The 49,089-nt window shown below is 62.1% G+C and carries 54 protein-coding genes and 1 riboswitch (1 of these 55 running past the window's edge); of the genes, 7 read left to right on the top strand and 47 right to left on the bottom strand.

Going from position 1 to position 49,089, the window contains the following annotated elements; all coding sequences use genetic code 11:
* Positions 1-975, top strand: a 975-nt coding sequence (locus Q0Z71_RS06335; RefSeq protein WP_298019724.1) for a 6-phosphofructokinase, incomplete at its 5' end; no start/stop codon positions are given.
* A 206-nt stretch (positions 976-1,181) separates the two neighbouring features.
* On the top strand, positions 1,182-2,540 hold the full coding sequence (locus Q0Z71_RS06330) for an S-layer homology domain-containing protein (RefSeq protein WP_298019722.1): 1,359 nt from the start codon (positions 1,182-1,184) through the stop codon (positions 2,538-2,540).
* A gap of 302 nt (positions 2,541-2,842) precedes the next feature.
* Here the strand turns inward: Q0Z71_RS06330 and Q0Z71_RS06325 are convergent, their stop codons facing one another.
* The 3 genes from Q0Z71_RS06325 to Q0Z71_RS06315 all read right to left on the bottom strand — a co-directional run bounded on the left by Q0Z71_RS06325 (position 2,843) and on the right by Q0Z71_RS06315 (position 5,499).
* Complete coding sequence (locus Q0Z71_RS06325) at positions 2,843-3,829, bottom strand: hypothetical protein (RefSeq protein WP_298019719.1); 987 nt, start codon at positions 3,827-3,829, stop codon at positions 2,843-2,845.
* Positions 3,826-4,386 (bottom strand): RNA polymerase sigma factor, encoded by a 561-nt coding sequence (locus tag Q0Z71_RS06320; RefSeq protein ID WP_298019717.1) that lies wholly within the window; start codon positions 4,384-4,386, stop codon positions 3,826-3,828. Before Q0Z71_RS06320 ends, Q0Z71_RS06325 begins: the two co-directional genes overlap by 4 nt.
* Positions 4,387-4,728: 342 nt before the next feature.
* Positions 4,729-5,499: a type III pantothenate kinase gene (locus tag Q0Z71_RS06315; protein WP_298019715.1), complete on the bottom strand. Its 771-nt coding sequence runs from the start codon at positions 5,497-5,499 to the stop codon at positions 4,729-4,731.
* A gap of 206 nt (positions 5,500-5,705) precedes the next feature.
* Between Q0Z71_RS06315 and Q0Z71_RS17095 the strand changes: the two genes are divergently transcribed.
* The gene (locus Q0Z71_RS17095; RefSeq protein WP_363316688.1) at positions 5,706-6,569 is read left to right on the top strand and encodes a methylated-DNA--[protein]-cysteine S-methyltransferase; all 864 of its coding nucleotides are present in this window, start codon (positions 5,706-5,708) and stop codon (positions 6,567-6,569) included.
* 46 nt (positions 6,570-6,615) lie between these two features.
* Here Q0Z71_RS17095 and spoIVA read toward each other — a convergent pair whose 3' ends face one another.
* Positions 6,616-8,091, bottom strand: coding sequence for a stage IV sporulation protein A (spoIVA, locus tag Q0Z71_RS06300; protein WP_298019713.1), 1,476 nt, complete (start codon positions 8,089-8,091; stop codon positions 6,616-6,618).
* Between the two features lie 221 nt (positions 8,092-8,312).
* Here spoIVA and Q0Z71_RS06295 point away from each other — a divergent pair, with 221 nt between their 5' ends.
* The 3 genes from Q0Z71_RS06295 to Q0Z71_RS06285 all read left to right on the top strand — a co-directional run bounded on the left by Q0Z71_RS06295 (position 8,313) and on the right by Q0Z71_RS06285 (position 10,716).
* Positions 8,313-9,164 (top strand): transporter substrate-binding domain-containing protein, encoded by an 852-nt coding sequence (locus Q0Z71_RS06295; protein WP_363316687.1) that lies wholly within the window; start codon positions 8,313-8,315, stop codon positions 9,162-9,164.
* Positions 9,165-9,266: 102 nt separating this feature from the next.
* Positions 9,267-9,935 (top strand): amino acid ABC transporter permease, encoded by a 669-nt coding sequence (locus Q0Z71_RS06290; protein WP_298019711.1) that lies wholly within the window; start codon positions 9,267-9,269, stop codon positions 9,933-9,935.
* A gap of 13 nt (positions 9,936-9,948) precedes the next feature.
* On the top strand, positions 9,949-10,716 hold the full coding sequence (locus Q0Z71_RS06285; protein ID WP_298019709.1) for an amino acid ABC transporter ATP-binding protein: 768 nt from the start codon (positions 9,949-9,951) through the stop codon (positions 10,714-10,716).
* 197 nt (positions 10,717-10,913) lie between these two features.
* On the opposite strand, the gene Q0Z71_RS06280 is transcribed toward Q0Z71_RS06285, so the two are convergent.
* From Q0Z71_RS06280 to Q0Z71_RS06070, 43 genes are all read right to left on the bottom strand, one after another.
* Entirely contained in the window at positions 10,914-12,452 is a 1,539-nt protein-coding gene (locus Q0Z71_RS06280; protein WP_298019707.1) for a DUF3794 domain-containing protein, read from the bottom strand.
* Between the two features lie 171 nt (positions 12,453-12,623).
* Entirely contained in the window at positions 12,624-12,782 is a 159-nt protein-coding gene (locus Q0Z71_RS06275; protein ID WP_298019705.1) for a hypothetical protein, read from the bottom strand.
* Positions 12,783-12,903: 121 nt separating this feature from the next.
* On the bottom strand, positions 12,904-13,791 hold the full coding sequence (gene rsgA, locus Q0Z71_RS06270) for a ribosome small subunit-dependent GTPase A (RefSeq protein WP_298019702.1): 888 nt from the start codon (positions 13,789-13,791) through the stop codon (positions 12,904-12,906).
* A complete protein-coding gene (gene pknB / locus Q0Z71_RS06265; RefSeq protein ID WP_298019700.1) occupies positions 13,784-15,775 on the bottom strand; it encodes a Stk1 family PASTA domain-containing Ser/Thr kinase in 1,992 nt (663 codons plus the stop codon). The genes rsgA and pknB overlap by 8 nt, the downstream gene beginning before the upstream one ends.
* A 15-nt stretch (positions 15,776-15,790) precedes the next feature.
* Positions 15,791-16,531 (bottom strand): Stp1/IreP family PP2C-type Ser/Thr phosphatase, encoded by a 741-nt coding sequence (locus Q0Z71_RS06260; RefSeq protein WP_298019698.1) that lies wholly within the window; start codon positions 16,529-16,531, stop codon positions 15,791-15,793.
* On the bottom strand, positions 16,528-17,571 hold the full coding sequence (gene rlmN, locus Q0Z71_RS06255) for a 23S rRNA (adenine(2503)-C(2))-methyltransferase RlmN (RefSeq protein WP_298019696.1): 1,044 nt from the start codon (positions 17,569-17,571) through the stop codon (positions 16,528-16,530). Before rlmN ends, Q0Z71_RS06260 begins: the two co-directional genes overlap by 4 nt.
* A gap of 10 nt (positions 17,572-17,581) precedes the next feature.
* Positions 17,582-18,910, bottom strand: coding sequence for a 16S rRNA (cytosine(967)-C(5))-methyltransferase RsmB (gene rsmB, locus Q0Z71_RS06250; protein ID WP_298019694.1), 1,329 nt, complete (start codon positions 18,908-18,910; stop codon positions 17,582-17,584).
* Complete coding sequence (locus Q0Z71_RS06245) at positions 18,907-19,647, bottom strand: zinc metallopeptidase (protein ID WP_298019691.1); 741 nt, start codon at positions 19,645-19,647, stop codon at positions 18,907-18,909. Before Q0Z71_RS06245 ends, rsmB begins: the two co-directional genes overlap by 4 nt.
* Positions 19,648-19,660: 13 nt before the next feature.
* Entirely contained in the window at positions 19,661-20,581 is a 921-nt protein-coding gene (gene fmt, locus Q0Z71_RS06240) for a methionyl-tRNA formyltransferase (RefSeq protein WP_298019689.1), read from the bottom strand.
* A 4-nt stretch (positions 20,582-20,585) separates the two neighbouring features.
* Entirely contained in the window at positions 20,586-21,083 is a 498-nt protein-coding gene (gene def, locus Q0Z71_RS06235; RefSeq protein ID WP_298019687.1) for a peptide deformylase, read from the bottom strand.
* Positions 21,084-21,140: 57 nt separating this feature from the next.
* Entirely contained in the window at positions 21,141-23,606 is a 2,466-nt protein-coding gene (gene priA / locus Q0Z71_RS06230; RefSeq protein WP_298019685.1) for a primosomal protein N', read from the bottom strand.
* Between the two features lie 31 nt (positions 23,607-23,637).
* Positions 23,638-23,859 (bottom strand): DNA-directed RNA polymerase subunit omega, encoded by a 222-nt coding sequence (gene rpoZ, locus Q0Z71_RS06225; protein ID WP_298019683.1) that lies wholly within the window; start codon positions 23,857-23,859, stop codon positions 23,638-23,640.
* 97 nt (positions 23,860-23,956) lie between these two features.
* Positions 23,957-24,553 (bottom strand): guanylate kinase, encoded by a 597-nt coding sequence (gene gmk / locus Q0Z71_RS06220; RefSeq protein WP_298019681.1) that lies wholly within the window; start codon positions 24,551-24,553, stop codon positions 23,957-23,959.
* Positions 24,550-24,795, bottom strand: a complete 246-nt coding sequence (locus Q0Z71_RS06215) for a DUF370 domain-containing protein (protein WP_298019679.1) — start codon at positions 24,793-24,795, stop codon at positions 24,550-24,552. Before Q0Z71_RS06215 ends, gmk begins: the two co-directional genes overlap by 4 nt.
* 4 nt (positions 24,796-24,799) lie before the next feature.
* Positions 24,800-25,681, bottom strand: coding sequence for a YicC/YloC family endoribonuclease (locus tag Q0Z71_RS06210; RefSeq protein WP_298019677.1), 882 nt, complete (start codon positions 25,679-25,681; stop codon positions 24,800-24,802).
* A gap of 25 nt (positions 25,682-25,706) precedes the next feature.
* Entirely contained in the window at positions 25,707-26,333 is a 627-nt protein-coding gene (locus tag Q0Z71_RS06205; protein ID WP_298019675.1) for a J domain-containing protein, read from the bottom strand.
* A complete protein-coding gene (locus tag Q0Z71_RS06200; protein WP_298019673.1) occupies positions 26,330-27,223 on the bottom strand; it encodes a DUF5685 family protein in 894 nt (297 codons plus the stop codon). The genes Q0Z71_RS06205 and Q0Z71_RS06200 overlap by 4 nt, the downstream gene beginning before the upstream one ends.
* Positions 27,224-27,236: 13 nt before the next feature.
* Positions 27,237-27,647 carry a SoxR reducing system RseC family protein gene (locus Q0Z71_RS06195; RefSeq protein ID WP_298019671.1) on the bottom strand — a complete coding sequence of 137 codons (411 nt, stop codon included), beginning with the start codon at positions 27,645-27,647 and terminating at the stop codon, positions 27,237-27,239.
* A 15-nt stretch (positions 27,648-27,662) separates the two neighbouring features.
* Entirely contained in the window at positions 27,663-28,955 is a 1,293-nt protein-coding gene (locus Q0Z71_RS06190; RefSeq protein WP_298019669.1) for a YbbR-like domain-containing protein, read from the bottom strand.
* Positions 28,945-29,835 (bottom strand): diadenylate cyclase CdaA, encoded by an 891-nt coding sequence (gene cdaA / locus Q0Z71_RS06185; protein WP_298019667.1) that lies wholly within the window; start codon positions 29,833-29,835, stop codon positions 28,945-28,947. Before cdaA ends, Q0Z71_RS06190 begins: the two co-directional genes overlap by 11 nt.
* Positions 29,836-29,940: 105 nt before the next feature.
* The gene (locus Q0Z71_RS06180) at positions 29,941-31,065 is read right to left on the bottom strand and encodes an aminotransferase class V-fold PLP-dependent enzyme (RefSeq protein ID WP_298019665.1); all 1,125 of its coding nucleotides are present in this window, start codon (positions 31,063-31,065) and stop codon (positions 29,941-29,943) included.
* Positions 31,062-31,313 carry a DUF3343 domain-containing protein gene (locus tag Q0Z71_RS06175; RefSeq protein ID WP_298019663.1) on the bottom strand — a complete coding sequence of 84 codons (252 nt, stop codon included), beginning with the start codon at positions 31,311-31,313 and terminating at the stop codon, positions 31,062-31,064. Before Q0Z71_RS06175 ends, Q0Z71_RS06180 begins: the two co-directional genes overlap by 4 nt.
* 84 nt (positions 31,314-31,397) lie before the next feature.
* A complete protein-coding gene (ispF, locus tag Q0Z71_RS06170) occupies positions 31,398-31,883 on the bottom strand; it encodes a 2-C-methyl-D-erythritol 2,4-cyclodiphosphate synthase (RefSeq protein WP_298019661.1) in 486 nt (161 codons plus the stop codon).
* Positions 31,880-32,611: a 2-C-methyl-D-erythritol 4-phosphate cytidylyltransferase gene (gene ispD / locus Q0Z71_RS06165; RefSeq protein WP_298019659.1), complete on the bottom strand. Its 732-nt coding sequence runs from the start codon at positions 32,609-32,611 to the stop codon at positions 31,880-31,882. Before ispD ends, ispF begins: the two co-directional genes overlap by 4 nt.
* Positions 32,612-32,631: 20 nt before the next feature.
* The gene (locus tag Q0Z71_RS06160) at positions 32,632-33,129 is read right to left on the bottom strand and encodes a CarD family transcriptional regulator (protein ID WP_298019657.1); all 498 of its coding nucleotides are present in this window, start codon (positions 33,127-33,129) and stop codon (positions 32,632-32,634) included.
* Positions 33,130-33,343: 214 nt separating this feature from the next.
* Positions 33,344-34,684: a butyryl-CoA:acetate CoA-transferase gene (locus tag Q0Z71_RS06155; RefSeq protein ID WP_298019655.1), complete on the bottom strand. Its 1,341-nt coding sequence runs from the start codon at positions 34,682-34,684 to the stop codon at positions 33,344-33,346.
* Between the two features lie 273 nt (positions 34,685-34,957).
* A complete protein-coding gene (locus Q0Z71_RS06150) occupies positions 34,958-36,925 on the bottom strand; it encodes a bifunctional 4-hydroxy-3-methylbut-2-enyl diphosphate reductase/30S ribosomal protein S1 (protein ID WP_298019653.1) in 1,968 nt (655 codons plus the stop codon).
* A complete protein-coding gene (locus tag Q0Z71_RS06145) occupies positions 36,922-37,557 on the bottom strand; it encodes a 1-acyl-sn-glycerol-3-phosphate acyltransferase (protein ID WP_298019651.1) in 636 nt (211 codons plus the stop codon). Before Q0Z71_RS06145 ends, Q0Z71_RS06150 begins: the two co-directional genes overlap by 4 nt.
* Complete coding sequence (cmk, locus tag Q0Z71_RS06140; RefSeq protein WP_298019649.1) at positions 37,554-38,231, bottom strand: (d)CMP kinase; 678 nt, start codon at positions 38,229-38,231, stop codon at positions 37,554-37,556. The genes Q0Z71_RS06145 and cmk overlap by 4 nt, the downstream gene beginning before the upstream one ends.
* A 14-nt stretch (positions 38,232-38,245) precedes the next feature.
* The gene (locus Q0Z71_RS06135) at positions 38,246-39,490 is read right to left on the bottom strand and encodes an NAD(P)/FAD-dependent oxidoreductase (RefSeq protein ID WP_298019647.1); all 1,245 of its coding nucleotides are present in this window, start codon (positions 39,488-39,490) and stop codon (positions 38,246-38,248) included.
* Positions 39,483-40,349, bottom strand: coding sequence for a MurR/RpiR family transcriptional regulator (locus Q0Z71_RS06130; RefSeq protein WP_298019645.1), 867 nt, complete (start codon positions 40,347-40,349; stop codon positions 39,483-39,485). Before Q0Z71_RS06130 ends, Q0Z71_RS06135 begins: the two co-directional genes overlap by 8 nt.
* A 409-nt stretch (positions 40,350-40,758) precedes the next feature.
* Positions 40,759-40,911, bottom strand: a complete 153-nt coding sequence (locus Q0Z71_RS06125; protein ID WP_298019643.1) for a hypothetical protein — start codon at positions 40,909-40,911, stop codon at positions 40,759-40,761.
* The gene (locus Q0Z71_RS06120; RefSeq protein WP_298019641.1) at positions 40,908-41,630 is read right to left on the bottom strand and encodes a pseudouridine synthase; all 723 of its coding nucleotides are present in this window, start codon (positions 41,628-41,630) and stop codon (positions 40,908-40,910) included. Before Q0Z71_RS06120 ends, Q0Z71_RS06125 begins: the two co-directional genes overlap by 4 nt.
* An 11-nt stretch (positions 41,631-41,641) precedes the next feature.
* Positions 41,642-42,733 (bottom strand): D-alanyl-D-alanine carboxypeptidase family protein, encoded by a 1,092-nt coding sequence (locus tag Q0Z71_RS06115; RefSeq protein ID WP_298019640.1) that lies wholly within the window; start codon positions 42,731-42,733, stop codon positions 41,642-41,644.
* A 42-nt stretch (positions 42,734-42,775) separates the two neighbouring features.
* Positions 42,776-43,174: a GerW family sporulation protein gene (gene ytfJ / locus Q0Z71_RS06110; RefSeq protein ID WP_298019637.1), complete on the bottom strand. Its 399-nt coding sequence runs from the start codon at positions 43,172-43,174 to the stop codon at positions 42,776-42,778.
* Between the two features lie 61 nt (positions 43,175-43,235).
* Complete coding sequence (locus Q0Z71_RS06105; RefSeq protein WP_298019635.1) at positions 43,236-43,895, bottom strand: DUF2953 domain-containing protein; 660 nt, start codon at positions 43,893-43,895, stop codon at positions 43,236-43,238.
* Between the two features lie 49 nt (positions 43,896-43,944).
* The gene (gene scpB / locus Q0Z71_RS06100; RefSeq protein ID WP_298019634.1) at positions 43,945-44,580 is read right to left on the bottom strand and encodes an SMC-Scp complex subunit ScpB; all 636 of its coding nucleotides are present in this window, start codon (positions 44,578-44,580) and stop codon (positions 43,945-43,947) included.
* 21 nt (positions 44,581-44,601) lie between these two features.
* On the bottom strand, positions 44,602-45,384 hold the full coding sequence (locus tag Q0Z71_RS06095; RefSeq protein WP_298019632.1) for a ScpA family protein: 783 nt from the start codon (positions 45,382-45,384) through the stop codon (positions 44,602-44,604).
* Positions 45,385-45,393: 9 nt separating this feature from the next.
* A complete protein-coding gene (locus Q0Z71_RS06090) occupies positions 45,394-46,053 on the bottom strand; it encodes a site-2 protease family protein (protein WP_298019630.1) in 660 nt (219 codons plus the stop codon).
* Between the two features lie 321 nt (positions 46,054-46,374).
* Positions 46,375-46,725, bottom strand: a complete 351-nt coding sequence (rplT, locus tag Q0Z71_RS06085; RefSeq protein ID WP_298019628.1) for a 50S ribosomal protein L20 — start codon at positions 46,723-46,725, stop codon at positions 46,375-46,377.
* A gap of 34 nt (positions 46,726-46,759) precedes the next feature.
* Positions 46,760-46,957 (bottom strand): 50S ribosomal protein L35, encoded by a 198-nt coding sequence (rpmI, locus tag Q0Z71_RS06080; RefSeq protein ID WP_298019626.1) that lies wholly within the window; start codon positions 46,955-46,957, stop codon positions 46,760-46,762.
* Positions 46,958-46,995: 38 nt separating this feature from the next.
* Positions 46,996-47,559 (bottom strand): translation initiation factor IF-3, encoded by a 564-nt coding sequence (gene infC / locus Q0Z71_RS06075; protein ID WP_298019624.1) that lies wholly within the window; start codon positions 47,557-47,559, stop codon positions 46,996-46,998.
* A gap of 408 nt (positions 47,560-47,967) precedes the next feature.
* Complete coding sequence (locus Q0Z71_RS06070; RefSeq protein WP_298019623.1) at positions 47,968-48,432, bottom strand: immunoglobulin-like domain-containing protein; 465 nt, start codon at positions 48,430-48,432, stop codon at positions 47,968-47,970.
* A gap of 272 nt (positions 48,433-48,704) precedes the next feature.
* Positions 48,705-48,887: riboswitch (cobalamin riboswitch) on the top strand.
* A 144-nt stretch (positions 48,888-49,031) separates the two neighbouring features.
* Here Q0Z71_RS06070 and Q0Z71_RS06065 point away from each other — a divergent pair.
* Positions 49,032-49,089, top strand: partial view of an ABC transporter substrate-binding protein gene (locus Q0Z71_RS06065; RefSeq protein WP_298019621.1) — the 5' end (the start) only. Its footprint extends 1,013 nt past the window's final position; the window shows 58 of its 1,071 coding nt (coding positions 1-58); its start codon is at positions 49,032-49,034; its stop codon lies beyond the right edge, outside the window.

The following is a 49,089-nucleotide window of genomic DNA, read 5'->3' as shown; positions in this document are numbered from 1 at the left end:
GTGGACGACACCGACTACAAGCGCATCCTGGAGATCTTCAAGAAGTACGACGTCCGCTATTTCTTCTACAACGGCGGCAACGACTCCATGGACACCTGCAACAAGATCTCCAAGTATATGCAGAAGGTGGGCTACGAGTGCCGGGTGATGGGCGTGCCCAAGACCATTGACAACGACCTGTTCGGCACCGACCACTGCCCCGGCTTCGCCTCTGCCGCCAAGTATATCGCCACCTCCTGCATGGAGGTCTACCAGGACGCCCGGGTGTATGACACCGGGATGGTCTGCATCATCGAGATTATGGGCCGCCACGCCGGCTGGCTGGCCGGCGCCGCCGCCCTGGCCACCGCCTACGGCGCCGGTCCCGACCTGGTGTACCTCCCCGAGGTGGACTTCGATATGGAGACCTTCCTGGCCGACGTGGACCGCATCTACAAGGAGAAGGGCAACTGCATGGTGGCCGTGTCCGAGGGCATCCACTACGCCGACGGCTCCTTTGTCTCCGAGGCCAAGACCTCTGCCACCGACGGCTTCGGCCACGCCCAGCTGGGGGGCCTTGCCGCCATGCTGGCCGACGCGGTGAAGCAGAAGACCGGCGCCAAGGTCCGGGGCATCGAGCTGAGCCTGCTGCAGCGCTGCGGCGCCCACCTGGCCTCCGAGACCGACATCGAGGAGTCCTTCATGTCCGGCAAGGCCGCTGTGGAGAACGCCGTCAACGGCATCACCGACAAAATGGTGGGCTTTGAGCGCACCTATGAGGACGGCAAGTACGTCTGCAAGACCAAGCTGCTGGGCCTGACCGAGGTGGCCAACACCGAGAAGAAGGTGCCCCTGGAGTGGATCAACGCCGCCCACAACGGCGTGGAGAAACCCTTCATCGACTATGTGCTGCCCCTGATCCAGGGCGAGCCCAAGCTGCCCAAGCAGGATTCCCTGCCCCGCTTCGCCAAGCTGAAAAAGGTCCTGGCAAAGTGATCTGACCCCGTCCAACAGGGCGCGCCGCGTTACAGCGGCGCGCCTTCCATTTTTTTGAACAAAACGATTTTCCGGAAAATCCCTTGTTTTTTCGACATAAAATGGTATGATACTATCATGACCGGAAGGCGGCGGATGCCGCCTTTTCCCACAGTTATTTGATTATACCTCCCACAAATACGCGCAAGAAAGAAAAGGTGTTATCCATGAAAACGCGACAGAGAGCCATGTCGCTTCTGATGGCTCTGTTCCTTGCCTTCGGCATCCTGTCCCCCGCCGCCGCGGCGGCCGGGTATACGGATGTGTCCAACTCCCACTGGGCCTATCAGGAGATCACGGAGCTGCAAAGGCGCGGCCTGATCCAGGGCAGCGGCGGAAAATTCCGTCCCAACGAGCCCATCAGCCAGCAGGCATTTTTGTCCATGGTGTGCCGGGCAGCCGGTCTGGACGACCGGAAGCTCCAAAGCGGCAGCAACTGGGCGGACCCCGCCATCGCCTACGCCGTCTATCAGGGCTGGTGCGACGAGGAGGAGATCACCGCCACCAGCCGCACCAATCCCATCTCCCGGGAGATGGCTGCTAAGCTGCTGGTCAACGCCCTGTTCCCGGAGGCGCTGGACCGCCAGGACCAGACCGTCCCCCCCTTCCAGGACGCCGACAGCATCAGCCTGGACCGGACGCCCTATGTGCGGGCCGCGGCGGACCTGGGCCTGATCGGCGGCTACGCGGACGGCCGGTTCGATCCCCAGGGCACCCTGACCCGGGCCGCGTCGGCGGCGCTGCTGTGCCGTGCCCTGCGCCTGCGGGAGCAGAGCGCCCCGCCGGTGGGCGCCGGCGTCCAGGTGCCGGTGCTCATGTATCACGACGTCTCCTATCTGGGCTACGGCTATTCCAAAACGCCGGAGATCTTCAAGGCCCAGATGCAGGAGCTGAAAGACGCGGGCTTTCACCCGGTGTTCTTCTCCCAGCTGGTGGACTATGTGGAGAACGGCACGCCCCTCCCCGACAAGCCCATCGTCATCACCCTGGACGACGGCTACCGCACCAATTACCAGTATGTCTATCCCATTTTGCAGGAGCTGGACATGAAGGCGGAGATCTCCCTCATCGGCGGCGCCATGCAGTTCTCCAACTGGGGCCTGCGGTGGGAGGAGGTCCAGGAGATGGCGGACAGCGGACTGGTGCACTTCCAGGCCCACACCTATCTGATGCACAGCGACGAGTCCGCCAGCGGCGGCAGGCTGGGCGTTTTGAAAATGTCCAGCGAGAGCTGGCAGGCCTATGTGGAGGCCCTGGGGGCGGATACCACGAAGATTCTGGACACCATCGAGTCCCGGATCGGCGCCCGGCCCATCACCTTCACCTATCCCCGGGGAAAGTGGAACAACATGGCGGAGGCCCTGGTGACCAGCCTTGGCTGCAAGGTCAGTCTGACCACCAAGGACGGCGTGGCGGTGGTCCGGCAGGGCGATCCCTCCTCCCTGCACCTGATGGACCGCATCGGCATGGACTTTCTGAACGGCAGTGTCGTGAGCGTTCTGAAAAAATATGGCTATCGGGGCTGAGTGATATAGTCAATTAACTTGAAAAATAGCAAAGCTATTTTTCGAGCGGGCTTTGCCCGCTTGCGTGTGGAACACGCATGATTGACTATGAAATCCAAATCAAAGCCGCAAATCGCGGCTTGCCACAGTGCTCCTGCGCTGTGACACTTGAAAAGTGTTTTACCACTTTTCAAGTTATTTGATTATAAGATAAAAATGTCTCGCAGAGTTCGCGCCCGAAGGCGCGAAGAAGTTTTGATTTATTTTTCCGGCGGCGCGTACGTCGGAAAAAGCGCGTCCGGTACCACCGGGCGCGCTTTCCTTTATTTCTCCAGTCCTGCCCAGGCCAGCAGCCACTGGCCATCGGCATAGGTCAGCTCCATGGTAAGATACGTGTAGGAATCCTCCAGTTCGACGGTGTGCTTGACGGAGACGATGGCGGATGTGGGGGCCTGGCTGTCGTCCGGCGCGTAATCGATGGCCGCAACGCTGATGTCTCCCGAGATATCTCTGCCGTAACCGTCCACCTCCGCGTCCTCCGCCAGCAGGTCGGATACATCTTCCAGACGGTCAGAGAAAATGGCGTCCATCAGCCGTTTTGCAGTGTCTTGCAGCTCTCCGACCCAGGCAGGCGAAGTGACAAAGCCCTCGTAGACCACGGTGAAGGTGTTCATCATGTCCCGGAAGCGGACGCCGTGGCCCTCAGCGGCCTCGGTGAAATATCGGGCAATGAGGATAAAGCTGCCGCCGTAGCCGTCATCCACACAGAGGACATCCGCCTGGGCGTCGTCCCAGTCCGTGCCGTCGGAGGCGGAGCGGGAGATTGTGAACTCCGTTTCCTCCACCTCCGACACCTGGGCATAGGTCTCCGCAAGCTCCTGCGTGACTGCCTCCATGGCGGCGGCCTTATCCCAGCGGCCCTCCATGTGAGAGATGGTCAGGTCGATGGGGGGAAATCCCTCCGGCAGGGCTTCGATGGGTCGGATGGTGTAGATGCTGTCCTCCTCCGTGGTCGTGTAAATGTTTTGATTCACATAGATGGCAAAGCTCGCGCTGGGCTTTGGACCGTACTGGATGCTGCACAGGTGCAGGTCTCCCACTTCCCCGCCGGTGAAGGACAGCGTTTGGATGGGTTTGTTGCCATCCTGCCGCCCCGGCTGGGGCAGGCAGACCGCTGCCAGGATCGCCGCGCAGGCGGCCAGAGCGCCGATGACAGCGGGCCAGCTCCGGCGCTTTTGGGTCCGCTCGCTGCGCTGGATCAGTTGGGGGTCCACGCCGCCCAGGGCGTCAAAGATCCGCTGCTGTTTCATAGGACGATGCCCTCCTTTTCCAAGTATCTCCGCAGCTTTTCCCGGCTGCGGAACAGGCTGGTTTTGACGGTGTTCGGTTTAAGATGATACCGGGCCGCGATGTCCGCCAGGGGCTCCGCAAACCAGTACCGGCGCAGGAAGAGATTGCAGGCCTGCTCCGGCAGAGTGTGGAGAAAGCGGTCCACCGCCCGCTCCAGCTCCCGGTCCTCCGCCGCCTGGGCGGCACTGGGTGCGGCGGGGACACAGTCTCCCAGCTCCTCCAGCACCAGGGGCAGCTCTCCCCCGCCCCGCTTTTGGGCGTGGAGCGCTTGATAGCGGCTGCAGGCCAAGGACCGGGTGATCTTGCCCAGAAAGGGGGCCAGCCGCTCCGGGCGATGGATCGGCATGGCGTTCCAGGCGCCCAGCCAGGTGTCGTTGACGCATTCCTCCGCATCCTGGCCGTTGGCCAGGATGTTGTGGGCGATGGCATAGCAGTAATTGCCGTATTTGGCGTGGGTCTCTGTGATGGCGTCAGCGCTGCGCTGCCAGTACAGGTCCACGATGCGGCTGTCCTCCATGGGACCAGCTCCTTTCTGTCAAAGGCCTTTTCAATGATCAAGTCAGGAAAATTGCCGAAAGGTTCCCGGTATCCTTAAATTTTTTCGGGTTCACCGCAAAATCAAACGGCTCCCGGGTCAGGGAGCCGTTTCGGATTGTTGAAAAAGCCTTACAGGATTCGCGCCCGAAGGCGGGAAAAAAGTGCGATCCGCATTTCCCGGCAGCCTGCGCGTCGGGAAACTTTCCCCTCGGGCCGCGTGCTGCCGCCCGGAAGAGGACCGCTTCCAGGCGGCGGCAGCGGAAAGATCAAGTCCCTTAAAAATGGCTCATAAAACTGTCTGGCGCATGCATCCCGGCTTATTTCAGCGGTTTTTCTGGTAGATGGTCCAAAGGCCCTGCATCAGCAGATATTTGTCGTAGACGATCCTGTTCCGGCAGTACCGCACGATGACCGGCGCGTTGCCGCCGGTGGCCACCACGCTGACCTCCTGGCCTGGGAACTCGTCCCGGATGCGGTCGATGATGCCGTCCAGCATCCCGGCGGTGCCGTAGACGATGCCGGAGCGCATGCAGTCCTCCGTGTTCTTGCCGATCAGGGACTTGGGGTGCTGGAGGGAGATGTCCGGCAGCTGGGCTGCCCGGCGGCTGAGGGCCTCCAGGGACACGTTGACCCCCGGCAGCAGCAGGCCGCCCTCGTAGGTCCGGCCCTCCGAGATCACGCCGATGGTGGTGGCCGTCCCCATGTCGATGGTGATGATGGGCGGCCGAAACTTCTCCAGCGCCGCCACCGCGTCGGCCACGATGTCCGCGCCCACCTGCGTCTGGACCGTCAGGCGGATGTTCAGCCCCGTTCTCACGCCGGGGCCCACCACCATGGGGGGCTTGCCCAAAAGCCGTGTCAGGGCCTTTTCCATCATGAAATTCAGCGGCGGCACCACGCTGCACAAAATGGCGCCGGTGACGTCCGTATATTTGAAATGATACAGGGTGAACAGGTTCATCAGGTCGATGCTGATCTGATCGGCGGTCTTGCGGCTGTCCGTGTCCAAAGACGCCAGAAACCGCAGATTCTGATCCTTGTCAAACAGTCCCACAGAGGTGTTGGAGTTTCCCACATCGATGGCTAAAAGCATAATATCCCCCTTTTTCAAACGTTCTGTGTGTTCTATTCTATGGTATCACGACTTTTTGTCCCTTGCAAGGGCCTGAACACGGAAAAACCGCGCCCGCATATCCGTCAGTTTCTGTTGGATATCGGAAAATATCTATTGAAATCGTACATTTGTTCTTGTATAATAGAACCATCACAAAACACGCCAGTTGAAAGGAGTCCTGCCTGATGACCTATCTCACCACACTGCCCTCCCCTGTTGGGACGCTGTATCTGGCCTCGGACGGAACAGCCCTCACCGGGCTTTGGATAGAGGGGCAGAAGTATTTTGCCTCCACCATGAAAGAGGAGCCTGTAAAGCAGCCTGACCTCCCGCTGTTCCGCCAGACGGCGGACTGGCTGGAGGCCTACTTTGCCGGGGACGTCCCCGCCGCCCTGCCGCCCCTGGCCCCCCGGGGCAGCGCGTTCCGGCAGGCGGTGTGGAAGCTGCTGCTGGAGATCCCCCGGGGCCGGACCACCACCTACGGCGCCCTGGCGCAAGCACTGCGGGACCAGGGCATCTCCGCCGCGCCCCAGGCGGTGGGCGGCGCCGTGGGACACAATCCCATCTCCATCCTCATCCCCTGCCACCGGGTGGTGGGCAGCAGCGGCAGTCTGACCGGCTACGCCGGAGGCGTGGCCATCAAGCAGAAGCTGCTGGAATTGGAGGGCGTGGACATGACGGGGCTTTTTATGCCCGGAAACACCCCGCCCCATGAGCGGCGCAAAAAATTCCTGTTCCTTCCAAAGGCCCTGTCCGGACCGGGTGCGCGGGCTTCCTGCGAGACGCCGGAAGCGCCTGTCTCAGGCCGGTATCCCTGCCCCTGCTGCGGCTGCAGGACCCTTCTGGTGCCCGCCGCCGATGCTGTGGCCTACATCTGCCCGGTCTGCATGTGGGAAAACGATGTGTTCTCCCCCGGCGAGGACCAGCCCAGCGGCGAGAACCGGGGCATGACGCTCCGGGAGGGACGGGAGGCTTACAGGCGGCTGGGGGCGGTCCGGGAGGACCTGGTCCCATATGCCCGGAAACCCCTGCCGGAGGAGATCTCATAAGGAAAGCGGACGCTGCGCACAGCGTCCGCCTTTTTGCGGTCTGATATTACAAGATGATGCAGATCAGTCCGCCGCTGCCCTCGTTGATGATGCGGGTCAGGGTCTCCTGGAGCTTCTTCCGGGCGTCCTCCGGCATCCGCTTCAGCTTGGTCTGCAAGTCGTCGTTGACCAGCTCGTGGAAGCTGCGGCCGAAGATGTTGGACTGCCAGATCTTGCTGGTGTCCCCCTCGAACTCCTGGAGCAGGTAGTTTACCATGTCCTCGGACTGCTTCTCGTTGCCCACGATGGGACTGACGGCGGTCTCGATATCCGCCCGGATCATGTGGATGCTGGGGGCGCTGGCCTTCAGCCGGACGCCGTAGCGCCCGCCCTGCTTCATGATCTCCGGCTCCTCCAGCTTCAGCTCGTCGATGCCGGGGACCACGATGCCGTAGCCCGTCTCCCGCACGTCCCGCAGGGCGCCAGCCACCTTGTCGTACTCCGCCTTGACCTCTGCAAGCCTGGTCAGCAGGCTCATCAGGTCGCCGTCGTCCGTCACCTCAAAGCCGGACTGCTCCGACAGGGTGTGGTAGAACAGCTCCCTGGGCAGGCAGAGATTGGCGGTGGCCACGCCTGTGCCCAGGTCGATGCTGGTGATCTTCGCCTCGCTGATATTCTCGCAATTGCCCAGGGCGGCGATGACGCCGTCCACCTCCCGGATGTGGTGCAGCTCCGCCGTCCCCTGGCGGACCGCCTCATACAGGCCCGCCTTGATGGGATGATCTCCCGGCAGGGCGTCCACCCAGGGGGGCAGAAACAGGTCCAGCTCCTGCATGGGGAATTCATAGAGGACGGCCTTCAAAATGTCCGCCACGTCCTCCTCCCCCAGCTCCAGGCAGTTCACAGGCATGCAGTTGACCTCGTACCGGGAGGCGATGTCCCGGCTGATGGCCACTGCCCGGTCGGACCTAGGGTCGCTGGAGTTCAGCAGGACGATAAAGGGCTTCCCCAGCTCCTGCAGCTCCCGGATGACCCGTTCCTCCGCCTCCAGATAGTCCTCCCGGGGGATGTCGGCCACCGTGCCGTCGGTGGTAATGACGATGCCGATGGTGGAGTGCTCGGCGATGACCTTTCGGGTGCCGATCTCCGCCGCCTCCGTCATGGGGATCTCGTGGTCGTACCAGGGAGTGGTGACCATGCGGGGCGCGTCGTCCTCGAATTGGCCGATGGCCCCCTTTACCATGTAGCCCACGCAGTCGATGAGCCGGACGGAAAAGGCCGCGCCGCCCTCCAGCTGGATCTGGGCCGCCTCCTCGGGGACGAATTTCGGCTCCGCCGTCATAATGGTCCGCCCGGAGCCGCTCTGGGGCAGTTCGTCCCTGGCCCGCTCCTTGCGGTACACGTTTTCGATGTTGGGGATCACCTGGGTCTCCATGAACCGCTTGATGAAGGTGGACTTTCCGGTCCGCACCGGGCCCACCACGCCGATGTAAATATCCCCCGCCGTGCGGGTGGCGATATTCTGATAGATACTGGTATTCATAGCATCCCGTCCTTTTTCCGCTCCATATTCATGTTCCCACTCTATGTCCCAAACGGCAAAAGTATGACGGCCCGTCTTTCTTTGGAGGATTTCCACAAAAAGAATCCGGTTTCTTTTCCACACTTCCGTCGATTTCCGTATTTACACGGACAATTTAGCGTGGTAAACTACTAATGAATTAAACGAGCGGAAGCCCGCCCGGAAATCTGGAGGATTTGAAGATGAAAAACATGAAGAAGCTCTGGGCCCTGCTGCTGGCCCTGGTGATGGTCCTGGCCCTGGCCGCCTGCGGCGGCGACAAGCCCGCCGATACTGCGGAGCCCGCCAATCCGGAAGAGTCCGCTGAACTGCCCGCCGACAGCGACGTGGCCTATGTCCAGGGCAAGGGCACCCTGGTGGTGGGCATCACCGAGTTCGAGCCCATGGACTATCAGGACGCCGACGGCAACTGGATCGGCTTTGACGCCGACATGGCCAAAGCCTTTGCCGAGAGCCTGGGCGTGAAGGCCGAGTTCCAGATCATCGACTGGGACAACAAGGTCTTTGAGCTGGACGGCAAGACCATCGACGTGGTGTGGAACGGCATGACCCTCACCGATGAGGTCAAGAGCGCCATGGAGTGCTCCAACGCATACTGCAACAACACCCAGGTGGTGGTGGTCCCTGTGGAAAAGGCTGGTGACTACCAGACCGTGGACAGCCTGAAAGACCTCAGCTTCGCCGCCGAGTCCGGCTCTGCCGGCCAGGCCCAGGTGGAGCTGCTGGGCGCCGCCTGCACCGAGGTGGTGGACCAGGCCACCGCTCTGCTGGAGGTCAGCTCCGGCACCGCCGACGCCGCCGTTATCGACTCCCTCATGGCCGGCGCCATGGTGGGCGAGGGCACCGGCTACGCCAACCTGACCTACACCGTCTCCCTCAACGAGGACGAGGGCGAGCAGTACGGCGTGGGCTTCCGCAAAGGCTCCGACCTGGCTGCTGCCCTGAATGATTTCTTCAAGGCCGCCTATGCCGACGGCTCCATGGTGGAGTGCGCCGAGACCTACGGCATCCAGGCCGCCCTGATCGAGCAGTAAGCGGTTTTCGTACATGAACCAGCCAAAAGCAGAGGATGTCCTCCTCTGCTTTTGGCCGGTTTTCGGACGTTGTGCAATACATAGAAAAGGCAGGTCCCACGTATGTTTTTGACTGTTATCGGCGCCTTGAACGAGGGCTTTTTACAGACCTTGAAGCTGTTTTTAGTCACCCTGATCGGCGCCATCCCCCTGGGGCTGGTGGTGTCCTTCGGCTCCATGAGCCGCTTCACTCCCCTGCGCTGGCTCACCAGAACGGTGGTCTGGGTCATCCGGGGAACGCCGCTGATGCTCCAGCTCATCATTATCTTCTACATCCCCGGCCAATGGCTGGACCGAAGTCCCTGGCCAGGCGGCGAGACAGGGCGGTTCATGGCATCTTCCATTGCCTTCATCATCAACTATGCCTGCTACTTCTCTGAGATCTACCGGGGCGGCATCCAGTCCATTCCCGTTGGCCAGCAGGAGGCCGGCATGGTGTTGGGCATGACGAAGCGGCAGATCTTCTTCAAGGTCACGCTGCTGCAGATGATCAAGCGCATCGTCCCCCCCATGTCCAATGAGATCATCACCCTGGTGAAGGATACCTCCATTGCCCGCATCATCTCCCTGCAGGAGGTCATCTGGGCAGGCTACGCTTTCCTAAAGGGATCCCACGGCTATTCCGGCCTGACATGGCCCCTGTTTTTCACCGGCGTATACTATCTGGTGTTCAACGGCGGATTGACGCTGCTGTTCGGCTGGGTGGAAAAGAAGCTGGACTATTTCAGATAAGGAGGCGCGGATATTGTCTATTTTGGAAGTACGCAACATCGAGAAGCATTTCGGCGCCACTCAGGTCCTGAACGACATCAGCTTCTCCCTGGAACAGGGACAGGCCCTGTCCATCATCGGTTCCTCCGGCTCCGGCAAGACCACCCTGCTGCGGTGCCTGAATTTTCTGGAAAAGCCCGACGGAGGGACGATCTCCGTCAAGGGGAATATGATTTTTGACGCTTCAGACCCCGCTACCCAGCTGGAAAAGGAGATCCGCACCAAGCGCCTTCACTTCGGCCTGGTGTTCCAGAACTTCAACCTGTTCCCCCAATACACAGCTCTTCAGAATGTCACTCTGGCCCGGGAGCTTCTGGCGGCGGAGCGGGGCGGCGAATCCAAGGAGGCCATTGAGGCCGCCGGCCGGGAGCTGCTGGCCCAGATGGGCCTGGCCGACCGGGCGAACCACTACCCCCACCAGCTCTCCGGCGGCCAGCAGCAGCGGGTGGCCATCGCCCGCGCCCTGGCCCTGCACCCGGATATCCTCTGCTTCGACGAGCCAACATCCGCCCTGGACCCGGAGCTGACCGGCGAGGTCCTGCGGGTCATCCGCAACCTGGCGGAGCAGAACACCACCATGATCATCGTCACCCATGAGATGGCCTTTGCCCGGGACGTGGCGGACCAGGTGATCTTCATGGACGGCGGCGTCATCGTGGAGCAGGGCGATCCCCGGGAGGTCATCGACCACCCCAAGGAGGAGCGCACCCGGCAGTTCCTCTCCCGCTATTCGGAGAACTGACATGGCGTCTGTTTCACAACAGGACTTTCAGGTCACCAGCCCTGCCTTCCGGCAGGGCTGTCCCATTCCCCCGCGGTACACGGGCGCCTCCCCGGCCTCTGCCAAACGGCGGTCTCCCTGGCCGCCATTATGGGCACCTCGCTGAATATAGAGAGACTCCCGTTCGGACACGCTCCGAACGGGAGTTTTTTGAACGGTTATGCCCGCTTTCTGGGGATCAGCAGCAGCTTATCCCGGGGGATCTCCCCCTCCGACTCCAGCTGATTCGCCGCCAGAATGGTGCCGATGGTGGTGTTATACCGCTTTGCCAGGTCCCAGGCGTTCTCCTGCTTCCCCAGGCACCGCAGCACCAGAGACGGCGCTCCCGTCATGTCCTTGGCGGACTCGGCGTCCAGCTTGGCGGCGGAGATACAGACTTTTTTCACCTTGGAGACCGCCTCCGCCCGGAAATCCACCGGGAAGCGCACCTCAATGCCCCGGTCTCCCAGACTGCCCTGGGCCTCCTCCGGACAAACCGCCCGGGCGGTGATCTTGCAGTGCTCCGGCAGCTCCAGCTGGCAGCTGACCTCCATGGACCGCTCGGCCACCAGAGGCACGCCGCCCTCGTCCAGATACAGCGCCCGGACCGCCGCGCTGGTGCGGAGCGTGGCCGTCTCCCCCTCCCGGCTGACGGAGACCGACCCGCAGCGGACGGACAGCGCCAGGATGGACTCCGCCACCACGCCGATCTCCAAAACCTCCCGGACCGTCTGGCGGCGGGTCACCGTCTCGCAGAAGCTGGTGATGGACAGCGGCGCGGCCTCGTAGCTCATGTCATAGGCCGTGGAGTACAGGTCGTTCAGCAGCGTCAGATCCCGCTCCTCCCGCAGCAGCGCTGTGGCATGGAAGTACAGCGTCACCGCAATCTGGCGACCCTCGGCGTCGTCCCCGTCGATCTGCAGGTCCGTGCCGGTCAATTGCAGCTGCACCGACGCCGCCGCGCCCTCCGCGGCGCCCTCCACCTCCATGATCTGGGAGAAGGGCAGCTCCGCTGTGACGGAGCCGCACCTGCCGTTATGGTCCCGGTACAGCACCTCCACCAGGAACATGCCCTTGAAGATCAGCTTGCTCCCCACGATCTTGGTCTCCGTGACGGTGCCGCAGACCCGGCTGGTCAGCAACTCCGCCGCCCCCTCCCGGCCGGGAGAGAGGTTCATCTCCTCTGAAAATGTAAAGTCCTTCTCCGCGATATGTGTCAGCAAAATGGCGTGCTGCTGCTCCTGCCGCTTCTCCACACAGAGCTTTTCCTCGGTCTCCGCGTCGGTGCAGAAGCACAGCGGCGCCCGCTGATAGCCGGTGATATGCGTCACCAGCTTGCAGTGGGTAAAGACCTTGCGGGGATTCAGCATCCGCGTCTCCAGAAATTCCGTCTCCGTCTCCGCCATCAGATACACGCAGCCCGGCAGGCTGCGGCTGTCGCTCTCCACGGTGAAGGGCATGGCGAATTCCAGGGTCCGGATGCCGCCCTCCCCCTCCGGCGTGTACAGCACCGTCACCCGGACCGTGCCGGAGACCTCCGCCTTGCCGTCCCGCAGCTCCCGGCTGTGGAGATAGACCTTTCCGTCCGTTTCAATGATCCGCGCGATATCCGGGCAGTAATCCGGCACGATGGTCTCCGCAGTCTCCTCCTGGGTCAGCGCCAGCTCTCCCCCCGTCTCATAGGCGTCCAGGCTTGTTTTTTTCAATTCCAGTTCCATACAGAACCCTTCCTTTCCCGGCTGTTCATGTCCCACTCTATGAACGGCCGGGGGGAGTTATGCCTTGACGTGGAATAATTTTCGCAGGATGCCCCTGAGCGCCTTCGGTGATTTCCAGACCACGATGTTCATAAAAATGCTCCTTTCTTCTGCGGGTACCGCCGTCCCGCGTCAGCGCCGGCAGCAGGCGCAGCCGCATGCGATCAGCAGAAACGCCACCAGGAACAGCAGCGCCCCCACGGGAAAGATCGCCGCGATCAGAATGCCCGCCCCCAGTGCCACGGCGCAGATGCCTAAGATCAGGCAGCCGTTGCCTCCGCCTCGAAACATGCGTCACGCCTCCCCTCTTTGCTCCAGTATATACGGCCAAGGTTGTCCAGGGTTCCAAAAAAGCCGCCGGATGCGATGCATCCGGCGGCTCTGTTGCGTCGCTTTCCCTTCGGTCAGGCGCTCATTTTCTGTTTTCCTGCCAATCCCGCAGGGGCTTCAATTCCTCGTACAGCCGCAGATAGCTTTCGTGGCGGCTCTTCTGGATCTCGCCCTGGCGGAGGGCCTCCAGCACGGCGCAGCCCTTCTCCTTGGTGTGGCTGCACCCCACAAAGCGGCAGCCGCCCAGATAGGGCACGAACTCCCGGAAGGTCTCCGGCAGACGGCGCTTCCACTCCAGGTTCAGCTCGTCCGTTTCAAAGGAGGAGAACCCAGGAGAATCCACCACCTCCGCCCCGCAGTCCAGCTTGAACAGCTCCACATGGCGGGTGGTGTGCCGCCCGCGGCCCAGGGCCTGGCTCACCTCGCCCACCTGGAGATCAAAGGCCGGGTCCAGTGCATTCAAAATGCTGGATTTTCCTACGCCGGAGTTCCCTGTAAAGGCAGACAGCTTTCCAGCTATCAGGGGTTTCAGCTCCTCCAGGCCCTCTCCGGTCTCCGCGCTGACCCGGAGGGTCTGGAAGCCGGAGGCCCGGTAAATATCATACAGTCCATCGGCCCGGTCCAGGTCGCACTTGTTCAGAAGGACGATCACATCGCACCCCTTCAGCGCCGCGATGCCCGCCACCCGGTCGATCAAAAACGGGTCCGTCCGGGGGATGGCGCCGGAGGCGATGATGACCAGCTGGTCGATGTTGGCCACAGCTGGCCGGGCAAAGGCGTTCTTCCGGGGACAGACGCGCTCCACAAAGCCCTCGCCGTTCCCCAGCTCCCGGACCTCCACCCGGTCCCCCACCAGGGGGGAGACCCCCTCCCGGCGGAACTTTCCCCTGGCACGGCAGGTCAGGATCTCCCTGCCGGTATCCACATAATAGAAGCCGCTGAGGGCTTTTTGGATCCTTCCCTCAATCATGGTAGGCTTCCACGGTGATCTTTTTGTCAAAGACCACCTCTCCATCCACTTCCGCATAAATACGGGTCTCACCAGTGCCGGTGACTGTGAGCGAATAGTTCCCCACAGTGCAGTCCACGATCTCATCCACCAGCAGCTTGCCGTCCTGATACACCGTCAGGCGGCCGGTCTCCTGGCCCACAGGCAGGGGGATGGTCAAGATGTCCTCTCCCATCATCGGTCCGCCCATGTTTTCCGGCCCGGAACTGACCACAAAGTTCACCGTGCTGTTGGGGGCCATGTCTGTGCCGGCGATGGGGTCCTGGCTGATGATGGACTCCGCCGGCACGGTGTCGCTTGGCGCGTAGGTCACCTTGGGTTCCCCAAGCCCCATGGTCTGGAGCTGGTCCAGGGCCCAGGACAGCTCCTGCTTCTCAAAATCGATCAGCGGCACCGTCTGGGGGCCTCTGCTGATGACCAGCTTGACGGTATCGCCCTTTTTCAGCTCCTCGCCCTCGGCGGGGTCCGTGGAGATGATGAGGCCCTTCTCCACCTCGCTGTTGTACACCCACTCCTCTTCAGGAGGCTCCTCAAAAGTCAGCTCATACTTATCGATCAGGCTGCTCATGGTCTGCTTGGCCTGAATAAAGGCATACCCCGTCACCTTCGGCATTTTGCCGGTCTCCTCACCGGCGCTGACGGTCACGGTGATGACACAGTTGGCGCCCTTGCGGTATTCACCGGCCGCCGGATCCTGTTCAGCGATCAGTCCCGCCGCATAGCTGCTGAATACCTGTTTTTCACTCACTTCCAGCTTGAAATGGCCGGACTGGATATCCTCCTGCTGTGCCGCCTCTTCCAGGCTCATGCCGATGACCTTGGGCACCACATAGGACTCCGACGTGTCCTCAAAGGAGCCCATGATGCTCTTAAACAGCACCACTGCCAGGGCGATGCCCATCACCACCGCGATGCCGATCAGGATCCCCTGCTTTTTGCCGCCCCGGGGCGAGTCCTCATAGTCGTCGTAGTCCCGGCGGCGCTCCCGCTCCCGTTCCCGCTCGCGAACCGGTGCGGTCCGGTGGGACTGGACAATGACCGATGAAGTACGCAGCGGCTGGGTGGGCTCGTCTTCCTCCTCCGGCCGCAGGTCCGCCATCTCGAAATCCAGGCTGACGCCGGGATTCTTGCGGAAGGACTCCAGATCGGCGATCATGGCGTCGGCAGAGAAATAGCGCTTTTCCAGATCCGGCGCCATGGCCTTCATGCAGATCAGCTCCAGCTGCTCCGGGATCTCCGGGTTGATCTCCCGGGGCGCCAGGGGGATGGAGCTGAGGTGCTGGATGGCCACGGACACGGCGGAGTCCCCCTCAAAGGGCAGACGGCCCGCCAGCATCTCATACAGCACCACGCCTGCGGAGTAGATATCGCTCCGGGCGTCGGTCCGGTCGCCCCGGGCCTGCTCCGGCGAGATATAGTGGACGGAGCCCAGGGCCTCCTGGGTCAGGGTCTGGGCGGAGTTTTCCAGGCAGGCGATGCCGAAATCGGCCACCTTCACGCTGCCGTCCCGCAGGACCATGATGTTCTGGGGCTTGATGTCCCGATGGACGATGCCCCTGCTGTGGGCGTGGCTGAGACCCCGCATGATCTGGGTGATGAAGTGCAGGGACTCCCGCCAGTTCAGCTGGCCCCGCTTCTCCATATATTGCTTCAGTGTGATGCCGTCGATCAGCTCCATGACGATATACTCGGTATCGCCGCCCTTGGACACGTCATAGACGGACACGATATTGGGATGGGACAGCTGGGCGACGGCCTGGGACTCCGCGTTGAACCGGCGGCGGAAGTCCGCGTCCTGGGCCAGATCGCTCTTCAAAATTTTCACAGCCACCAGGCGGTTGAGACGGTGGCACTTCGCCTTATATACCACCGCCATGCCGCCTGTGCCGATGCGCTCCAGGATCTCATAGCGGTTGTCCAGCATTTTTCCGATGTACTGATCCATACGTCTCCCCCTCTCTTACAGCTTCCGCATCAGGACCGCCGTCACATTGTCCGGCGCGCCCTGGCTCTTGGCGATGGCCAGCAGGCGGTCCAGACAGGTGTCCGGCTCGCCGCCGTGGATGATCTCAAAGAGCATCTGCTGGTCTGTGACGGTGTCCACCATGCCGTCGGTGCACAGCAGCAGGAAGTCCCCCGCCGCCATGGGGCAGATGTATCCGTCGCACTGGGCCACCACGTCCGGCCCCAATGCCCGGGTGATCAGGTTGCGGTTTGGATGGCGGCGGGCCTCCTCAGCGGTGATATCGCCCCGGTCCACCATGCTCTCCACCAGGGAGTGGTCCTTGGTGACCCGGGTGATGCCGGCCTCTGTGATATGGTAGGCCCGGCTGTCCCCCACATTGGTGATCACCACGCCGTCCGCGTAGGAGACGGCGGACACCAGCGTGGTGCCCATGCCCCGGTACTCCTCCGTCTGGTCGGCGGCCTCCCGGATGGCCTTATTGGCCAAAGACGCCGCGTAAGAGGACGCCTCCCGCAGCTGTTCCGGCTGCATGTCCGGCAATAAGATCTTTTCAAGCTCCGATGTAAAGGTCTCCACGGCGATACGGCTGGCCAGCTGTCCGCCGGCGGCGCCGCCCATACCGTCACAGACCACGCAGATGGTGTGGCCTGAGGCGGTGTGTTCCGTCACCGCGTAGGCGTCCTGGTTGTCCTTGCGGACCAGGCCCACATCGGTCATGCCCCATGTGTTCATCATTGGGAATCCTCCCCTTTCCTTGCTTCTTCCATGGCCTTCCGGCGGAGCTGCCCGCAGGAGGCGTCAATATCGCCGCCCAGGCTCCGCCGCACCGTGGCGGTGACGCCCTGGGCCTCCAGCCGCCGCTGGAACGCCGCAATGCGCCTGGAGGGCTTGAAGGGACTCTCCGCCACGTCGTTCAGCGGGATCAGATTCACATGTCCCGGCATCCCCCGCAGCTTTTTAACGATCAGGTCCGCCTGCCAGTCGTGGTCGTTGACGCCGTCGATCATGGCGTATTCAAAGGAGATCCGGCGCCCCGTCTTTTTAAAATAGGCGTGGCAGGCGTCAAACAGGCGGTCCACATCATAGGCCCGGTTCACCGGCATGATCTTCGAGCGCGTCTCGCTGTCCGGCGCGTGCAGGGAGACCGACAGCGTCAGCTGCAGCCCCAGGTCCGCCAGCCGCTGGATGCCGGGGACCAGTCCGCAGGTGGACAGGGAGATGTGGCGCATCCCGATATTCATGCCGTCCGGGTGGTTCACCAGCTCCAAAAAGCGCAGCACCGTGTCCATGTTGTCCAGCGGCTCTCCGATGCCCATCAGCACGATGTTGGAGATCTCCAGCCCGGAATCCAGTTGGGTAAACAGCACTTGATCCAGCATTTCAGCAGGTGTCAAGTCTCTTTCCTTGCCAGCTATTGTGGAGGCGCAGAAAGCGCAGCCCATACGGCATCCCACCTGGGAGGAGATGCACACCGTGTTGCCGTGGTGATACTGCATCAAAACGGACTCCACGCAGTTGCCGTCCGCCAGCTCCCACAGGTATTTGATGGTGCCGTCCAGCCTGGAGACCTGCTTCCGGGCCACCTTGGGCACTGTGAGGATGCAGGTCTCCTTCAGTTTTTCCCGCAGGGCCTTGGAGAGATTGGTCATCTCGTCAAAGGACCTGGCTCCCCTGTGGAGCCAGACGAACACCTGCCTGCCCCGGAAGGCGGGTTCCCCCATGGCTTTCAGGGTGTCCGTCACTTCCTGGAGCGTCTGCGATTTCAAATCGATCATAGCCGCCCTCTTATGCTTGCCGCCTCATGCGGCAGATGTAAAAGCCGTCGGTGCCGTGGCGCTGGGGCCACAGGGTCACCTGGCCCTCCGTCTCCCCCACCGGCTCCGGCAGGGAGAAACTCTCCCGGGAAAATTCCGGGTGTTCCGTCAAAAATACGTCCGTCACCTGCTGGTTCTCCTCCGGCAGAACGGTGCAGGTGGAGTAGACCAGCGTTCCGCCGGGCCTGACATAGGCGGCGGCGTTGTCCAGAATGGCCCCCTGGATCATGGGCAGGGTGAACAGGTCGTCGGCCCGCTTGTACCGGGCGTCCGGCTTCTTCCGGATGATGCCCAGGCCTGAGCAGGGCGCGTCCACCAGCACCACGTCAAAGGCGCCTGCCCATTCGGCATGGGCGGTCCGACCGTCCGCGGCCGCAGTCTCGATGCAGGAGAGGCCCAGGCGCTGGGCCCCCTCCCGGATGCGCTTCAATTTGTTCTCATGGAGGTCACAGGCCAGGATGTGTCCCCGGTCCTCCATGGCGAAGGCGGCGCTGAAGGACTTGCCGCCCGGGGCGGCGCAGACATCCAGCACCCTCTGCCCCGGCTCCGCCCCGGCGATCATGGACACCAGCCGGGCGGCGGGGTCCTGGACCAGGAATTTCCCCTCCCGGAAGGGCGCCAGCGCCGTCAGGTCCCCGGTGCCGGACAGCTCCAGGCATCCGGGCACCCAGCCGTGGGGCCTTGCGGTGACGCCGGCTTCCGCCAGCTGGGCGGCCAGCGCCGCCCCGTCGGTTTTCAGGGGATTGACCTGAATGGTCAGCGGCGCCACGCCGTTGTCCGCAGCCAGGAACGCCTCCGTCTCCTCCCGGCCCAGCAGCGCCAGCAATCGCTTTACCAGCCATTTGGGGTGGCTGTACCGGATGGAGAGATACCGCTCCGGGTCTCGGTCCGGGATGGGGGGCAGATCGTTTTTGTTCTGGGCGATCTTGCGGAGCACCGCGTTGACCAGGCCGGACGCCTGTCCCCGCTTTGACCGCTTGGCCAGCTCCACGGAGGTATTCACCGCGGCGCTGTCCGGCACCTTGTCCAAAAACAGGATCTGATACGCCCCGATGCGGAGGATGTCCAACAGGGGCGGCTGCAAATGGTCCGGCTTCTGGGTGCAGTAGGCGCCGATATAGAAATCCAGCAGCATCCGGTTCTGCGTCACCCCGTAGACGATGCGGCTGCAAAGAGCCGCCTCCGGGCCGGACAGCCCGTCCAGGTGCGCTTTCAGCGCGGCGTCGGCCCAGGCGCCGTTGACCCGGCAGCTCACCAGGACCCGCAGGGCGGTGTCCCGGGCGGTCTTGGGAGAAGTCATCTCCGTCCCCCTCCCCGCCGGCCATTGCCGCCGTTCCGGCCCAGGAAGATCAGCACGAACCGCAGCAATTGCAGCATGCTCATCAGCAGGGCCGCCACATAGGTCATGGCCGCCGCCCGCAGGACTTTTTTGGCCCCTGTGACCTCGTCGCCATCCAGCAGGAACTGGCCCTCGATGGTCTCGATGGCCCGGTGAGACGCGTTGAACTCCACCGGCAGCGTCACCAGCTGAAAGACCGTGGTCAGGGAGAACAGCACGATGCCCACCAGAAAGAGGGTCTGGCTGTACAGCAGCATGCCGATCAGCAGCAGAATGAATGAGAATTTGGAGCCGATCTGAGTGGCCGGGATGATGGCGCTGCGCAGGCGCACCGGGCCGTAGCCCACGGCGTACTGCACCGCGTGGCCCGCCTCATGGCAGGCCACGCCCACCGCCGCGATGGTGGGGGCACTGTACACATCCTCCGACAGGTAGATGGTGTTGTCCCGGGGATCGTAGTGGTCCGTCAGACTGCCCCGGCAGGACCGGATGCCCACGTCATACACGCCGTGGGCCCGCAGCACCGCCTCCGCCGCCTGGGCGCCGGTCAGGTGCCTGCGGTTGCTGACGGCGCTGTACTTCCGGAAGTTTCCGCTGACCTGGAACTGCGCCCAGGCGGACAGCAGCAGCACCGGGATCAGCAGAATGCAATAGATATTATTGGCCAGAAAATCGCCGTAACTGTAATAATAAGGCATAACATTCCTCGTTTCAGCGTTGTATCGGGTGCCCCAGCAGATAGGCCGCCGCGGTCATCCGCTTGCCTCCCTGGGCCTGCAATTCCGTGACGCGCAGGACCTTGCCGTCGCCGCAGGCGATGTCGATGCCGGCTTTCCCCGCCGCCACAATGACGCCGGGATGGGCCTTCGTGTCCTCCCCCGTCTCCGTTACAGCGTAGAGCTTCATGGACTCGCCGCTGATGACGTCGGTGGTGGCACAGGGCCAGGGGATGAGGCCCCGCACCTGGCAGCTGACGGCGTGGGCGGAGCGGGTCCAGTCGATGGGGGACATCTCCTTGGACAGCATAGAGGCATAGGTCTGCCGGCTCTCATCCTGGGGCGTCCGGGAGGCGGTGCCGTTCTGCAGGGCCGCCACGGTCTCGGACAGGGCCTCCGCCCCCAGCTGCGCCAGGCGGGCGGTCAGCTCCTGGGCGTTCTCCTCCGGGCCGATGGGCGTGGACTTTTGCAGGATCACATCCCCGGCGTCCAGCTCTTTGGCCATATACATGATGGAGACGCCGGTCTCCGCCTCACCGTCCAGAATGGCCCAGTTGATGGGCGCCGCGCCCCGGTACTTGGGCAGCAGGGACGAGTGGACGTTGATGGAGCCATAGGGCGGCGCGTTCAGGATCTCCTCTGGCAGGATCTTGCCGTAGGCCGCCACCACGATCAGCTCCGGCGACAGGGACTCCACGATGCCCAGCGCCTCGCCGTCCCGCATTTTCAGGGGCTGATAGACTGTCAATCCCTGTGTGATGGCATATTCCTTTACAGGTGAGAAGGCCAGCTTGTGACCCCGGTTTTTGGGTTTGTCCGGCTGGGTGAACACACCGCAGATCTCGTGGCCGTCCTCCACCAGACGCTTCAGGGACGCCACCGCAAATTCCGGCGTTCCCATGAACAGGATCCGCATGGACTTACTCCCCTTCCTCTTCTTCCAGATACGCCCGCAGCTCCTCCTCGGACAGGAAATGATCGATGTGCTCGGTGTACAGGTGGCCGTCCAGATGCTCGATCTCATGGCAGAAGGCCCGGGCGGTCAGGCCCTCGCCCTCCACCTCAAACCAGCTGCCGTCCCGGTCCTGGGCGCGGACCTTGACCGCATTGGGCCGGGTGACGATGCCCCACTTGCCGGGCACGCTGAGGCAGCCCTCCAATCCGGTCTGCTCTCCGCTGCTCTCCACGATCTCCGGGTTGATCAGCTCGATATACTCCTCGGTCTCCTCGTCCAGCACCAGGCATGCCCGGCGGAGCACCCCCACCTGGGGCGCGGCCAGGCCGGCGCCGTTGGCGTTTACCAGCGTCTCCAGCATATCGTCCAGCAACTCATGCAGATGGGCGTTGAACGCTGTGACCGGACGGCAGACCTTCGTCAGGCAGTCCTCGCCCTGTTCCACGATCTTTCGTAATGCCATTTTTTGACCTCCTTGACGCGAGCCATGGGGAGACGGCCTCCCCTGAGATGCGCCGCGTTATTCCATAGTATTGCAGTCTACAAACATATTCAATCCGCGGTTGGCGCGGTTGTTGGCAAATTCCTTCAGAATCCAGCTGATCCCCTCCCGGGTGGCCCTGTCGTTCCTTCCCACCAGGATACAGCGGTAGCGGTAGCGGTTGTTCAGCTTCAAAACCGGCGCGGGAGCCGGTCCCAGCACCTCCGGCTGGCTCTCCCGCAGCTCCGGCGCCATACACAGGTGCTTCAAGGTCTCCCGGAGGCCTGCCGCGGCCCGCAGGACGCTGCCCTCCTCCGTGCCGGAGACGGTGAATGTAAAGAGATCCGCAAAGGGCGGGCAGCGGCGCAGCTGCCGCATCCGGATCTCGCTCTGGTAAAAGGACGCATAGTCCTGCCGGGCGGCGCACTGGATCACGTCGTTTCCAGGCGTATACGTCTGGATGACGGCCCGTCCGTCCCTGCCGCCCCGGCCGGCCCGGCCCACCACCTGGGTCAGCAGGCTGAAGGTCCGCTCGGCGGCCCGATAGTTGTCCACATACAGGGAGAGGTCCGCCGCCAGGACTCCCACCAGCGTCACATTCTCAAAATCCAATCCCTTGGCCACCATTTGGGTGCCCAGCAGGATGGGGACTTTCTCCTGCTCAAACTGCCGCAGGATCTTCTCATGGCCCCCAGCAACGGTGTCCGCGTCCATCCGCAGGATGCCCGCCTCCGGAAACAGCTCCCGCAGCTCCTCCTCCACCTTCTGGGTGCCGGTGCCCACATGCTTCATGATACCGCCGCACACCGGGCAGGTCTCATAGACCCGTTCCGAGTGGCCGCAGTAATGGCACATCAGCCGCCCGTTGGCGGAGTGGTAGGTCAGCGCCACGCTGCACCGGGGACATTCCGGCACATGGCCGCACTCTCCGCACAGCACATAGCGGCTGTTTCCCCGGCGGTTCAAAAACAGGATGCTCTGTTCGCCCCGGGCCAGATTCTGCTCCAGCTCCGCCCGCAAAATGCCGCTGACCAGGCCCGGATTGCCCTCCCGAACCTCCTGCCGGAGGTCCGCCAGGATGACGCGGGGCAGAGTGCGGTCATTGTACCGGCGGCGCAGCACCGCCCGGTGGTACACGCCCTCCTCCGCCGCCCAGGCGGTCTCCACCGCGGGGGTGGCGGACCCCAGGATCAGCGTGGCCCTGTTCCGGGCGCAGAGATATTTGGCGATGTCCCGGGTGTGATACCGGGGCGGATTTTCGGATTGATAGCTGCCCTCCTGCTCCTCGTCCAGGATCACAAGGCCCAAGTCCCGCAGGGGCGCGAAAATGGCGGACCGGGTCCCCATCACCACCTGCACCTCGCCCCGGCGGATGCGCTTCCACTGGTCATAGCGCTCCGTCATGCGGAGAGAGCTGTGAAGCATTGCCACTTTACTACCAAAGTACGAGGAGAACTTCCGCATCATCTGCGGCGTCAGAACGATCTCCGGCACCAGGACGATGGCGCTCTTTCCCCGGTCCAGGACCTCCTGGACCAGCCGCAGATAGACCTGGGTCTTTCCGCTGCCGGTGACCCCCTGCAAAAGCGCCGCCTCCGGCCGCCCGGCCCGGGTCAGCGCCAGGATGGCGTCGAATGCCGCCTGCTGCTCCCCGTTCAGAACGATGGGCGGCCCCGGCTCGGTCTCTGTATGCAGGGGAACGCGCAGCTCCTCCTCCTCGGAGAAGGCCACGAGCCCGGTCTTTTCCAGTCCCCGCAGAGTCTGCATGGACGCTCCGGTAAAATAGCAGACGTCGGCGGCGGAGGCCCTTCCGGTGGAGGCCAGCAGGCGCACGACCTCGTACCGCTGGGGCGCGGTCCGCTTTTTTGCCTCCGCTGCCGCCAGGGCGTCCTCGGCGCTGACAGCCAGTTCCACCATCCGCCGGGTCTTGTCGCTGATCTTCCGCTTGGCGGCGGTCTCGCAGATTGCCACGCCCGCCTTTTGCAGCGCCTTCAGCGTCGTTCCCACGTCCTCGCCGCAGGTATCCCGCAGGGTGTCCAGATCGGCGCTGCCGCCGTTTGCGAACAGCACGTCCAGCACCGCCGGGGCCTTTTTGAGCTTGGCGGAGGCCTCGTCCGCGCGGATGCGGTCCATGCCCTCCGCCAGGTGCCAGACCTCCCGGAACTGATACCACAGTCCGGCGGGCAGGATGGTCTTGACCGCCTCGAACAGCGTGCAGAAGTACCGCTGCCGCATCCAGAGGGCCAGCTCGATCCCCGCCCGGTCCAGCACCGGCTCCCGGTCCAGCACCGCTTTCAGCGGCTTCAGCCCCGGCAGCTTTTCGCCGGAGCCGCGGGCCAGGATGATGCCCTCGGCGTCCCGGTTCCCCCGGCCAAAGGGCACGGTCACCCGGACGCCGGGGACCGCCGCCGCCAGCAGTGGCTCCGGCACCAGATAGTCATAGGGCTTATCAATGGAATAGGGCGCGGCGCTGACCGCGACTTTTGTGATCACAGCGGTCTCCATGCCTCGCCCCTCCCTTTGTGTGCTTCGCGTCTTACGCTTCTTCCTCGATGGTCAGATCCATATGGCTGGCATCCAGCTTGCCGTCCGCCACCTCATGGATGGCCAGCGTCACAGGCTTCTCCGTCAGATGCTCGCCGGTGTCCTCGGCGTTTTCAGCGATCTGGCGGGCCCGGCGGGCCACCACGTTCACCAGCATATAGCGGTTCGGCACATAGGCGTTCAGCTTGTTCATCGCAGGATACAACATTGACATAAATCTCTACTTCCATTCTGCCGGGTCCCGGCTAAATTTTTTGATATTTGATCCGCACGTCCGCTTGAAGGACATGGGAGAAATCGGTCCGCGCGGCTCATCTGCCGCTGATGATCTCCATCCGGTCCTTGGGCTTGCAGTGCTCCGCCGTCATGATGGCGTCCAGCTCCTTCACCGCGTTCTCCACCGTGTCGTTGATAACGAAATAGTCATAGGTGTGGGCCGTCTGGAACTCCACCTTGGCCCGCAGAAGCCGCTTTTGGATCTTCTCCTGGCTGTCGGTGCCCCGCTCCGTGAGACGGCGCTCCAGCTCCGCCCAGCTGGGGGGAGCGATGAAGATGCGCACCGTCTCCGGCCGCTTGCTGGTGACCTGGATGGCGCCCTGGACCTCGATGTCCAGGATCACGTCCTTCCCCTGCTCCATGGCCTCGTCCACATAGCGCTTCGGGGTGCCGTAGAAGTTGCCCACGTACTCGGCGTACTCCAAAAACTGCTCCATGGCGATCCACTTGCGGAAGGACTCCACATTCATAAAGTGGTAATGGATGCCGTCCAGCTCGCCGGGACGGGGTTCCCGTGTGGTGGCGGAGACGGAAAAATACAAATTTTTCCGCTTCTCCAGCAGCGCGTTCAGCACCGTGCTCTTTCCGACGCCGGAAGGGCCGGAAACGATAAAGGTCTTGCCTTTTCTCATGCCTGTTCTCTCTCCTCTGTATGTTCCCCGAACCGCTCCGGCGGCAGGGCGGACAGGATCACATGGTCGCTGTCCATGATAAAAATGGAGGCGGTCTTGCGGCCATAGGTGGCGTCGATCAGCATTCCCCGCTCCCGGGTCTCCTGGACCATGCGCTTGATGGGCGCGGAATCCGGACTGACGATGGCCACCAGCCGCTCCTGAGACACCAGGTTCCCAAATCCGATATTGATGAGCTTCATACCGTCACTCCACGTTCTGGACCTGCTCGCGCATCTTCTCCACCTCGGCCTTCAGGCCCACCACCACCTGGGCGATGGCCACATCGTTGCACTTGGAGCCGATGGTGTTGGACTCCCGGTTGACCTCCTGGATCAAAAAGTCCATCTTCCGGCCCATGGGCTCGTCGGAGGCGATCATGGTCCGCAGCTGGGCCACATGGCTCCGCAGGCGGACGGTCTCCTCGTCCACGGCCACCTTGTCGGCGTAGATGGCGGCCTCGGTGAGGATGCGCTGCTCGTCGATGGTGGTGCTCTGCAGCACCTCCTGCATCCGGGCGGTCAGCTTCTGGCGGTACTCCGCCACCGTCTCCGGCGAGCGGGCCTCCACCTGGGCGGTATAGTTTTCGATGTTGGTCAGGCGGTTCCCGATGTCCTCCGCCAGCTTGGCGCCCTCCACGGCCCGCATGGTATTGTACGCAGCCAGGGCCTCGTCCAAGACCGCGCAGAGGTCCGCGCTGACGGTCTCCAGGTCTTCGTCCGCCTTTGTCACGGTGAGGACGTCCGGGAACCGGGCCAGCTGCTCCGGCGTCACCTTGTACGCCGTGGGTCCGCAGACCTCCGCCAATTCGTTCAGAGCCGCGGCGTACTGCGCCGCCAGCTCCCGGTTCACCGCCACCTTCGCCACGTCGGCGGCGGAGGCGTCCACGGTGATGAACACGTCCACCTTGCCCCGGGAGATGGCCTTCTGCACACGGCGCTTCACCGCGTCCTCGGCAAAGGCGTACATCCGGGGCATCTTCACAGTGCAGTCCAGATAGCGGTTGTTGACGGAACGCACCTCCACGGTGATGTCCCGCTTGTTCAATGTCTCTCGCGCCCGGCCATAGCCGGTCATGCTTTTGATCACAGTTCTCTCCCCCTATTTTATCCACTCACCAGATGGGACAGCAGAAATAGCCGCCGTTGCAGAGGCTGTACGCGCAGCACAGCGGCAGGCAGATGTTGCCGCCGCAGAGGTCTGTCCCAAACTGCCCGCCGCCGGGGCGGTAGGCCTGCCGGGTGCCGTTCTCCATAAACGCCAGAGCCTGACGGTACTCCATGTTGCCGGGGTCCATCTGACAGGCGGTCTGATAGTACCGCTTCGCCTCGTCCATCCAGCCCCGCCGGTAACAAACCGCGCCCCGCAGGAAGTTCCACTCGGCGTTGTGGTCGCTGTAATTGGCCAGCAGGGATTCCGCGCGGCTGATGTCGCCGCTGTTGATGGCGATGCGCACCTGCTGGAGGACGGAGCTGCCCGACTGCTGCCGGTACTGCTGGTATCCGCCCTGATAGCCGCCGTATCCGCCGGCAGAGCCAGACCGGCTGCCGCCGCTGCGCATCTTGGTGATCTCCTCATAGGCGGCGTTGATCTCCTTCATCTTCTCCTGGGCCAGGTCCGCCAGGGGATTGTCGTGGTAATTATCCGGATGGTACTTTCTGGCCAGCTCCCGATAGGCCCGCTTGATTTCTTCATCTGTGGCGCTTTCCGATACGCCCAGGACCTGATAAGGATCGTTCATGTAGTCCCCTCAACATTCTTGCTTTTCTTTCTATCTTCGCCCCGCCGGGCTGCCTGGAAGGTGCCGTCCAGCACCGCCCTGCCCACCTGGAAAAGGCCGTTATAGAGCGTAGCTTCCAATACCGGCGTCCAAACGCCGAAATCCCACAGCTCAAAGGCCGTGGTCATCATGTGGATGGAGTGGTCCAGGGTGGCGGTGAATTCCCGCCGGGCCTCCGGCGTCCAAACACCGTCCGTCAGGCCGAACCGCAGGGCCACGGGGTTATAGTTCCCGGAAGCGGCGTCTTTTTTCAAGTCGTCCGCCGCATCCACCAGATAGACCCACCGGCCCAGGTGGTAGAGCAGCTGCTCCAGCACCCGCCGCCGGACAGGCTCGTCCACCTCCCGGGCGGCGCCGCTCAGCAAAACCGCGAAGGCATCCGCCGCCCTGTCCACAGAACCGCACCGCTCCGCCTCCAGCTCCGCCAGCAGGCGCAGCTGATGCCGGGTGCTCTCATCAAAGCCCGGCCGGGCCGCCGCCGCACGGCGGTAGGCGGGCTCCAATGCAGCGGAGAGGCTCCGATACTTCAAACCGTGGAACCAGTCGTGGTCCGCCACGCCGTCCCGCAGCTGCCAGTAGGCCAGAATGACGCTCTCATCCGCCGCCGTCTCCATGGCCGGGTCTGCCTCCAGGTATGTCCGGCCATGGATGGGGCTGACGATGCATCTCGCCCTATGCGGCTCCCCTTCCCGTCCCGCGGACAGGAGGATCGCCAGATAGGTGAAATCGTAATTCAAAATAAACCGGGCCGCCGGGCCGCAGCGTTGTCCCAAGGTGTGGCACAGCCCGCAGTAGATGCGCCGGAACCGCTCAGCCTCCTCCTGCGAAAGGTCCTGGAGCGGCGGTCTCACATAGCCGAACACCTCAGAACAGCCGCACGATGGTGAAGGACAATCCGCCTCTCGCCCGCAGGCGGCGGTCATAGGCGATGGCCGCCGCGATCCCCGCGGCAAAGCCCAGAATGCCCACGAAATACTGCAAACCGACCACCGGCGTCAGAAAGGCGGTGATGAGGTATCCCGCCATAAACAGCGCCACCGGGATGAGATAGACCAGCACCACGATATACAGCATCTTTTGGGTGCTGCTCTCCACCACCACCTTCTGGCCGGGCTGCGCTCCGATGGGGTTGACTGCTTTCGCGTGGACCGCCGCGCCGGAGACGCCGCAGCCGGCGCACTCCTCACAGTCGTGGCCGCAGGCGGATTTCCGGGGGACTGAGATCTCGGCGTGGTCAGCGTCAATGATACGTTCAACCGTTGCAATTTGGGTCATAGTGATTCTCCTGTGTTACTCCTCGGGCAGGTCCGGTCCCTCCGGTTCCGGTTCCGGCTCTGGTTCCTGTTCCCGAATGGTGATCTGGATCTGGTAGCTGCCGGAGACGCCGATGTCGCCGCCGGATGTGACCTTGACGGCGGCCGGGACCGTATAGCTGCCGGAGACCGCGCTGTAATCGCTCAGGTCCGCCACCAGGATGATGTCCTCGCCTGTGACCGCCGCCACGTCCTCAGCCGTGCCGAAGAAGTGCACGGTCATCTCCTGCGTCAGGATATCCACCGTTTTTCCATCCGGGACGTTCTCGCAGCGGAAGTTCTCCGTGACGGCCTCCGCGCTGGACCTGTCGCCGTAGGAGATCTCCAGCTTCGCCCGGGTCACGCCGCTGAGGTTTTTGCACCCATCCGGCACCGTGATGGCGAAGTTGTATGTGCCGGTGCCCTCGTCCAAAGTCAGCAGGTCCAGGTCTCCCAGGGTGATGGCGTTCACGTTTTTCAGCTTGGCTGCGTCGCCGGAGACGGTGATGCTCTTGGGCGAGATCTCCCACTTCATATTGTCCAGACGTGCGCCGGGGGCTTCGATGAAGTTGATCTTCAGCGGCAGCTCCTTGGCGACGGTGACCATCACCGTCGCCTGAATGGTCTCCACCGTGGCATGGATGCGGCCGTCGCTGTTGTCGATGACCTGGTTATTCTTGTCGTAGAACTGGTACGTCAGATCCTGGGAGACCGTGGCCTCCGCGTCCTTGCCCAGATCCAGGGTCGTCTTGACATAGCTGACTGGATCGATGTCCTCCTTCTGTCCCCGGATCTCGATGGAGGTATGGGACAGCTGGAGCTGTTCGCCGGTATAGCCCTCCGCCACCGTGCCGGTCAGCTCGCACCGCACGTCCACGGTTTTCCGGTACAGCTCCGCGATATGGATGGTCACTGAGGAGAGCGTCTTGTCAAATTTTCCGCTGTCCGGGAACAGGCAGGTCACGGTGGCCTTCCGAAGTCCGGTGGTGGTGATGTTCCCCAGGTCCACCGACACCCGGATGTCGTCCCGGTCCACCTTGGCCAGGTCCCACCGGGTCCCCTCCAGCTTCAGGTCCAGGGTGGTGTCCGTGCCGTCCGACAGCAGCATCAGTCCCTGGTCCGCCAGATCCTCCTCATTGTCATAGACGATGGGCAGGTCCGTAAACTCCTTTTCCCGGATCATGGGGCTGCCGTAGTTTCCCGTCTGGTCCACAAAGACCCAGATGACCAGGGCCGCCAGGATGGAAAGGGCCATGTACAGCACCTTTCGGGTGTTCGGCTTATTCTCCATCGTCATCGCCTCCCATCTTTCCGGCGCGCAGCAGCATTTTCAGCGGATGGAGCTTCTGCTTGTCCGACTCCGTGTCCTCCTGGGGGAGCAGTTCGTTCCGCAGGAGATTTTCCAGCGTCTCCGGCTTCAAATGGCGCTTCAGCATTCCGCCGATGGCCACGGAGATGGAGCCGGTCTCCTCCGATACGATGACCACCACCGCGTCGGAGTTCTCGCTCATGCCGATACCGGCCCGGTGCCGCATGCCCAGGTCCCGGCTGAGGTTCACGTTTTTGCTCAGAGGCAGCATGCAGCCGGCGCCAAGCACACGTCCGTGGCGGACGATGACGGCGCCGTCATGCATGGGTGCCTTCACGAAAAAGATATTTTTCAAAAGCTCGCTGGACACTGCCGCGTCCAGCACCGTTCCGCTGCGCACCATGTCGTCCAGCAGGATCTCCCGCTCGAACACGATCAGCGCGCCGGTCCGGGACTGGGACATTTCCGTACAGGCCAGGACCGTCTGGCCGATCATCTGTTCCATGACGCTGGCGGCCTCCGTGTGGGTGAAGAAGGCGATAAAGCGGCGGCTGCCCATCTGCTCCAGGATTCGCCGGATCTCCGGCTGGAACAGGATGATGAGCGCCAGAACGCCCCAATTCACCAAGCGGCTCAGAATATAGTAGATGCCATGGAGCTGGAACGCATAGGACAGCATCAGCGCCGCGAAAAAGACCATCAGTCCCTTCAGCAGGCTGGCTGCCTTGGTGCTCCGCACCAAGGTCAGGACCTTGTAGAGCACGAACACCATGATGGCGATATCCAGAAGATCGGTGACCTGGAACATCAGCAGATACCGCACAAGGGTGGCGGGCAGCTCTGCAACATTCAATCCCTTCATTTCGACGTCATCATCCCTTTCAGGCCATGAATACTTTGATTATATAAAATATACCAGTAGAATGCAAGGTTAACCGGGCGAAAATTCACGGACTGTTCAGAAAAATCAGCGCAATTCCCGCTCCAGTGTCCGCAGGAAGCGGTACACCTCCTCCGGTGTGTTGAAATCGGAGAAGCTCAGCCGGACAGTGCCGCCCTCCAGCGTCCCGGCGCTGCGGTGGGCCAGGGGCGCGCAGTGGAGCCCGGTGCGAGTGGCGATATCCCGCTCGGCCAGCGCCGCGCCCACCTCCTCCACGTCCCGGCCCTGCACGGTGAAGGACAGGACGCCTGCCTGGTTCCGAAGGCCCGGCAGGGCGTAAACCTCCACGCCCGGGATGGCCCGCAGGCCTTCCGCCGCCAGCAGCGCCAGCCGCCGCTCCCGCTCACAGATGTTCTCCACGCCCCGGCGGCGGACGAACCGGACGCCGGCCAGCAGTCCGGCGATGCCCGGCATGTTGTGGGTGCCGGCCTCCAGCCGGTCCGGCAGGAAGTCCGGCATCTCCTGCTGCATGGAGAGGCTTCCGGTCCCTCCCTCCAGCAGGGTGCGGGGCTGCTGCTCCCCACCGCACAGCAAAACGCCGGTGCCCTGGGGGCCATATAATCCCTTATGGCCGGGCATGGCGATGAAGGCCGCCCCCAGCGCCGTCATATCCAGCGGCAGGACGCCCGCCGACTGGGACGCGTCGATGATCAGGGGCACTCTGCGGCTCCGGCAGATGGCTGCGATCTCCTCCACCGGCTGGATGAAGCCAAAGACATTGGACACATGGTTGCAGACCACGGCGCGGGTCTCCGGCGTGATCTGGTGCCGGAACGCCGCCGTGACCTCCTCCGGGTGGAACAGCGGCCCATCCGCCACAGCGATCTCCGCCCCCAGCGCCGCCAGGGGCCGGGTGACGGCATTGTGCTCATAGCCGGAGATCACCACCCGGTCCCCCGGCCTCACCAGGCTCTTGATGGCGATATTCAGGGCGTGGGTCGCGTTGAGGGTAAACACCACGCACTCCGGATTCGGCAGGCGGTACAGCTCTGCCAGCTCGTTCCGGCAGGTGAAGGCCGTCTCGGCGGCCCGCATGGCCGCGTGGTGCCCGCCGCGGCCCGGAGAGCTCATGGTCCGCAGGGCGTTCTGCATGGCGGCCGCCACGGAAGCGGGCTTTTGAAATGTGGTGGCCGCGCTGTCAAAGTAGATCATGCCTTCACCTCCTGGTACAGGCCCCGCTGGTATAAAAATATCTGAACAGGGTTCAAGGACTCCCTGCGAAGCGTCATCAAAGCCGGTGACAGATCTGAAACTGCGATCCGCACGACATAGGCGCAGCCCAGGTCCGTCAATTCCCTGGGCGCCCGAAAGATTTGGCAGCGAATACCCGTCCGGCTCAGCGCCCGCTGCATCCGCTGGGCAAAGGTAACGGAGCGGGCGATGATCAAATAGTGCTCCATAGACACTCCTCCTCTCTACCCATCCTATGGTCCAGCTCCCGGCGGGTGCAAAAAAGGACGCGCCCCCGGCGCGTCCTCCTATCCTTATGCTGTTTTCTCCAACAGGACCACCGCGTGGGCCGCCATACCGGTGCCCTCGCCGGTAAAGCCCAGCCCCTCCTCCGTGGTGGCCTTGATGTTGACCTGTTCCGGATCGATGTCCAGGGCGGCGGCCATGTTCTCCGCCATCTTCTGCCGGTAGGGCCCCACCTTCGGTGCCTGGGCCAACAGGGTGGCGTCGATGTTCACCACCGCACAGCCCTGCTCTTTCAAAAGCCGTCCCACCTCCGCCAGCAGCTTCATGCTGGAGATCCCCGCATAGGCCGGGTCCGTGTCCGGAAACAGCCTGCCGATATCCCCCAGCCGGGCGGCTCCGCTCAGGGCGTCCATCACGGCGTGGGTCAGCACGTCGGCGTCCGAATGGCCCAGAAGCCCCCGCTCCCAGGGGATCTCCACGCCCCCCAGGATCAGCTTTCTGCCCTCCACCAGCTGGTGGACGTCATAGCCGTGTCCAATGCGCAGGTTCGTCATCGTCTGTCCTCCCTCGCCTGTAAAAGGGCCTCCGCCAGGATCAGGTCTGTCGGGGTGGTGATCTTCAGATTCTCCTCGTCGCCCTCCACCAGAAAGGCCACCTTGCCCAGCCGTTCCACGGCGGAGCAGTCGTCGGTGACGGGGATATTGCCCTCCAGGGCGGCCTGCAAGGCGGCCTTCAGGAGGTCCGCCTCAAAGACCTGGGGCGTCTGGACGGCCCGCAGGGCATCCCGGTCCAGCGTCCGCTCCACCGCGCCGTCCTCCCGGACCGCCTTAACGGTGTCCTTCACCGGGACCGCCGGGGCGGCGGCCCCGCACCGGGCGGCAGCAGTGATGACCCGGCCGATCAGCTCCGGCGTCACCAGCGGGCGGGCGCCGTCCTGCACCGCCAGCAGCTCCATCTCCGGGGACGCCTCCAGCGCCGCCAGCAGAACGGAATGGGCGCGGCTCTCGCCGCCCCGGACCACCTTGGTGCATTTCGTGATACCGTATGTATGGCACAGGCGGGAGATCTCCACCAGGTCCTCTTCCCGTGTGGCGACGATGATCTCATCCACCTGCTCCGACTGCTGCAAAGCCGTCAGCGTCCGCGCCAGGACCGGCGTCCCGTCCAGCGGTTCCAGCAGCTTGTTGACGCCGCCCATCCGGCTGGAACTTCCGGCGGCTGCCACCAGGGCGGCACAGCGGGGGCGGCGGGCCTCCCGCATCTTTTTCAAAAACGGAAACATGGCAACCCCTCTCCTGAACATCAGGCCTGGACAACGGAGCGCTGTGTGACCGCCCGGTCCAGCCGTTCCTCCATCTTATTATAATCCATCTCCTCCACCAATACCAGCTCGGAGATCATGATCTGCTTTGCGTTGTGGAGCATCTTCCGCTCCCCTGTGGAGAGCCCGCGGCGGCTCTCCCGACTCATCAGGGACTTGATGACCCGGGCCACCTCATAGAGGTCGCCGCTTTTCAGGCGCAGCATATTTTCCTGATAGCGCTTGTTCCAATTGCTGTTGGATTCGGTCTCCAAAGATGGAATGGCCGCAAGTAGATGCTCCGCCTCCTCCCTGGAGATGATCCCCCGGACCCCGATCGCCTGACTGTTGGTCACCGGGATCTTCAGCACAAGCCCTCCCACAGGCATTTTGAACACATAATATTCCTTCGTGGTCCCCGCAACCTTTTCCTGCACAATGCCGTCGATCACCCCGGCACCGTGCATGGGATGCACCACCAGATCCCCAATGCTGAACATGGCAAACCCCTTCCCTTTCCGGTCCGTGCGGTGCCTGGTTCCCGCCTTTTCTGGTCTTTTTTGAGAATTCTTTAATACAAATTTATTATAGACGCTTCTTTTGGGGTTTACAAGCATTTTTCGGAGGTTTTGCAACCATTTTAAGAAAAAATCCGCAGAAAAATGCGACGGACGGCCAAAAAGCCGTCCGTCATAACAGAAAATCTGTGGTCGCTCACTTGTTGGAGCGGCGCCAGATGTGCATCTTTTCCGCCTCGGCGATCAGCTCCTCCCGGAACTGGGGATGGGCGATGTTGATCAGCGCCTCCGCGCGCTCCCAGGTGGACAGGCCCTTCATGTTCACCATGCCGTACTCCGTGACCACATAGTGGACGCAGGAGCGGGGATCGGTGACGATGGAGCCGGAGGTCAGCGTGGGCAGGATGCGGCTCTTCACGTTGCCCTGCTTGTCGGTCATGGTGGAGGACATGCAGATGAAGCTCTTGCCGCCCTTGGACAGGTAGGCGCCCATGGCAAAGTCCAACTGGCCGCCGGTGCCGGAGATGTGCTTGATGCCGGCGGACTCGGCGTTGATCTGGCCGAAGAGGTCCATATCCACAGCGTTGTTGATGGAGATGAAGTTGTCGATCTGGCTCATGGCGTGGACGTCGTTGGTGTACTCCACAGGCGCGGCCATGACGTCGGGGTTTCTGTTCACATAGTCATAGAGCTTCTGGGAACCGGCGGCGAAGGCAAAGACCTGGCGGCCTCTGTCCAGCGCCTTGTGGCGGCCGGTGATCTTGCCGGCCGCGGCCATGTCCACGAAAGCGTCCACGTACATCTCGGTATGTACGGAGAGGTCCTTCAGGTCGGACTGGGCGATCATGCTGCCGATGGTGTTGGGCATTCCGCCGATGCCCAGCTGCAAACAGGCGCCGTTGGGGATCTGCTCCACCACCAGGTTCGCCACGGCGATGTCCACGTCGGTGGGCGCTCCGCCGCCGCCCAGCTGCGCGATGGGCGGGTTCTCGCCCTCCACCACCATGGCAACGTCCTTGATGTTGACTTCCGTGCCGGTCAGGCCATAGACCCAGGGCATGTTCTGGTTGACTTCCACGATGACGCACTTGGCGCGGGCGATGATCTCCGCCAGGTGGGAGCAGCTCAGGCCAAAGTTAAAGTTGCCGAAAGCGTCCATGGGGGTGGTCTGGAGCATCACCACATCCACCGGGTCCAGCTCCTCCCGGTAGAAGCGGGGCAGCTCGGAATAGCGCATGGGGCCAAAATAGCCCATGCCCTTGCCGATGATCTTGCGGTCGATGCCGCTGCAATGCCAGGAATGCCAGGTAAAATGCTCGCCCGCGTCCTCCGCCTTGCAGATCTCCGGCATCCACATGGTCACGCCGCCGCGGACCTTCACGTCCGTCAGCTCGTCCTTCCGGGCGGCCAGCGCCTTGTCCAGTGCCACGGGATGGCAGGTGCACCAGGTGTAATCCACCCAGTCACCGGATTTTACGACCTTGACCGCCTCTTCCGCGGTGGTCAGCTTCTGCCGGTATTCTTCCTGATAGCTCATGTTTCTTCCTCCCTGATATATAATATGTTATGATTGGTAATCTGTCGTTATAGCCGGCACAGTTAAAAAGAATTCCAAGGAGTTCTTTTCCATGCAATGCTGCTGTGCAGCGCCGCAGGCTGCGTATACGGCCCTCTGTGCCTGACTATATTGCACACTTTGTCAAGATTATAACAGATGCAGTATGGGATTGCAACGGAAAACGTGAAAAAAATCACAAAATTTCAAAAAAGGAGACAGGCCATCACTGGTCTGTCTCCTCTTTGAGCGGTCTTACTCCTCGACAGGAGCTTCCTCCTCGGCTTCCTCCACAGCGGGAGCCAGCAGAGCGCGGATGGACAGGGAGATCTTTTTCTTCTCCTCGTCAATGGCGGTGATCTTCGCATCCACCATCTGACCCTCGGACAGGACGTCCTCGGGCTTCTCGATGCGGCGGTCCGCGATCTGGGAGATATGGATCAGGCCGTCCACGCCGGGAACAACCTCGGCAAAGGCACCGAAGGTCATCAGCTTGACGATGCGGACATTGGCCACGTCGCCCACGCTGTACTTGCCCATAAAGACGTCCCAGGGCTCCACGCTGTGGTCCTTCACGCCCAGGGAGATCTTGCGCTTCTCGGCGTCAAAGCCGATGACATACACCTCCAGAGTGTCGCCCACCTTGCAGACCTCGGAGGGGGTCTTGATGCGGCTCCAGCTCAGCTCGGAGATATGTACCATACCGTCCACGCCGCCGATGTCCACAAACACGCCGTAGGAAGTCATGGACTTCACGGTGCCGGTGTAGTGCTTGCCCACCTCGATGTTGTTCCAGACCTCCTCCTGGGCGGCTCTGCGGGCCTCGTCAGTGACGGAGCGGATGGAGCCCACCACGCGGCGGCGGGCACGGTTGACCTCAGTGATGCGCAGCTGGACCTTCTGCTTGATCATGGCAGACAGGTCGGCGCCGCGGGGCTGACCACTCTGGGAGGCGGGCACGAACACGCGGATGCCCTTGACGGACACCACGATGCCGCCCTTGTTCTCCTCGGTGACGGTGCCCTCCAGCACGGTCTTTTCCTCCACAGCGTTCTCGATGTTCTCCCAGACCTTCTGGGCGTCCAGGCGCTTCTTGCTCAGTTCGGCATAACCCTCCACGTCGTTGACGCGGACGATGTAAGTCTCGATCTCGTCGCCGACCTTGACGATATCCTCGGGCTTGGCGGTGGGATCGTCGCTCAGCTCGCTCAGCTTGATGTAAGCGGCCTGCTTTGCGCCCACGTCCACCTGTACCTCAGTCGGCGTGATGGCCGTGACAATGCCGGTGACCTTCTCCCCTGTATTTAAAGTTTTGATAGACTGATTCAGTAATTCCTCGAAGGACTCCTCTTTGCCCTCGGCCGCTTTGATTTCTTCGCTCATCGTTGCATATACCTCCTTAATGATGCCCGCAGGCGTGGAGGCTCCGGCCGTAAGGCCCGCAACAGAACAACCATCGAAAAAATCCGGCGAGAGCTCGTCCGCGTTCTCGATCTGGAGGACACGGGGGCATCTCCTCATGCAAATTTCTGTCAAATGTTTGGTGTTGGCGCTTTTACGGTCTCCCACCACGACCATCACGTCCACTTTGCCGGCAATGGATGCCGCCTCGGTCTGACGTTTATGCGTAGCATTGCATATTGTATCAAATTTTTTTGCGTTTGTACACTCTTTTTTTATGATTTTCCAAGAAGTTTCAAAAAGTTCACGAATACAGGTGGTCTGCGATACTACTGTGACAGGGGTTTCCCGGTTTTTCGGATTTTCGGCAAGCCACATTTTTACTGCCTCCGGACCGTCAAAAACCAGGGGATGGGCGCACCAGCTGGCAAGTCCCCGGACCTCCGGGTGGTGGGGCTCCCCGATGATGACTGGCTGCCGTCCCTCCTGCTCCGCCTGCGCCACCAGCTTCTGGATGCGGCACACATTTGGGCAGGTGGCGTTGACACAGGCCACCCCCTGTTCCTCCAGGGCGTCCAGCACCTCTTTCAGCTCCCCGTGGGAGCGGATGATAACGGTGTCTCCCTTCCCCAGCGCGCCGGCGTCCGCCGTCTTTCGGACGCCCCGCCGGGCCAGGTCCTCCACCACATGGGCATTGTGGATCAGGTCCCCCAGCATCCAGCAGCCGCGGGTCTCCTCCGCGGTCCTTTGGGCCAGGTCCACCGCACGCTGAACGCCGTAGCAGAATCCGGCGCTCTCCGCCAGGATCACATGTTCCCTCACAGCGGCGTCCCTCCCACGGACTGTCCGCCCAGGGCGTAGGCCGCCGCCAGGATGTCGTCCGCGATCTTCTGCATCTCCTCCGACGTGCCGTGGCGGCCGGTGTAAACCGGCTGGTAGGGGTCCCCAAAGATGATGCGGGTCCGGTGAAACAGCTTCTTCTCCCCATCCATGAACACCGGGATCAGCTTCGCGCCGGTCCGCACGCCGATCATGGCCACGCCCGCCTTGGCATGGGCGGGCAGGCCGTCCACATAGCCCACGCCGTTGCGGACCACGGTCCCCTCGGGAAAGATCAGCAGGTTGTCGCCCTCCTTGATGGCCTGGATGGAGGTCCGCACGGTGCTGATGTCGTTGCTGCCCCGGCTGACGGGAAAAGCGCCCAGCTTGCGGATGATCCATCCCAGGACCGGATTTTCAAACAGCTCCGCCTTTGCCATGGCGTGGAGCCGGTAGTTCACTGGCAGCCTCGTGCCCAGCAGGACAGGGTCCCAGTTGCTGGAGTGGTTGGGACACAGCAGCGCGCCGCTCTTGGGCAGCTTCTCCATGCCGATCACCGTGGTGGGGTGCAGGATCCTCGCGATAAAGCCCACCACATAATATACCAATACAAAAAATCCGTTCAGCGGTCTCATAGGCCCGTCCTTTCCCGGATGATACGCAGAAGCGCGTCCTCACTCTGCCGGAAATCCAGCGCCGAGGTGTCCAGCAGCACGGCGTCCTCCGCCTGCCGCAGCGGCGCCGCCGCCCGGTGGGAGTCGTTCCAGTCCCGCTCCTCGATCTCCCGCAGGATCTTCTCAAAGGGCTCCGGCGTTCCCCGCTGCTCCAATTCCAGCATCCGCCGTCTGGCCCGGACCTCAGCGGAGGCGGTGAGGAACACCTTCACATCCGCCTCCGGCAGCACCACGGTGCCGATGTCCCGTCCGTCCATGATGACGCTGTGGCTGCGGGCCAGCTCCCGCTGCATCTCCAGCAGGAACGCCCGCACGCTGGGATGGGCGGAGACCGCCGAGGCGCAGAGGGAGATCTCCGGCAGGCGGATCTCCCTCGTCACATCCCGGCCGTTCAGCAGCATGTGCTGCAAGCCGTCCTCCCCATAGGTCAGCTCCACATGGACCTGGGGCAGCAGCGCCGCCACCGCCTGCTCGTCCTTGGGGTCAACGCCGCGCTCATGGGCAAAATAGCCGATGGTGCGGTAGATGGCTCCGGTGTCCACATATAAAAATCCCAACTTTGCGGCCATGCTGCGGGCCAGGGTGCTCTTCCCCGCGCCGGAGGGGCCGTCGATGGCGATACTGATGGGTCTCATAAAATTCTCTCCTGTCACAGTTCTTGTTGCGCCGCCGCGATGCCGGCGGTCCGGCCTGTCGCCCAGGCGATCTGCAGATTGAAGCCGCCGGTGTAGGCGTCCACATCGATCAGTTCTCCCGCAAAGTATAATCCCTTTACAAGCTTTGACTCCATGGTGGTCGGATTGATCTCCCCCACCTTGACGCCGCCGGAGGTGACGATGGCGTCAGACACCGGGCAGGGCGCTGATATCACCACGGAAAAATGCTTCAGCAGGTGCAGAAGCTCCCGCCGCTGCTCCCTGGTGATCTCGTGGACCTTCTGGTGGGGCGGGATGCCGCTCCCCTCCACCACCGCCGGGATCAGCTTTTGGGGCAGCAGGTCGTCCAGCGCGTTGCGGAAATCGCTGTTGGCGTGCTTTTCAAAGTCCGACAGCAGCCGCCTGTCCAGCGTCTGCTCGTCCAGGGCCGGTTTCAAATCGATCTCCAGACGGTAGGTCTTTTTGTCAAAGTGCCGCATGTGGGCGGAGGCGGACAGCACCAGCGGGCCGCTGACCCCGAAGTGGGTGAACAGCAGCTCGCCGAAGTCCGTGTAGATCTTTTTTTGATTTTCAAACACCGTCAAACCGATGTTCCGCAGGCTCAAGCCCTGTAACCGCACACAGGGGCCGCCTTTTTCCAAAACGCCCTGCAGGGGCACCAGGGAGCCCTGCAGCGGCGTCACGGTGTGTCCGGCCTCCGCCGCCATGCGGTGGCCGTCTCCGGTGGAGCCGGTGGCGGGATACGAGACGCCTCCGGTGGCCAAGATCACCGCCTCCGCCGGGTAGGCCCGCCTCTCCCCCAAAACGCCGCGGACTGCGCCGTCCGCCAGCTCCAGCGACAGCGCCCGGTCCCGGACCAGGACCACCTTCAGGGCCTTCAGCCGCCGTTCCAGCGCGCCGCTGATGTCAAAGGCCCGGTCGGACACCGGGAACACCCGGTTCCCCCGCTCCGTTTTCAGCGGCACGCCCAGGCCCTGGAAAAAGGCCATGGCGTCCCGCCCGTCAAAGCGGGAGAACGCGCTGTACAGAAACTTTCCGTTCCGGGGCGTATTGGCCAGCAGGGTCTCCAGGTCCGCGTTGTTGGTCACATTGCACCGGCCCTTGCCGGTGATGTTCAGCTTTTTCCCCAGCCGCTCATTGGGTTCCAGCAGGGTCACGGCTCCCCCCTGCTCAGCCGCGCAGATGGCGGCCATCATTCCGGCGGCCCCGCCGCCGATCACCACGATCCGTTTACTCATCATCCATCTTTCCAAACACGCCGAATTCGTTCCAGATGCCCTCCAGCTCCGCGAAGGTGGCGGACACGTCCGTCCCCATCCGGTAGGCCAGCGCCACCAGCAGGGCGTTGATCAGGGACAGCGGCGCCACCATGGAGTCCACGAAGGAGATCATCTCACAGGGTGCCAGCAGCGCCGCGTCGGACATCTGGTAGACCGGGGACAGCTCGTTGTCCGTGATGGCCACGATGGTGGCCCCCCGGCCCTGGGCGAATTTCACCGTGTTCATCGTGACCTTGGAGTACCGGGGGAAGCTGATGGCGATCATCACGTCCCCCGGCCCGATGCGGAACAGCTGCTCCAGGATCTCTCCGGCGGCGGTAGTCTGCACCAGCGTCACGTTCTCAAACAGCAGGTGCAGGTAGAAATTCAGATACCCCGCCACAAAGGTGGAGGAGCGTGCCCCCAGGATATAGATGTGGCGGGCGCCCTGGATGCGGTCCACCACCTTGTCAAACTCCTGCCGGTCAGCCCCGCTGACCACCTCCCGCAGCTTGTCGATATCCGACTGCAGAACCGCCCCCAGGATATCCTGTCCCGCGAACTGGTCCCCCGCCGCCTGGATGCGCTGGGTGGAGGTCAGGCGGCTGCGGATCATCTCCTGCAAAGCCCGCTGCATGCTGGGGTAGCCGTCATAGCCCAGCTCCGAGGCGAAGCGGACCACCGTGGATTCGCTGACGCCCACCAGCTTGCCCAGCTTGCTGGCGGTCATAAAAGCCGCTTTGTCGTAATTCTCCAGGATATACCCCGCAATCCGCTTCTGCCCCTTGGAGAAGCTGTCCATATTGCGCTCAATGGTATGTAACATGCTTTTCGCCATATGCCTTTCCTCCGCGTGTCCGGCCCTAACGGCCCACCGCGCCCGGTGTGTTTATCCTGCCGTATTGTACCACAAATCCCCCTGGATTCAAATGGTTTTTGCAAGTTTTTTTCTTTAGCTTGCAAAAAGGCGGAACGGCATACCGTCCCGCCAGAGATATCCTTTCAAAGCCGCTCCAAGAGCTGAAGCGCTGTCCGCGCTCCAGAAGTTTTCCTTTTAGCCGGTCCAGCGGCAGGGCACATGCGGTCACCGCCGCTAATATTCCGAACAGGAGCAGGACCTCCCGCGCCGAAGTCAGCCGGCGGAGGTGCCGAAGCAGGGCGCAGATCCCGCCCACGAGCAGTTCCGCAATCACGATCTTCTTCCAGGTCCTTTTCATTTGACGTTTTTTGCCGCCGCTTTCTGCCGTTTATATCCGGAACCAGTTGCGGCATCCCATTGTATAAAAGGAACCCAAATCAACCGTCACCGGCAAAATTCTCAAAACAGAAAGCGCCCGCTCCATGGCTCCCGGAAACTCCGGCAGGCACTGCTGATGATGATGCAGAAGCCGTCTTTTCATGAAGGCTTCTCTGATGCGTCTCTCAGCGCCGCGACCTCCTCCGGCGTCAAAAAACGCCACTTCCCCGGCGGCAGGTCCCCCAGCTCCAGGCTGTGCTCCCGCACCCGGCGCAGGCGCTTCACCGTCAGGCCGCAGGCGGCGCACATCCGGCGGATCTGCCGGTTCTTTCCCTCGTGGATGGTAACGGCCAGCTCCGCCGTCTGTTTAGTCCCGCGCAGGACCTCCACCTGGGCGGGGCGGATGGCCTCCCCCTCCAGATCCGTCAGGGCTGCGAGCCGCTCCGCCGCTCCCGCCACCGGGCCATAGACGGAGACGTGGTAGGTCTTGGACACCTCATGGCTGGGGTGCATCAGATGCTGCGCCAGCGCCCCGTCGTTGGTCAGCAGCAGCAGGCCCTCGGAGTCCAGGTCCAGCCGCCCCACGGGGTAGACCCGCACGCCGCAGTCCGCCACCAGGTCCGCCACCGTCCGGCGGCCCTGCTCGTCAGACAGGGTCGTCACATAGCCCCGGGGCTTATTCAGCAGCAGACAGACCGGCTCTGCCCTGGGTGCCAGAGGCTTTCCGTCCACACAGACCTCGTCCCGGTCCGGGTCGGCCCGCTGTCCCAATTCCGCCGGGGCGCCGTTGACCGTCACCCGTCCGGCGGTGATGTACCCCTCCGCCGCCCGGCGGGAACACACCCCGGCGGCGGAGAGCAATTTCTGTAATCTTTCTTCCATGGTTTTATTCCTTACGCAGGCAGCCCCAGCTTCAGTGTTTTCAGGGCCGATTCCAGCTTTGGCTGCACCGTTTCCCCGCACAGCAGGTCGATCCGGCCCACCTCGGCACCGTTCAGTGTAAACACGGCCTGTCCCACTTTGGTCCCGGCAGTCACCGGGGCCGTCAGAGGACCGTCCAGTTCGACGCGGGTCTCCAGGCGTTCCCCTGCGGCCACCGGCCAGGCAAAGCTCTCCGCCGCCACCAGCGGCACAGTGGCCCGCAGGCCGCCCTGTACGCTGGCCTGTTTGACCGCCTGTCCCATCACCGCCGTCCGCTGGGCGGGATAGTTGGAAAAGCCGTAGTCATACAGCGCCTGGTGATCCGCCCAGTCGTTGCCGTCCTGGAGCGTCACCGCCACCAGCCGCTGTCCGTTCCGTTCCGCGCAGCTGACCAGCGTCCGCCCCGCGGCCCGGGTATAGCCCGTTTTCAAGCCGATGCACCCATCCATGTAGGTCAGGAGCTTGTTGTGGTTGGTCATGGTGCGCCCGCCGATGGTCACGCTGCGGGTGGAGGCGATCCGCATCAGGGTCTCGTTCTCCATGGCCGCGCAGGCAAGACGGGCCATATCCCGGGCGGTGGAATAGTGCATCTCGTGGTCCAGGCCATTGGGATTGGCGAAGGAGGAATGCTCCATCCCCAGCTCCTGAGCCGTGGCGTTCATCATCTCCACGAACTCCGCCTGACTGCCGCCCACCGCGTCCGCGATGGCCACGGCGGCGTCATTGCCGGAGCAGAGCAGCAGTCCGTAGAGCAGGGTCTCCAGCGTCAGCTGCTCCCCCTCCTTCAGGTACATGGAGGAGCCCTCCGTCAGCGCGGCCTCCCGTTTCACCGTGACCACAGCGTTCAGGTCTCCCTCCCGGATCGCCACCAGCGCCGTCAGAATTTTGGTGGTGCTGGCGATCAGCATCTTCGCGTCAGCATTCTGCTCATACAGCACCCGTCCGCTGTCCACGTCCATCAGGATCGCCGACGTGGCGGAGGTGCCCACAGCGCGGGCCTGACAAGGAAATATACGAAACAGCACCAGAAAAGCCGCAAAAAAGCAGCCAAATCTTCTTGGCAAAACCATCACCTCATCATTTGCAGTGATGGTAGTATACCCCCATCAGTCGGTTTCTTTTGCTTCCTTCTTGTCGAAATATTTTTCCACCTTATCCATGATATCGGGAACCATCTCCACCACGCGGTCCAGCGTGGATACGGGAGGCACCGCCACAGGCAGAACGCGGGTGGCGCCGTCCTTGATGACCAGGAACGCCACCGGGTCGATCTTCACGCCGGCGCCGCTGCCGCCGCCGAAATTCTCCTTGGGGGCCTTGCCGTAGTCTCCGCCGCCGCTGCCAAAGCCGAAGCTGACCTTGGAGATGGGGATCAGCGTCACGCCGTCAGGGGTGGTGATGGGCTGTCCCACAATGGTGTTGGTGTCCACCATCTCGTGGATCTTTTCCATGGTAGAGCGCATCAGGTCGCACAGGGGGCTTTTCTTTTCCATCGTATTATCCATTCTGCTCATCCTTTCTGATGCCATGCACTGTTTTCAGTGCGGCGTTTTCCTGTTCGTGATATCATGTGGCCGCGGTTTCCGCGGCCTCCGCCGTTTCCGCCTTTGGCTGCTGCTTCTGCTTTTTCTGAAAGCGGAGGAACCACCGCAGCGCCGGGATGCCCACGCCAAAGCCCACGGCCAGCAGGGTCCCAATGCGGATCGAGATCCCGGCTTCTCCCTCCAGCACCGTCTTTGGGGCGTCAAAATCGATCCCCACATGGATGTACGGGTCCGGGATGACCAGCAGCTGTTCCAGCACCGGCATCACGGTCCATACCCCGGCGTGGAAATAGCCGTACTGCTCCGCGGCGGCGGCCGGGTCCTCGCTGCCGCCCAGCGTGATCCGCAGGTCCAGCGGCTGGACGCGGATGCCCCGCCGTGTCCGGGCCAGCGCCTTTTTCAGCGGCGGCGCCAGGGTGCGGACGGCGTCCTTGACATCCGCAAATGCGATCTTGGGAAAAGCCTTTTTCGGTTTTTCCTCTTTCCCCTCTTTCGGCTCCTTCGGCGGCTTCTCCGCCTTTTTCGGCTTCTTCTTCGCAGGCAGGACCCGGATGCGGAAGGGGCCGAGCTTTACGTCCGCCGTGGTCTCCCCGCCGTGAAGCCCCACATGGATGCCCACGCGGGTCCGGCACAGCAGCAGGATCAGCGCCGCTAAAATGCCCAATATCCAAAGCCAGAGCAAGGCCGTCCCCCCTTCATGTCCCTCGCTGCCGCCTGCGGCGGAAGCGGTGTTATGCCTCTGTCGGGAAATCCGCGGTCTCCGGCGTGTCGGCGCCGGTGATCTCCGTCTCCTCCACAGGGTCGATGATCTCCCCGTTTTCGTTCAGGCGCATCTGGCCCTCGCCGCCCAGGTCCGGCATCTCCGGCAGGTCCTCCAGGCTGGTCAGGTGGAAGGCCCTCAGGAACTGCTTGGTGGTGCGGTACAGGTGGGGGCGGCCCGGCACCTGCAGGCGGCCGCACTCCTCAATGAGCTTCCGCTCCTGCAAAAGCCCCATGGTGTAGGCGCTGTCCACGCCCCGGATCTGGTCCACAAACGCCCGGGTGGTGGGCTGGTAGTAGGCGATGATGGTCAGGACCTCCAACGCCGGCTGGCTCAATTTGGCGGGCTTCCGGATCTCAAATGCCTTGCGGATCACGTCGGCGTAGTCCGGCGCGGAGCAGAGCTGCCAGCTGTCCTCGATGTGCAGCAGGCGGACGCCCCGGCGCTCATAGGCGTAGTAGTCCATCAGCTTTTGGAGCACCTGCTCCACAGTGGGCCGGTCCATCTCCAGGGCCACACAGATGCGGTCCACATTCACCGGCTCGCCGGACGCGAATAAGATGCCCTCAATGGCGGATTCTATTTCTCTCATCTCCATGGTCTCCATGGCCGGTCTCTCCTTGTGCGATCATAAAGTCAAATTCTCCGGCAGTTCCCTCTCCTGCCGGACGGTGCAGTCCGTCTCGGACCCTGCCAGATGCAGGATGTGGGCGCGGCACAGCTCCAGCACCGCCAGAAAGGTGGCTACCACCTCGCTGCGGCTGCGGTTTCCCCGGAAGAGCAGGCGGAACCGGGTGATGCCGTGCTCCTTCAGCTGGCGGATGATCTCCCGGGCCTTGCTCTCCACCGGGTACGGCTCATGCTGAACGATCTCCTGAAAGGACGTTCTGGGCGGCGGCAGCGTCCGCTCCGCCCGGTTTTGGATCTCCGCCATGGCCAGGACCAGGTCCGCCTTCTCCTGGCTGTACTCGTAGATCTTCCCCCGCTCCATGGGCTCCGGGTTCCTGGTGATGATATTCCGGCCAAATTCCCCCATGGGGCCCAGCTTGACCGTCAGCGCCTTGATGCGGGCGTAGTTCTCGTTCCGGCGGCGCTCCTCCAGGGACTGGATCAGGGCGTCCATCTCGCTCTGGGCCTCTTCATCCTCGATGGACAGCAGCATCCGGGTCTTGAGATAGACCAGATGGGACGCCATGGTGACGAACTCGCTGGCCACCTCCAGGTCCATCTTCTGCCGCTGTTCCAGCCAGGTGATATACTGGTCGCAGATCAGGGAGATGGAGATATCCTGGATCTCCATCTTATTTTTGCCCAGCAGGAACAGGATCAGATCCAGGGGGCCCTCAAAGTCCTGCATCTCCTCCGACCGGGAGCGGACCACTTTTTCCAATTTGTAGACAGGATTTTCCAATTGAACACCTCAAAAACCAAAGAGCTTCAGCACGGCCATCCATGCGCGGGATATCAGGAGTCCCATAAAGCCGTCCCCGATCCCCAGGAACGACAGCGCCAGCAGTACGAAAATTCCATATCGCTCATACCGCATCAGGCGGCCGTAGGTCTGGTCCGGCAGCAGCACCGCCAGCACCTTGGAGCCGTCCAGCGGCGGGATGGGGATCAGATTGAACACCCCCAGGCCCAGAGAGAGGCGGGCCGTGACCACCAGAAAGTAAAACAAGATCCCCATGGCAGCGCTGTCAGGTCCATAAAGTAAAATCGCCTTATAAGCAGCCAGCAGCAAGCATGTCAGCAGAAAATTGGAGACCGGACCCGCCAGAGCCGTGAGTGCCATCCCCTGCTTGGGCTTTTTGAAGTACCGCGGGTCCACCGGCACCGGCTTGGCCCAGCCAAAGCCGACCGCGAACATCATCGCAAGGCCCAGCCAGTCGATGTGCCGCAGCGGATTCAGGGACAGCCGGTGCATCGACTTGGCCGTGGGGTCTCCCAGCACATAGGCCGCCAGGCCATGGCAGGTCTCGTGGACGGTCAGGCATAAAAAAACAGCAGCCACCCGGAGAGCCGCCTCTCCCATGGAGGCAAAGTTCAGGGCGCGAAATAATTCTTGCAGATAATGCAGCATAGCTCTCTCCAGACATAATGACCCAAAATATACAGTCATTATATAGTCAATTCATTTGAAAAATAGCAAAGCTGTTTTTCAAGCGGGCAATGCCCGCTGTGCGCGAAGCGCACGGTGAATGACTATGAAATCTAAATCAAGGCCGCTTTCGCGGCCTGTCACAGCGCGTACGCGCTGTGACACTTGAAAAGTGGGTTTACCACTTTTCAAGTTATTTGATTATACCAAACCGCTGCGGAAAACACAAGGAAAATCCCAAATCTCCCATCAGATATGCAAAAAAGGAACCGCCCTGGAGCGGTTCCTTTTGATATGCGGAGATCAGGCCTTCTTGGCGATCTCGGTCAGCTGGGTGAAGGCGGCGGCGTCGCTGACAGCCAGCTCGGCCAGCATCTTGCGGTTGATCTCAATGCCGGCGGCCTTCAGGCCGTGCATGAAGGTGGAGTAGTTCATGCCGTTCATCTTGCAGGCGGCGGAGATGCGGGTGATCCACAGGGAGCGGAAGTCACGCTTCTTCAGCCGGCGGCCGGTGTAAGCGTAGGTCAGGGACTTCATCACCGCCTGGTTGGCAACGCGGAAATGCTTGGACTTGGAACCCCAATAGCCCTTCGCCATCTTCAGGGTCTTATTTCTTCTCTTGCGCGTCATCATCGCGCCTTTGACTCTAGCCATTTGTGTATACCTCCTATTTCAACGTCTCGTAATCTTACTTGTAGGGGATCATCTTGCGGACAGCATCCACATTGGTGACGTCCGCATAGCCGCCGGCGCGCAGACGACGAGTACGCTTGGTATCCTTCTTGGTCAGGATGTGGCTCTTGAAAGCCTTGGCGCGCTTGACCTTACCGGTCTTGGTCAGGTTGAATCTCTTCTTGGCACCGCTATGGGTTTTCAGCTTAGGCATAGTAGTAGCTCCTTCCGTGTATTTGAAAATCTTCGATATTACTTGCCGGATTTGGGGGACAGGAAGATGGACATCATCCGGCCCTCCAGCTTGGCGGCTTTGTCCAGGTTGGCGGTTTCGGCACACTGTTCAGCGAACCGGCCCAGCAGCTCCTTGCCGATATCGGTATGGGCCATCTCACGGCCGCGGAAGCGGACGGAGACCTTGACGCGGTTTCCGTCAGCGATGAACTTCTGGGCGTTTTTCAGTTTCGTGTTGAAATCTCCGATGTCGATGCCCGGGGACATCCGGATCTCCTTGATCTCGACCACGTGCTGGTTCTTTCTGGCTTCTTTTTCCTTCTTGCTCTGCTCGAACCGGAATTTGCCGTAATTCATCAGCTTACAGACCGGCGGAACGGCCTGGGGCGAAATCTTGACCAGGTCCAGGCCCTGCTCGTCGGCGATCTTCAGGGCCTCCGCGGGGGCCATGATGCCGAGCTGCTCACCTCCGGAACCGATCAAACGGATCTCCTTGTCGCGGATCTCCTCATTCAGTTCATGCACTTGCTTACTAATGGTCGAAGCACCTCCATCCATAAAATCACAAAACGCGGACACCATACACTGGCATCCGCGCAACAACAAACTGCCCCTTGCGGCAGTCTGGATACGACGCTGTTGACCTCTTTGCCCGTTGGCTGGAGGTGAGGCGGATGCGATCAGCCTTCTTTGTTTTGCCTGATTAGTATACCAGCCCCGCCGGGGTTTGTCAACCGTATTTTTCAGGTTTTTTATGTATATTTGAAAGCCCTCCTGGCCACAATAGGGACTGTATCCGTGAAGCGAAAGGAGGTACCTTTATGCAGAACCGTGAGAACAACCAGAATGAGCGCAATCAGAACCAGAATCAGAACCAGCGCGAGAACAAGCAGCAGAACGAGCAGCGCAACCAGAAGGAAAACCGCAAATAAGCGGCGGATCCTGGGATTTACGAATACGCGGCGGGACGCAGTACCCGCCGCGCATTTTTTATGGCGCGATGTCAAACTCGGCAGTCAGCAGAAAGTCCTCGGTGTCCCCCGGCTCCCGGTACTCAAAAAACCATTTCGCCACCCGGTAATGGCCCTCCGGGAGCGAGCCATACCGGTTGGCCCAGGTCAGCTCCTGCGTCACCGTCTCGTCCTTTGGATAGATCAGCGCCTCGGCGGTGTTGGCGTACTCGCCTTTTTGGGTCTCCAGCCAGTACCAGGTCCCGTCCACCTCTTTCTGCAGGCCGAAGTCATGCTCGTTGCCGCTGTCAATCTCCGCATCCGTGGTGTTCACGATCTCCACGGTGACGGCGCCGGGATAGGCCGTTCCCTCCACCACGGTCATGGTCACGCCCTCGTAGGTGTTGACCTCGCCCTCGAACTTCTCCCCTGTTTTGGTCTCCGCGCCGCACCCCGTCAGCAAAAGAAGGCAGAGCAGGGCCGTCACGCAAACAGCTCTCCGCATCGTCAGATTCCCCTTTCAGTCATTTACTTTTTAGACGGCGCGTCCCGCCCAAAAGTTCCCAAAGTTCCCGCAGATTTCTTCTTTTAACCGGCAGGGCGATGTTGTCTGCCCGGAGCCGGCATAGGACCTCCGATACCGAAACTGCCTGTTATCCGCCGCTTTTCCCCTTTCCCCGTTTTATGCGCTGCCGCTTGATTTTCGGATCCCCTGCAATCGTATCCGGCAGAAAGGTATCATTGACACTTGACTTTTTTATACACGGTGTATAAAATTAGTACAAATACTTCTTGAGTGCCCCTCGGAAGAGGGGGTAAAAGGGAATCGGGTGAAAATCCCGAGCGATCCGGTCACTGTGAGAGGGTAGTTTGCTGCAAAACACCATTGTCGATGGACGAGAAGGTGCGGCAAGCGCTATTCCCAAAGCCAGGAAACCTGCTTAAGAGGAACGATGAGGTATCTTCCGCAGAAAGTAGCTCATCTGAAGTGACTGGACCAGGGGTGCGCTGTGCGCCTGTATTTGCGTTGCTTTGGACTGCTTTCCGCTTTTGGAAAGCAGTATTTTTTTTGCGGTGATATAAAAAACAAAAGGAGAAATAAACATGAAAACTGCAAAAAAGATCCTCTGTATACTTCTGGCTCTGGCCATGGTCCTGTCTA

The sequence above is a fragment of the uncultured Dysosmobacter sp. genome, assembly GCF_947631635.1.
Taxonomy (GTDB): Bacteria; Bacillota; Clostridia; order Oscillospirales; family Oscillospiraceae; genus Oscillibacter.
Note: the sequence above shows the minus strand (reverse complement) of the source record. Positions and strands in the feature narration are given on the sequence as shown.

Coding starts and splice junctions, on each gene's coding strand:
- Q0Z71_RS06330 (WP_298019722.1), top strand. CDS start 1,182: ATGAAAACGCGACAGAGAGCCATGTCGCTTCTGATGGCTCTGTTCCTT.
- Q0Z71_RS06325 (WP_298019719.1), bottom strand. CDS start 3,829: ATGAAACAGCAGCGGATCTTTGACGCCCTGGGCGGCGTGGACCCCCAA.
- Q0Z71_RS06320 (WP_298019717.1), bottom strand. CDS start 4,386: ATGGAGGACAGCCGCATCGTGGACCTGTACTGGCAGCGCAGCGCTGAC.
- Q0Z71_RS06315 (WP_298019715.1), bottom strand. CDS start 5,499: ATGCTTTTAGCCATCGATGTGGGAAACTCCAACACCTCTGTGGGACTG.
- Q0Z71_RS17095 (WP_363316688.1), top strand. CDS start 5,706: ATGACCTATCTCACCACACTGCCCTCCCCTGTTGGGACGCTGTATCTG.
- spoIVA (WP_298019713.1), bottom strand. CDS start 8,091: ATGAATACCAGTATCTATCAGAATATCGCCACCCGCACGGCGGGGGAT.
- Q0Z71_RS06295 (WP_363316687.1), top strand. CDS start 8,313: ATGAAAAACATGAAGAAGCTCTGGGCCCTGCTGCTGGCCCTGGTGATG.
- Q0Z71_RS06290 (WP_298019711.1), top strand. CDS start 9,267: ATGTTTTTGACTGTTATCGGCGCCTTGAACGAGGGCTTTTTACAGACC.
- Q0Z71_RS06280 (WP_298019707.1), bottom strand. CDS start 12,452: ATGGAACTGGAATTGAAAAAAACAAGCCTGGACGCCTATGAGACGGGG.
- Q0Z71_RS06275 (WP_298019705.1), bottom strand. CDS start 12,782: ATGTTTCGAGGCGGAGGCAACGGCTGCCTGATCTTAGGCATCTGCGCC.
- rsgA (WP_298019702.1), bottom strand. CDS start 13,791: ATGATTGAGGGAAGGATCCAAAAAGCCCTCAGCGGCTTCTATTATGTG.
- pknB (WP_298019700.1), bottom strand. CDS start 15,775: ATGGATCAGTACATCGGAAAAATGCTGGACAACCGCTATGAGATCCTG.
- Q0Z71_RS06260 (WP_298019698.1), bottom strand. CDS start 16,531: ATGATGAACACATGGGGCATGACCGATGTGGGCCTGGTCCGCAAGGAC.
- rlmN (WP_298019696.1), bottom strand. CDS start 17,571: ATGATCGATTTGAAATCGCAGACGCTCCAGGAAGTGACGGACACCCTG.
- rsmB (WP_298019694.1), bottom strand. CDS start 18,910: ATGACTTCTCCCAAGACCGCCCGGGACACCGCCCTGCGGGTCCTGGTG.
- Q0Z71_RS06245 (WP_298019691.1), bottom strand. CDS start 19,647: ATGCCTTATTATTACAGTTACGGCGATTTTCTGGCCAATAATATCTAT.
- fmt (WP_298019689.1), bottom strand. CDS start 20,581: ATGCGGATCCTGTTCATGGGAACGCCGGAATTTGCGGTGGCGTCCCTG.
- def (WP_298019687.1), bottom strand. CDS start 21,083: ATGGCATTACGAAAGATCGTGGAACAGGGCGAGGACTGCCTGACGAAG.
- priA (WP_298019685.1), bottom strand. CDS start 23,606: ATGGAGACCGCTGTGATCACAAAAGTCGCGGTCAGCGCCGCGCCCTAT.
- rpoZ (WP_298019683.1), bottom strand. CDS start 23,859: ATGTCAATGTTGTATCCTGCGATGAACAAGCTGAACGCCTATGTGCCG.
- gmk (WP_298019681.1), bottom strand. CDS start 24,553: ATGAGAAAAGGCAAGACCTTTATCGTTTCCGGCCCTTCCGGCGTCGGA.
- Q0Z71_RS06215 (WP_298019679.1), bottom strand. CDS start 24,795: ATGAAGCTCATCAATATCGGATTTGGGAACCTGGTGTCTCAGGAGCGG.
- Q0Z71_RS06205 (WP_298019675.1), bottom strand. CDS start 26,333: ATGAACGATCCTTATCAGGTCCTGGGCGTATCGGAAAGCGCCACAGAT.
- Q0Z71_RS06195 (WP_298019671.1), bottom strand. CDS start 27,647: ATGACCCAAATTGCAACGGTTGAACGTATCATTGACGCTGACCACGCC.
- Q0Z71_RS06190 (WP_298019669.1), bottom strand. CDS start 28,955: ATGGAGAATAAGCCGAACACCCGAAAGGTGCTGTACATGGCCCTTTCC.
- cdaA (WP_298019667.1), bottom strand. CDS start 29,835: ATGAAGGGATTGAATGTTGCAGAGCTGCCCGCCACCCTTGTGCGGTAT.
- Q0Z71_RS06180 (WP_298019665.1), bottom strand. CDS start 31,065: ATGATCTACTTTGACAGCGCGGCCACCACATTTCAAAAGCCCGCTTCC.
- Q0Z71_RS06175 (WP_298019663.1), bottom strand. CDS start 31,313: ATGGAGCACTATTTGATCATCGCCCGCTCCGTTACCTTTGCCCAGCGG.
- ispF (WP_298019661.1), bottom strand. CDS start 31,883: ATGACGAACCTGCGCATTGGACACGGCTATGACGTCCACCAGCTGGTG.
- ispD (WP_298019659.1), bottom strand. CDS start 32,611: ATGTTTCCGTTTTTGAAAAAGATGCGGGAGGCCCGCCGCCCCCGCTGT.
- Q0Z71_RS06160 (WP_298019657.1), bottom strand. CDS start 33,129: ATGTTCAGCATTGGGGATCTGGTGGTGCATCCCATGCACGGTGCCGGG.
- Q0Z71_RS06155 (WP_298019655.1), bottom strand. CDS start 34,684: ATGAGCTATCAGGAAGAATACCGGCAGAAGCTGACCACCGCGGAAGAG.
- Q0Z71_RS06145 (WP_298019651.1), bottom strand. CDS start 37,557: ATGAGACCGCTGAACGGATTTTTTGTATTGGTATATTATGTGGTGGGC.
- cmk (WP_298019649.1), bottom strand. CDS start 38,231: ATGAGACCCATCAGTATCGCCATCGACGGCCCCTCCGGCGCGGGGAAG.
- Q0Z71_RS06135 (WP_298019647.1), bottom strand. CDS start 39,490: ATGAGTAAACGGATCGTGGTGATCGGCGGCGGGGCCGCCGGAATGATG.
- Q0Z71_RS06130 (WP_298019645.1), bottom strand. CDS start 40,349: ATGGCGAAAAGCATGTTACATACCATTGAGCGCAATATGGACAGCTTC.
- Q0Z71_RS06125 (WP_298019643.1), bottom strand. CDS start 40,911: ATGAAAAGACGGCTTCTGCATCATCATCAGCAGTGCCTGCCGGAGTTT.
- Q0Z71_RS06120 (WP_298019641.1), bottom strand. CDS start 41,630: ATGGAAGAAAGATTACAGAAATTGCTCTCCGCCGCCGGGGTGTGTTCC.
- ytfJ (WP_298019637.1), bottom strand. CDS start 43,174: ATGGATAATACGATGGAAAAGAAAAGCCCCCTGTGCGACCTGATGCGC.
- scpB (WP_298019634.1), bottom strand. CDS start 44,580: ATGGAGACCATGGAGATGAGAGAAATAGAATCCGCCATTGAGGGCATC.
- Q0Z71_RS06090 (WP_298019630.1), bottom strand. CDS start 46,053: ATGCTGCATTATCTGCAAGAATTATTTCGCGCCCTGAACTTTGCCTCC.
- rplT (WP_298019628.1), bottom strand. CDS start 46,725: ATGGCTAGAGTCAAAGGCGCGATGATGACGCGCAAGAGAAGAAATAAG.
- rpmI (WP_298019626.1), bottom strand. CDS start 46,957: ATGCCTAAGCTGAAAACCCATAGCGGTGCCAAGAAGAGATTCAACCTG.
- infC (WP_298019624.1), bottom strand. CDS start 47,559: ATGGTGTCCGCGTTTTGTGATTTTATGGATGGAGGTGCTTCGACCATT.
- Q0Z71_RS06070 (WP_298019623.1), bottom strand. CDS start 48,432: ATGCGGAGAGCTGTTTGCGTGACGGCCCTGCTCTGCCTTCTTTTGCTG.